Source organism: Nocardia sp. CA-107356, assembly GCF_050946365.1.
In the GTDB taxonomy this organism is placed as follows: domain Bacteria; phylum Actinomycetota; class Actinomycetes; order Mycobacteriales; family Mycobacteriaceae; genus Nocardia.
In genome coordinates this window covers 1,256,225-1,312,149 of record NZ_CP191992.1, presented here as the reverse complement: position 1 = coordinate 1,312,149, position 55,925 = coordinate 1,256,225, and the positions used below count along the sequence as shown (strand labels likewise).

Here is a 55,925-nt window from a genome sequence, read left to right as displayed (position 1 = left end):
GGGAAATCCCTTTCAGCTCGTCGGGGTGCCGTGCATAAAGGAATAACGGCGAGACCGGTTGCACCGCGAGACCGAGCCGTTGCGCCTCGATCCAGACCCGCTGCACCGCCGCGCCGCCGCCCGCGTAGTCGGCGAGTGAGACCGATGTGGACCCGGATCGACGCGGGAACGTTACCGCCAGCAACGCCGAACTCGACAGCACACGGTCGCGGGTGTACTCGCCGAGCGCGGCCCCAGCAGACCATTCGCGCAGCCGATCCATGACATCCGAGCGCACCCCGATCCGGAGTTTGGCCTGCTCGTCGGCGGCCAGTTCCATACTGCGGATATCGATCCCGGTGCGCGGATCCTCGCCGGGCCAGCGCAGCTCGCCGAACAGCTCCTGGTGCAGCCGCGGGGTCAGATAGCGGATGCGATCGGATTCGGACAGTAGCGCGGACGCGATCGCGAGTTGGTCGGGTTCGGTGACCGCACGAACCATCGCATCGGCGGCGGCCACCTGCAATGCGGGCAGGACGTGGTCGGCCAGCGGTGCGCCCGTGCCGAGGCGGCGGTTCGTCTCGCGGATCAGCGCGTCCGAATAGTCCCGGGCCAGCACCGGATCGGTACGGTTGCCCAGGCGCAGCACCGCAGTCAGTGCGGTCGCATCGTCCTCGATGAACTCATGGTTGCCGAGTATGCCGTGCGCGGCTGCCGCGGCACGGGCGTTGTGCAGTGCCGCACCGATCGATACAGCGCTACCGCGATAGCCGATATCCAGTGCCGACGAGCGCGTTCGGGCGAGGCCGATCCGCAGGTCATCGCCCTCGATCCGTAGTGACCACGGTTGGGTATTGCCCCCCGACGGCGCACGCTGCGCGCACTCCAGCACCTTTTCGACAGCGGTTCCGTTCGATTCCGGCGCAACACCTTCCGACGCCGGATATTCGTCGGCCACCTTCTCGCATCCGGGTTCCGGTTCGGCCAGCTCGTCGAGCCCGCGCTCCAGATCGAATCGGGTCCGGCCCGAGGACAGCTTCTGTCCGAGCCCGATCCGGCGCACCGCCGCCGCTACAATCGCCGCACCCAATTGCACATCGCCGCCGAGCTGCGGCCAGGTCGTCACGGTTTCGTCGATCTCGACCAGACTCGCCGCCATCCGGGCCGAGAGCTCCTTCGGATCCAGGATCCGCATGACGTGCGGCGCTTTGTCCTTGGTGGACAGCCCGCGCAGATCGGCACCGACGGTCGCGCCGAGCAGACCGTGGAACGGCGGACGCGTCGGTTCGAGGTCATAGCGCTCGACATCGAGCAGGCCGCGATCGCTGGTATCCATCAACAGCGGAATGCCGTGGCGCCGTGCGCCTTCCCGGACCGCGAACTTGATATCGAGCGAATCGCATTCCTCGACGACGATCGACAACCCTTGCATGAACTCGTCGACGGTGTCCTCGTCCACGCCCGCGGTATGGACTTCGACCGGCAGATAGGGATCGAGTTCGGCGATCCGGCGGGCGGTCACGATCGACTTGTTCACCCCGATATCGAAGATCCCGCCGGGCACCCGATTCAGATTCGACAGTTCGATATCGTCGAAGTCGGCCAGGCGCAGGAGACCGCAGGTGCCCTCGAGGGCCAGCGCGTACGCGACCGCATGGCCGACGCTCTGCCCGACCACACCGATCGCGAGACCGGCGCAGCGTTGCTGTTCGACGCGGGTGAGCTTGTTCTGATTGCGGTCCAATCGAATTGCCCGGTACGTCTTTTCGCCGGGCAACCCGACAAGTGTGCGTCGCCACGGATAGTAAACCCACCGGTCGGTTTCCGGGCCGCCGAGATCCGCCGGAGGCATGCGCACTTTGACGAGTTCGGCGCGCAGCACATCACGGAGGTCGAGAATGCGAACCTGCGGCGATTTCCGCAATTGCACGAGGAGTTGCGCGTCGTCTACGGCCATCTCGTCGAGAATCAGCGGGCGGTGGTCCGTGATGAGGTCACCGTTCATGCCTGCGCCAGTCCTCCGATCACTGGTCCACCCGAGGGAGCGCGACCATGCGGCGTCAGCCAAGCATCGAGCGCGGCATGCTCCAGCGCGATCAACGAACTCTGCAATTTGTTGGCTAATGACCGATATGTCCGGGTATCCCACCACATCGGGATGGTCCGATAGCGGTCATCAGGATAGGGCACCGACGGTATCCGATCGGCGACATATCCACCACTCGTGCGATACAAACCGATATTGCGCGTGGCAGTGGTGACGAAACCGAACCGGGCATCGAGCAGCCGCGCGGCGTGAACGACACATCGCGACATCGCGGCGGCGAGCGCGGCGCGCTGCTCGGTCGCCCGCGCGACCCAGACCGCTTTCACCTCGACAACCCCCTCCGGTATCCGATCAGCAACCATCGTGCGCAATTCGGCGGCACCGGGTCGACCGGCCCAGGCGCCGAGTGCATGCACCTCGTCGGCAACGCGGTAGGGACCCTGCGCCCGCAATCCCGCGACGACCGCGCCGGACGAGTCGACGGCGGCGAAGAACAACGATGTCGAACGGCCGTCGACAACCCTGTCATATTCCAAAGCGTGATCTACGCCGTAGTGCCGGTAAACCTGGAGCGCACCGCGCAGATAACGGCGCCACAGATCAGGATGAGCCTGCGGAGTAGCGACATGAAAGACATAACCGGAATGCATGTCGCGAAACCGCAACACCTCGGCATCGCGTGTGCCCCCGGGGCCGACTGCGATTGTTTCGACAGTCATGTGTTCCTACTCCGTTTGCCACCGCACATCCGCGCGGTCATCGAGCCGGTCTGGCGAACTCACCAAACGACTCGCCGATCGGGTGAGTTTGCCTAGGGCAGTATCCGTCATCCGACATGAATTGACCAGCCGTCTGGTTAATCTTCCGAAAACTAATTGGTCGACCCGAAATCACCGCAGGTCAGAAGGCTCGAACAAGCCGTCGAACAGAAGAGGGAGACCAGTCGGTACTGACGTAGCTAACGTTCAGCAACGCTAGACGAGGATGGAGATGAACAGTTCGACCGACTCCGGCCCGCGCCAGATCTCGATCTCCTCCCGGTAGGCCCGGGTGATCTCGGCGGAGGCCGTAGCATCGTCGACCTGGGCCCAGACATCCTCGACCGGATCGTGATAATCCCCGTTCGGCTCGAACCGAGCGTAGACACCCTTGGGCACCTTGACCAGTACATCGCCGACCGGAACCGCACTCGGATCCGCGTACTCGAAACAGACAACGGCGTTGTAATTCCCTGCCGGATCCGGCGCATACACCGTGTACATCGGCTGGTCGGCACCCGCGCGGTCGCGCAGCCGATCTTTGAGGAATTCGATCAGGTCGCTATTGCTGACCTTGAAGCTCGGGCGTACCCGCGGCACCACCAAGCCGCCGTAGATGGCCTCACGGCGCACCACGATCACATAGGTCATGACCGCGCCTCGCTGCCGCTGCGGCCTGAGATGCCCTGCGACATGGTTCGTTCGCTGCGCTCACTCACCGCGCATCGACCGCCAGGTAGAGATCGATCTTGTACGCATGCGGATAACACTCGAAATCGCCGGTGTAGGTGCGTTTGATCTGGTTGTGCTCCTCGGCATAGGCGATCTGCGTCCACAGGTCGGTCATCACCTGCGGGAAGTTACCGACCGAGGAGAAGCGGGCATAGGTGCCACGCGGCAGCCGCGCCACCAAGTGACCGCGGGTGACATCGCCGAAGGCCGCGCACTCATAGCCGACGATCTGGGTGTTGTAGGTGCCGAGTTCACCGCTGTAGTCGGTATAGGCGCTGGCCAGCGGGCCGCCGAGTTCCTGATGCAGTACCGCCGCCCACGCGGCCTCCAGATCGTGATCACGCAGTTCCCCGAGCGCACGTTTTGGGCTGCGCACCGGCAACCCGGCAACCCACGTCTCGTCTCGCTCGACGATTTCAAACTGCATGGAAGGACTCTTTCGAGGTGAACCCGGGGGCGTTGCCCGCATCCGGTCGGCCAGAAAGGCCATGCTATCAACTCGTCCCCGGTGGCCAGACTCACATGTCCGGGTCGTTACCCACCGCTCACCGGCCGGCGGAACTGGTCGTGCGACCTGTACGCAAATGGGTGGCTATCGATGCATCCTGGACATGATGCTTCGTCTGCTGCCGATCGTCCGACATCCCTGTGATCGAATAGCCATCGTGTGCGAGAACATCGCCGAACTCGACGCCGCGGTCGCGGATTGCTTCGCCTGCCCGCGACTGGTCGCCTGGCGGGAGCGGGCGGCCAGGGAGAAGCGCGCCGCCTACCGCGACGAGACCTACTGGGGCAGAGCGGTTCCCGGCTACGGTCCGGATGACGCTCGGCTACTCGTCGTCGGCCTCGCTCCGGCCGCGCACGGCGGCAACCGGACCGGCCGAATGTTCACCGGCGATCGCAGTGGCGATTTCCTCTATGCGGCCATGTACAACGTCGGGCTGACCAATCAACCCACGGCGGTGCACCGCGATGACGGGCTGCGGCTCATCGGCGCGCGCGTCACCGCGCCGGTGCATTGCGCACCGCCGGACAATAAGCCGACCCCCGACGAGCGGGACCGCTGCAGGCACTGGCTGGAAACCGAATTGGGTCTGCTCACACCGACATTGCGGGCGGTGGTGGTACTCGGTGCGTTCGGCTGGCAGGCGCTGCTTCCCGCGCTCGCTTCGTCGGGCTGGATCGTGCCACGCCCGCGTCCCAAATTCGGGCACGGCGCCCATATCGTCTGTGCGCCGACCGCCGACGACCGCGCGCCACTGCACCTGTTCGGCTGCTACCACGTCAGCCAGCAGAACACCTTCACCGGCCGACTCACCCCCGAGATGTTGGAAACGGTGCTGGCCGACGCCGCGACCGCCGCTGGCCTGCCTGCCGGACGACGCTGAACTTCGCAGAGAACCAGCTCGGCCGTTCGGCGATTCGCCACCGTCGATCAGGACGGCGGCGTGATCTTGGTGATGACGGTAATGCCGTCGCGGGGTGCGACACTCACGAACTGCCGGTAGGTGCGCACCGTCGAGTCGGGGCGGATCTCGGTGATCACGACATCGAAGCGACCATCGAGCATCGGCGTGATCAGCACGCAGTGCTGGGTGCCGAGCGGAACGGATTTGATCCCGGCATCGATCAACTGGATCGCGGACACCCCCGCGTCCGAGGTGGTCAGCGACCGGGCGTCCGAGCCGGACCTGGTGACGTAGTAGGCGTATTGGAAAGCGAGGATCACATCCGGACCCGACCTGGTCGAACCGGTGCCGTTGCCGCGCACCAGTTGTTCGGTGCGGGTCGGTTCGCAGTTGGGGCCGCCGCCGAGCACCGGATCGGTGATCGTCGCCGTCGACTGACGGGTATTGCTCGCCTCGGCCGTGTACACCAACACCAGCGCCACCGCGGCCAGCGTCCCGAAGAATGCCGCGCTGCCGACCAGCCAGGGCCGACGCGGCGGGCGTCTCTTCCGGCGGGCCGGGCGCGGCCCGGGTAGTACGCGTGGTGACTGTCCGGGCGAGATCATGCCCGGCCACAGCGGAGCAGCCGAACGGTTCCGGCTTCGGCGCATGCCGGTGCGAAGCGCGCCGGTATTGCCGCCGGACTCAGCTGCGTTCGACGACACCATGATCTCGCCACACCCCTTTGCCGGTGCCGCTCGGGCGACCTACCAAAACTCGCCGGGCCAGCAGCCCTTTCAATGCGGTTGTGCAATAACAAGATTGCACATCGGCACGAGTATTGGCGACCGAATCGGCCAGGGAGAACCGGTCAGCGGACCAGCAGACTACGCGCGATCCCGCCGCGGATGCGCGCGGTTCCTGCAACTTTGGAGGTTTCCCACAAGAGCCGGCCCGAAGGTTCGTAACGACGGGCATACCGTGATCATGCGGCGCCGGTAAGCTCGTCCGGAAACGATGTCCGGCGAAAATGCCTGCTCAGCACTGCGTTTCGACACATTGCCCAGTATCGGAAAATCGCCGGCGGCGATGCGGCTCGACAACGATGTCGGGCCGCCGCAGCCCGTCGTACGCCTGTGCGCTTCGCATAAGGCACTCGTCAGGACACCGAAACCCGAGTTACCGGAAGAGAAAACCAGGAGTGACACTCGTGCGCAACCTCTTTGCCGCCGATGGGCGATTCCCGAACATTGTCGTGACGAGCCTCGCGGCGACCACCTCGATCGCTGGTGATATCGATGCCACGTGGAAGGGACTCCTCAATGGCGAGAGCGGAATCGAGGTGCTGGAGGATCCGTTCGTCGAGGAGTACGACCTGCCGGTGCGCATCGGCGGTCACCTGAAGGTTCGGCCGGACACCCTGCTGACCCGGGTCGAGCAGCGCCGGATGGCTTATGTCGAGCAGCTCGCGACCGTCCTCGGTCGCGAGGTGTGGCGCAATGCGGGCAGTCCGGAGGTGGATCCCGAGCGTCTGGGTGTGGCGATCGGCACCGGACTCGGTGGTGCGGATGCGATCACCGACGCGAACCACAAGTTGAAGAATGGCGGCTACCGCAAGATTTCGCCGCTGGCCGTGCAGATGATCATGCCCAATGGCCCGTCGGCCGTCGTCGGCCTCGAACTGAAGGCCCGGGCAGGAGTGGTCACTCCGGTCTCGGCATGCTCGTCCGGTTCCGAGGCGATTGTCAACGCGTGGCGCATGATTGCGATGGGCGATGCCGATATGGTCGTCACCGGTGGTGTGGAGGGTTTCATCGACGTCCTGCCGATCGCGGCGTTCACCATGATGCGCGCGATGAGCACCCGCAACGATGACCCGAAGGGCGCCTCGCGTCCGTTCGACAAGGATCGCGACGGCTTCGTCTTCGGTGAGGCCGGTGCGCTGATGGTCCTCGAATCCGAGGAACATGCGAAGGCGCGCGGTGCGACGATCCACGCGCGGCTGCTGGGCGCCGGTATCACCTCCGACGGTTACCATCTGGTCGCACCCGACCCCACGGGCGATGGTGCCGCACGGGCGATGACCAGGGCGATGCAGACCGCCGGTCTGACGCCGAAGGACATCACCCACATCAATGCCCACGCGACCGCGACTCCGGTCGGCGATACCGCCGAGGCGAACGCGATCAACAAGGCCGTCGGCAACCACGCCTCGGTCTACGCGCCGAAATCCGCACTGGGACATTCGATCGGCGCCGTCGGCGCACTCGAATCGATCCTGACCGTGCTCAGCATCCGCGACGGCATCGTCCCGCCGACCCTGAACCTCGAAAACCTCGATCCCGAAATCGATCTCGATGTGGTGCACGGCGAGGCGCGCTCGCAGGAGATCGAGTACGCGATCAATAACTCGTTCGGTTTCGGTGGGCACAATGTCGCGCTCGCCTTCGGCCGGTACTAGCGAACCAGGATGGCGCGCGGATAGAGCAGCTGGAAGCCCAGCTTCTGGACATTCTGCTGTGACTTCGAACCGGGCAGCGTGGTCACCACCGCGAGATCACAGCCTGCGGCCGCGGCGGCGGCGAGGCGCATCGACAGCAGCGAGCCCTGCACACCGCGTCGGCGGAATTCGGGCAGGGTTGCCGCACCGCATAGTTGGGCAACGCCGTCACTGAGGCGCAGGCTCGCGCCACCGGCAGGTACGCCGTCGATCCACGCCAGCGAACCGACGAAGCCGGTTGTCGCGGTGAGATCCCGTTCGGCGCGCTCGATCGCCTCGCGCGGGAACTCCTCGTGCGAGGCGACGCCCTGGGTGTCCGGCGTGGCGAAGCCGTCGACGACGACGTTCACCCAGGTATCGAATTCCTCGTGCCCGACATCGCGGATCTGCACGCCGTCGGCTACCTGTGCCTGCCGGTCCGGGTCGAGTCGCAAGCCGAGGACGTTCTCGAAGCCGAACAGCACATAGCCGCGGCGGGTCAGACATTCGACGACGGCGGGATCGGCGAGGGTCGAGACCTCGAACTGGACCGGTGCGCCGCGCTCGGCAAAGGCTTGTTCGACGGCATCGAGCTCGGCGTCGTCGAACGCACCGCCCATACCGACACCGACGACCTTGTCGAGCGGCGACCCAGCGCCCGCCCACACCGCGACGCCGCTGCCGATGGGGTGCAGCAGCACTTGCTCCCGTGGTAGCCGGTGCGCGGCCGCGCGTGCACCTTCCTCGATCAGGGTCCGTTCAGCGTGCTCGACGCGCGCCGCGAGGTCCTGTCCTGCGAACAAACCCGGGGCGAATTCAGACGGCATGAGCCATTCCTACCGTGCGGGTAGTGCTCGATTCACCTCGTTTTCAGCGCCGCCGAGTTGGTTCGGCGTGTCGTGTTCCGATCATGGGTCATGCAGGTCCGCGGCGGTCAGAGAATTGCGACCGGTGCGACGGGCGTTCCGGTGGCACCGACGAATGGTTCGGGCATTGCGCTGAGCAGGAATTCGTAGCGCCCCTGCTCGGCGCAGATTCGCGACAACTCCTCGAGATTCCAGTTCTGCCCCTGCAGCATGCCCATCTCGACCAGATGCAGCGCGTGCACCGCCAGCCACCCGTGCTCGATCTCCGGCGGGAAGATCTCGAATGTCAGGGTGTCGTTCGCGACGGCCGCGACATCACGGGCGTGGAACCACTCGGGACAGCGGACCGAAAGACCAGGTGCGGGTAGGGCATACCCCTGTTTGTCGCCCGCCAGATACAGCTGCATCTGCCCGGTCCGCACCAGCACCACATCCCCACCACGAACCTGCGTATGTGCCAACTCCTCGGCGGCTTGCAGATCCTCGGGCGTGACGGCATGGTCACCGGGCAGGCGATCGACTCCGCGGGCGGATGCCACATCGAGTAGCACACCGCGCGAGACAATATGCCGGGCCTTATCTATTCCGCTGAAGGCGGCCCCGCCGTGCACGGTGATCGTGTCGGCCGCACGCCCGTTGTAGATCCGGCCGGAGTGCGAGATGTGCGTCAGCGCATCCCAGTGGGTGGCGGCCTGCAATCCCATGGTCACCACGTCGTCACTGGTTGCGACCAACCCCGGCCCGAACATCTCCCAGTTCAGCGCGATCATCGAATGTAACGGGTTCACCCGGCCCGGTATCAGCCCGGTCTGTATCCCGTTCTGCCACAACGGGACCGCGAGCGGAACGCGCCGTCCGGTGCGCACGGTCGCGGCAGCGTTCCGGACGACCTCGTCGGTGATGAGATTGAGCGTGCCGATCTCGTCATCGTCACCCCAACGGCCCCAGTTGTTGACTCGCTCGGCGATATCGAGCAATTCCGGGGGCAGTGCCATACCGGAAATGTACCGTTCGCGGCGGATTTCCGATGCCGCTCATCGCGCAACGGCTCGACGAGACGTAGTTCACCAACTGTTGGCTTGCCTCTGATATCGATAGTCATCAATATCGATGGGTGTCTAAACAGAAGTTGCCGATCACCGACGTGTCGATCCCGTTGTGCGCGGTCACACCGTTGGTCGGGGAACCACTGGACGCCCGGGCGGCGGCGGAATTGGCGGCGGTATTCAAGGCCATATCCGATCCGGTGCGGCTGCGGTTGTTCAGCGTTGTCGCGAGCCATAGCGGCGGGGAAGCCTGCGTCTGCGATATCTCCGCTGGATTCGACGTCAGCCAGCCCACCATCTCCCACCACCTGAAGGTGCTGCGCGAGGCCGGACTGCTGTCCAGCGAACGCCGCGGCTCATGGGTGTACTACCGAGTCGAACCGGCCATCCTCGATCGGCTTTCGCACCTGCTCGGCGGCGTTCGCGAAGCCGCATCGGCGGACCGATGAGCGCCACCTACCCGCGACGGTTGGCTGCCGAGTTCGTGGGCAGCCTGCTGCTGGTGTGCGTTGTCGTCGGCTCCGGGATCGCCGCCCAGCAACTCTCGCCGGGCAACATCGGACTACAGCTCTTGGAGAATTCCACCGCGACCGTCCTCGGGCTCGGGGTGTTGATCCTGGTTTTCGGTCCGGTATCCGGCGCGCATCTCAATCCGGTTGTCTCGGTGACCGATTGGTTGCTCGGCCGCCGTCGCGGCACCGGACTCCCGGGCGGCGAACTCTGTGGATACATCCCCGCCCAAATAGTCGGTGCAATACTCGGTTCGGTACTGGCGAATGTCATGTTCGACCTCGATGCCGTACAGGTGTCCACGCACGACCGCAGCACCACCGGTCATCTGGTCGGCGAAATCGTCGCCACCGCCGGGTTGATCGCGGTCATCCTCGCCCTCGCGCGTACCGGCCGCGCAGCCCTATCCGCGGCAGCGGTCGCTGCATACATCGGAGCGGCGTACTGGTTCACCAGTTCCACCTCCTTCGCCAACCCGGCCGTCACCATCGGCCGCACCTTCTCCGACACCTTCGCAGGAATTTCCCCCGGCTCCGCGCCCGGCTACATTGCCGCCCAAATCGTCGGCGCCGCATGTGGACTCGCCCTCATCACCTGGCTGTACCCGGATATCCCCGCTACCACAGACGACGTCGTCACCCACGATGGCGCCCCGCTCGCGCACCGGAGCTCATCATGACCTGCCCCACCCATATCGACGTACCTGATGAGCCCGTTCGAAAGGCCAACCAGCCCATAGCAACCAAGCCGAGCGTCTTATTCGTCTGCGTGCACAATGCGGGCCGCTCGCAGATGGCAGCGGGCTTCCTCGATCACTTGGCCGGTGACCTCATCGAGGTCCGCTCCGCGGGTAGCGCACCGGCCGATTCGATCAATCCGGCCGCGGTCGAGGCCATGGCCGAGTTGGGCATCGACATCGCCAACCGGTCCCCGAAGATCCTCACCGCCGATGTCGTCGAGGCATCCGACGTCGTTATCACCATGGGCTGCGGCGACGCCTGCCCGTTCTTCCCCGGTGTGCGCTATAGAGATTGGGTACTCGACGATCCCGCAGGTCAGGGCATCGCGGCCGTTCGCCCGATCCGCAACGAAATCCGCAGGCGGGTAGCGGAACTCATCGCTGAACTTGTCCCTGCGAGCACCACGTGATCAGTTCGTGGCAAGCCCGATTCACTTCCGTGCGTGCCCGTCCTGGGCGATGAGGACCGAGCAGTCGGCGTGGCGGGCGGCCTTCTCGGCGATCGCACCGATGAAGCGGCCCCAGATCGCGGAATGGCCACTGCGGCCGAGGATCAGCAGATCCGCCTCATGGTCTGTGGCGGCGACGGCGAGTTCATGTGCGGGGTGCCCGGCGCGGATTTCGGCATGGATGGCGATGCCACGCTCGGCGGCCGCTGTGGCGGCCGCTTCGAGCCAGCGGTGGCTGGCCTCCTCCTCGACCGAGCGCTCCTCCTCGATCTCGCCGATCACCGGCCGGTAGAGCGGCCGATGCTCCTCCACGGCGACGATGGTGAGCGCGGACTTGTGCGCGGCGGCCAACTCGAGCGCTATCCGAAGAGCCGCGCGGGCGCCGGGCGAGTCGTCGTATCCCACCACGATCCGCTGGAACACACCTCCAGTGTGACCCGCCGGTTGATCGTGGTCCAGAGTTCGCCATCCGCCCACAGAAGGTCGTACGGATCCACCCACGGAAGGTGGTTCGGCAGACGCCGCGCGAACTATCGTGACAATATGCCTGTCACCGACGGTACCGCTGTCTCCGAACCGCCAGTCATCCCCGGTGTGCGCCGGTCGTTCATGACCGCCCGCGATGTCCGATTCCACGTCACCGAGGCCGGACCGGTCGACGGTCGGCCGGTCGTGCTGTTGCACGGCTGGCCGCAGCACCATTACGCCTACCGGGAGCTGCTCGCCGACCCGCCCGATGGACTCCGGATCATCGCGCCCGACCTGCCGGGCTACGGCTGGTCGGGCCCCGCGCCGCATCGGTGGGCGAAGGAGGATGTCGCCTCCGATGTGCTCGCGCTCCTCGATGTGCTCGGCCTGGACCGCGTGCTACTGGTCGGACACGACTGGGGCGGCTACGTCGGATATCGCATGGTGCTGCGCGAACCCGAGCGCTTCGACGGCTACCTCGTACTGAATATGGCACATCCCTGGGTTCCGGTATCGACGGTGTTGCGACACCTCTGGCGCTTCCTCGCCTATCAACCATTGGTCGCCACCGCGGGTGTGCCGCTGCAACAGCGCACCAAATTCCTCGAATGGATCATCGGCGGCGCGATCACCGACCACGGCGCTTTCGGCCCCGAGGCGGTACGAATCTTCGCCGACCGCTTCCGCGATCCGGTCTGTGCCCGCGCTGCCACCGACACCTACCGAACGTTCTGGCTGCGCGAAATCCCCCATGCCGCACGCAATCCGGAACGCCGCCGCCTGACGATTCCGATCCGCGCGGTCTTCGGCGTCGACGACGTCGCAGTCCACCATTCCCTCGCCTCCCCCGACACCGCCCGCGCCGACGACTACACCTTCGAACCCGTCACCGGCTGTGGACATTTCGTTGCCGACGAACGCCCCGACATCGTCCGCGCCCGTCTGATCGAACTTGCGGCGGCCACGAAATAGCCCTCCTCACTGCGGCCTTCGCGCCCACGTCTGGATCATGCGCGGAGCGCCGAGCATCGACGGCGGCGCGAAGCTCGCAGAGCAGCATCCGCAGTTCGGCGGCGGTGGCCGGCCCGGCCTGCTGATTCACCGTCCCAAACTGCGGCTGCGCGTCGGCTGAAACCGGATGAAACCGCGACGGAACCGCGGTGAAGGCGGGGGCGCGCACTCTTTCCTCAACGACGACCGCAGGGTCGCGGAAACGAGGAGGAACAGATGACGGCGAACAGGCGCCCACCGGCGATCACAGTGCAGGGGTTGCGCAAATCCTACGGAGATCACCAGGTACTCGGCGGGATCGACCTACAGGTCGAGGCCGGGACGATCTTCGCGCTGCTGGGCCCGAATGGCGCGGGGAAGACGACCACCGTGCAGATCCTGTCCACCATGATCGGCGCGGACGGCGGCGACCTGCGGGTCGCGGGCCACGACGTCGTCGACGATCCGGATGCCGTCCGCGCCGCCATCGGTGTCACCGGCCAGTTCGCGGCCGTGGACAATCTGCTCACCGGCGCCGAAAACCTGGCCATGATGGCCACCCTGCACCACCTCCGGCGGTCCGAGCGCAAACAGCGCACTACCCGGTTGCTCGAACAGTTCGATCTGGTCGATGCCGCGAATAAGCCCGCATCCACCTACTCCGGCGGTATGCGCCGCCGACTGGATATCGCCATGGGCCTGGTCGGCGATCCGCAGGTGCTGTTCCTGGACGAGCCGACCACCGGACTCGATCCACGCAGCCGCCGCGCGGTATGGCGCCTGGTGCGCGAACTGGTCGCCGGCGGGACCACCGTCTTCCTCACCACGCAGTACCTGGAGGAAGCCGATCAACTCGCCGACCGGATCGCGCTGATCGATGGCGGCAGGGTAGTCGCCGATGGCACCCCGGAAGAGCTCAAGCGACTGGTCCCCGGCGGCCACGTCAGCCTGCGGTTCACCGAGCCGCGCGCACTGGCCGCGGCCGAGAAGCTGCTCGGCGCGGGTACCTGCGACGAGGACGAACTGACGCTGCAGATCCCCAGCGACGGCGGTGTCGACTCGCTGCACACCCTGCTCGACCGGTTGTCCGCCGCGTCCATCCAGGCGGCTGAACTCTCCATCCACACACCCGATCTCGACGATGTTTTCCTCGCCCTCACCGGCCAGCCGAAGGAGTCCGTGCGATGAGCACCACCACCGTGAAATACGCCATGACCGATTCGCTGATGATGGTGCGCCGCAGCCTCATGCACATCGTCCGGTACCCGTCGATGACCGTGCCGCTGGTCATCGGACCGATCGTGTTCCTGCTGCTGTTCGTCTACGTCTTCGGTGGCACGCTCGGTGCCGGGCTCGGAAGTTCCGGCGGGCGTGCCGATTACGTGAATTATGTGACTCCCGGCATCTTGCTGCTGGCGGTGGCGGGTGCGGCGACGGCAACCGCAGTATCGGTCTGCACCGATATGACCCAGGGGCTCGTGGCCCGACTGCGCACCATGTCCATCTTCCGGCCGTCCCTGCTCACCGGGCACGTCGTCGGCAGTATGGTGCAGACCTTCCTCAGCATCGCGGCGGTAATCGGCGTTGCCGTGATCGTCGGCTTCCGGCCGAGCGCGGGTCCGCTCGAATGGCTGGGCGCCGCAGGCATTTTGGCCCTGCTGACCATGGCGATCACTTGGATCGCGGTGCTCATGGGCCTGGTCAGCGACAGCGTCGAGACTGCATCGAATCTGCCCATGCTGCTGATGATCCTGCCGTTCTTCGGCAGCGGTTTCGTCCCCACCGATTCCATGCCCGCTTGGCTGGGCTGGATCGCCGAGCACCAGCCCTTCACCCCGGTGATGGAGACACTGCGCGGTCTGATGCTCGGCACCGAGATCGGCAATCAGGGCTGGATCGCCATCGCCTGGTGTGTCGGCATTACCGCCGCCGCCTTCTTCGGCGCGAGCAAGCTACTGAACCGCGAGCCCGGTCGTTAACCGATCCCGCAGCGCCTGCAGCGCCGCGGACCGCAGATCGGGAACATCCAGGGTGGCGTATGTCGAGCGAGCCTCGACATACGCCACCCCATCGGCGTTTTCGGCGTCCTCGCGCGATCGCTGGCCGGACATGGTCGGATGGATCTGATGCGGCGGATCGAACCGTTGCGCCAGCGCGACAAGTCGGGCACCAGCGGTGGTGCGGCCGCGGCGCAGGTCCACGATCGCCAAGGCCAGCAGCCCGGCTCCACAGGCGGTCAACTCGGCGAGGTATCCGGCCGGTTGCGCCGCGGGCTGCTCCAACAGCGAATTCACCTGTTCCGCGAGGTCTTCGACGAGATCGGCGACCAGCTCCACTCGGTCGTGCCCGGCGTGCGCGAGCACCGCCGCCGCATGCGCCTCCATCGCCCACACCTGCACGTTGCGCGGATCGGGTCGATAGAACGGATTCTCGGTGCTCGACAGCAGTGTGGCGATCTCCCGCCACCGCCACAGTCCGCCCTCGACTTCACCACGGGCAAGCCGGATTTCGGCGTGGGCCACCAGTGCGTACGGGTGCGCGAACGGATCGGCGCGGTCCGGCACCTGGGCCAGCCACTGCTGGGCCGCATCGACATCCCCGAGCTGTAGTGCGGCCATGGCCGATCCGACCAGGAAGTCGGCGCGATCGGGGCGTGGACCCGCATGCTCGATCAGGGCCAGCGCTCGCTCGAATTCACGTTGCGCCTGCTCGGATCGTTCGGACAGCAAGGCCAGCCGGGCGATTCGGCAGTGCGCCTGGTATCGCAGCCAGTCACCGGGCGCGTGCCGGACGGCGGCGAGCATCCGTTCGGTGGCCGTGAGCGCGGTATCGCGGTCGCCGAGTTGTTCGGCGCGCACGCTGGTCAGCAGGTGTGCGATCCCGGCGAGCAACGGTTTTTCGCTGGCGCACAGGCGATCCAAGGCGGCGGAGCCCTGGCCGAGCAGTTCGGGCGCGGCCAGGAACATCGCGGCCATCGCGCGCACCGGGGTATCCGGCTCGGCCGCCGGTAGTCTCCGCAAGACCAGCACCGACCGCCGTTCGAATCCGCCCTGGGTGACACCGCTCAGCGCGATCACGGTTGCCGCGGTTCGGGTCACCTCCACCAGCGCCGGTTCCGGCCGGAAATGCGAAAGCACGTGGGCACATTCGCGGGCCGACTCGGTAATCCGCGCGTAGTGAGCTCCCACGAACCACCAGGAACCCAGTGCGGCCCAGGTGGCGGCGACGGTCGGGCCGTCCGCCCGGTCCAGTCCACAGCGCAAGGCGTATACGAGATTGTCCTGCTCGGCGCGCACAATGCCCGCCGTGGCGATATCGGTGAAGGCGTGCCGATTCTGTGCCACCGCGAAATCGCATGCCCACGAGAGGAATTCGTCCAGCGAGCGCTCGTCCTCGCCGGCCTCGCGCCGCTCGACTGCCGCGAAATCCCGGACGGTTTCCAGCATCCGGAATCGCATCCCGGAATCGGTCTCGATGCTCTGCAGCAGCGATTGATCGACCAGATACGTGAGTGAGTCCAGCGTGTCGTCGACATCGGCTCCCAGCACCCGGCTTCCCGCCTCGGCGGTGCAGCCGCCCGGAAATACCGACAGCATTCGCATGGTCGCGCGCCCGGCCTCGTCGAGCAGATTCCAGCTCCACTCGACCACCGCACGCAGCGTCCGGTGTCGCTGTGGCGCGTCCCGGGATCCGCTGCGCAGCAAAGCGAATCGGTCCCCCAGCCGCTGTGACATCTCGGCGACGGACATGACCCGCACTCGGGCCGCGGCAAGTTCCACCGCCAGCGGCAACCCGTCGAGTTCGGCGCACAGCGCCGCCACGTCCACGGCCGGTAATTCGACATCCGCCCGCACCGCCCTGGCACGCTGGGTGAACAGCTCCACCGTGGTCTCGGTCGGCAAGGCGGGCAGCCAATGCACCGCTTCGGAGCTCACACCCAGCGGCGCACGACTGGTCACCAGCACCCGCAGCTCGCCGGTCAACGACACCAGCGCACTGACCAATTCGGCTGCGCCCGCGAGCACCTGCTCACAATTGTCGAGAATCAGCAGGGCGGGACCGGCGCCCAGCTTTCGCGCGATACCGGCGACCAATCCAGTTGCAGCCGTGTGTGTTCCAGCCGGATTCAGGTCACCGGCCCCGAGCGCGCCCGCCACCTCGGCGGCTACCGCGCCCGGATCGAGGACACCGGCCAGCTCGATCAGGTGCACCGACCGCTGCTCGGCCGCCAACCCCACCGCATGCGCCAGCCGAGTCTTCCCGAGCCCGCCCGGCCCGACGATCGAGACCACCCGCGAAGTCCGCAGCAGCGCGCTGACGGTCGCGATATCCTCCGCTCGTCCGAGCAGCGGATTCGGATCGTGCCGAATCCCGTGCCGCACAACGGGTTCATTCGCGCGCAACAGCTGCCGGTGCACCGCCTTCAGCGCGTCTCCCGGATCCGCACCGAGCTCGTCGCGCAACATCCGGCGATACGCGTCATAGCGCACGAGCGCCGCGGCCGGACCCACGGTATCCGCTTCTGCCCGTATCAGTTCCGCCAGCACCTCCTCATCGCGCGGCGCCTCCCCAGCGACTTCGGCCAGCGGTCCAACCGCCTCGCTGTACCGCCCCAGCCGAGCCAACGTCGTCGCCCGCACCCGAACCAATGTGCGATATGCGGGCAATCGCGCGAATCGCAACACGGATAGGGGGTCTCCTTCATCCGCGAGCTCGTCGACCTGCCCGTCCCACAGCGCGAGTCCGGCCTCGGCCTGATCCAGCGCTGCGCGATGATCTGCCGCCCGCGCATGCCGCTCGGCCGCCGCCGCCCGCATTTCCAGCGCCGCCGCATCCACCTGCTCCGCACTCAATGCCAGCCGGTACCCGTTCGACGTACTCGCGATCACATCACTGCCGACCTGCGACCGCGCCCGAGACACCACCACCTGCAAAGCTTTCCCCGGATTCTCCGGCAGCGCCTCGCCCCACACCCCGTCCACCAACCTGGCCACTCCGACTCCACCCCGCAGGTCCATCGCCAGCAACGCCAGCAACGCCCGCACCCGCGGCCCCGCAACCTGCTGCCCACGCCACACGACATCCGCCAGAAGGCTCAACTCGATACCCACCGCCCCACCGTAAACGGCCAGCCCGGCGCTCAGAGGTGAGGAGCCAGAACCGTCGCGATCCGATGCGGATCGCCGAGCCCGCGATAGTCGCCCGCCGTTCGCACCAGCCCGCGCCGCATGGTTGCCACCAGGTCGGCGGCCCGATGCAGCGAGCATTCGGCGCGCCTGAGCAGCCTGCGGACCAACACCACCTGTCGAGGGTCGACCAGCCGGATTCGGCGACCCGTTCGGCTACCGCGGGCAGACCCCCCGAGGCCAGCGCCGCGCGGAGCTCGGACAACTCCAAGAACGACGGTTCCCCGATCCGCCACAGCTCGAGGCGCACCACGAAATCCAGATCGCCCGGCTCCCGCGCCCATGCGCCGAACCAGGCTCGCATCAGCAGACTTCCGCGCAACACCAGCCGCGACGACCGGGCCGAGGCCGCGATGGCCGCGAGCACGTGATCGATCGCCTCGCGACGCGCGGCGAACCAGCAGGCCGATGTGACAAAGCACCACAACTGTCACTGACGTTGCTGCGGTGCTGGTAGTTTTCGGTAGGCGAGGCAGCATTTCTGTCATTGGATCGGCAGGCTAGTTGTCACCGATCTCCACGCTCAGCGAGCGGTCCGGGGGATGTGCTCGGATGTCCGGCTGGTACTGGGTCTCGACTCTGTGGTCGCATGTCTACCAGTGGACCGAGTTCGCTGTTCCGGCACAGGTTCCGACGATGCGCGGTGGCGTTGCGGGCGGATTCTCGGTGGTCGGCGTCGTGCCGGGCGGTCGGCGAACGCCGCGCCGGTGCGCGTGGTGTCAGTCGGCGGTGAAGCGTGCGGCATTGTCGGCGGCCCACCGAGCGAAGGTCATCGCGGGTCGGCCGGTGATGTCCTGGACACTGGTGATGGGCAGGGCCTCGGTCGGCACGTCGAAACTGGTGAGAACGTTGTCGACGTACCAGGTCGCGGTGTCGCCCATGGTGGGGGTCAGGGCGGTGATGGTGTCCTCGCGCGAGGACCGGTGGAAGGCGATGTCGCGGTCGAGTGCATCGGCGAGGTGCCGGACGAGGTCGGTGCGGGTGAGGATCTCCGGCCCCGCCAGCGGGTAGGCGCGGCCGAGATGAGTGTCGGCCAGCAGGGTGGTGGCGGCGACGGCGGCGATGTCGTCCATGGCGATGGGCGCGCTGGCTGCGTCGGGCCGCGGTTCCCGGACAGCGCCGGTTTCGTGTATCTGCTGCGACCAGATCAGGGAGTTCTCCATGAAATCACCGGGCCACAGGTGGGTCCACGCCAAGCCGCTGTCCTCGACAGCCGTGCAGACCGTGCCCCACCAGCTCTCCGGTTCACCGGACAGGTCGACGACATGCCGCACACCGGCCGCGCGGGCCAGTGCGAGCACCTCGGTCACACTGTCCGCTGTGGGCGCCAGGTACATCCGCTCCACCCCCGCGAACGCTGCGGGCAGGGTGTCCGGTCGCCGCAGGTAGCCCTCGGCCACCTGCACCGCGGCGGGCAGCGAGGCCTTGCGCGGGTTGTTGGTGAGCGCGCGAATATCGGTGGCGCCCAAGGCGAGCAGGTGGTCGACAACCTTGCGGCCGATGTTTGCGGTGGCCCCGGTTACCAGGATGGTCATCTGTGCCCTCTCCGGTGCGGATCGCTGAACACCAATCTTGCCAAAGGGAATTCGATCAACGCCCACCCAGCCACCGACCGGACGACGACCACGGCCGGCGACAAAAATCCTGCCGAAGTGACAGATATAGCGCCTCGCCACAGCCGACTCCTCGGCGTCGGTGAGGTGCGACCGATTTACAGTACGAAAACCGCACCCCACCGTCGATAACGGCAGATTGCGCAGAGTGTGCTGAAGGCCGACGCGCTATTGCCATAGCGACCGCGGCGGAGCAGTGTGAACGTACCGGTGGCGCCACCGGGGCGCTGCCCTGAACACCCCGAGAGGGGGTGGACCGTGTACGCACGTTCTACCACTATTCAGGCGCAACCCTCCGCGATAGATGCCGGGATCGCGCACGTTCGCGACCAGTTGATGCCCGCGATGGAAGACATACCCGGTTGTATCGGACTTTCGTTGCTGACCGATCGCCGGTCCGGCCGGTGCATCGCGACATCGGCATGGGAATCCGAGGCCGCGATGCGCGATAGCGCAGACCGAGTTCGCTCGATTCGAGATCGTGCCGCCGAGGCGTTCGGCGGCGGCGCACAGGTCGAGCAATGGGAGATCGCCGTCCTGCACCGTGACCACCGCTCACAGGAAGGCGCTTGTGCCCGCGTGGCCTGGACCAAGATGGACCCGGCTCGAGTCGACTCGGCGATCGAGACCTACAAGTCTCAAGCCCTGGCCGGAATGGAACGCCTCGAGGGGTTCTGCAGCGCGAGTCTGTTGATCGACCGGGCATCCGGGCGGGGCGTTTCGTCTGTCACCTTCGACACCGCCGATGCGATGGAACGCAACCGCGACCAGGCGACCGCCATGCGGGACCGAATCGCCGGGCAAGCCGGTATGGAAGTGACCGATGTCGGCGAGTTCGAATTGCCGTTCGCTCACCTGCGCGTACCCGAATTGGTGTAACTCGTGATGCTCGCTCGGGCCCGGCCGAAGCCGAGCCCGAGCTGGGTAACCTCCTCGGGTCGGCCCGCGGCGTCGAGCAGCTCGCCGAACTCGATCCGATACTCCGCCAGCGGTGCACGGGTGGTCAGTGTCGCGTACTGCGCGATCGATACCGCGGCGATTACGGCACCGACCCGCAAACCCAACCGATGCACATCGCCGCCGAAACAGGTATCCGACCGACCGACGCACTCGGCGACCGGACCGAATGGGCGCAGACCCACCGACCGAGAAATCCTGATGCGATTGCGGCGACCGGCCCGCGTCAGCGCGCGTGGCGATCGCCCGAGTCGCGGGCGGCCCGGCTGGATGCTCGCAGACTGACCGACGCGTCCGCGGTCCGCGCACTGGCGGACGGCGCTGGCTTCGTCGACCAATGCGGACGGCTCTCGACCGAGTCGGAACCGATTGTGCCGATATCGAATTCCCGGCGGGCCGCATCGTCCACCTCGGCCAAGCCGACCACGACGATCAGTGTGATGGTGACCAGGGTGACGACCGTGATCAATGGCGTGATCAACTGCGCGGGTTCCACACCGCCGGAGACCTTTTCGTGGCCGACGTCATGGCCGCGCATGGATGCCATTCCGGTGTAGTGCATTCCGCACACTGCCAGGCCCATGATGAGGGCCGCACCTGCGGTGGCGCCGAAACCGTTGAGGTGCCGCATGAACCAGAACGCCACCGTCGCGGCGATCACCGCGATCACGATCGACGCCGCCACCAGTTCGGGTTCGTATTCGATATGCGCCGCGGTCTTCATGGCCGACATACCGATGTAATGCATTGCGGCGACACCTAATCCGGTCACTGCGCCACCGAGCGGCAATGCCAGGAGTTCGCTGCGCATCCGCACCGCGATCCACAGCCCGAGCCACACCACAACGATCGCAATGGCCGCACTGAGCAGTGTTCGCGATACGTCGTAGCGAATGGTCATCCCCTCGATGGCGAACCCGAGCATGCCGGTGAAATGCATAACCCAGATGCCGCAGCCGCCGACCGCGACCGCCGCGGCCAATAGCCAGCCGCCTGGCCAGCGGGAATACCGAGAATGGACCGCGCAGCGCAGCCCGAGAAGCGATCCGACGACAGACATGACATAAGCCAGAACAGGGGTAATCCATCCATGACTGAAGTGATCCAGGACCAGCACGCACGAGCTCCAATGACGACAGCGTTATCAATCTGTTACCAGAGGACCGTACCTCGAGCCGATTGCCAATGGTTGGCCAGATGTGGTGTCGGCCACGCTGCCCCATCCCAGCGCATGTCGCCGGGGGACATACGACATCTCCGTATCGAGGGTCAATCCCGAGTGCCGCCGTGTATTTCGCCCGGCGCGGACATGCCGACGGTGAACGAGGCGCTGCGCCCGCGTGCGTCCAGCCGACCGTCCCCCCAGCTCGCACTGCCATAAGCGTCGACCTCTATGGCGCACGCGCCGTCGGCGAGCGACTCGGGCAACCGCACCACCGTCGAGGGCCATCGGTCCACAATGGCCAGGTACACCCGCCGCGGTTCGGTTCCCAGCACCACCAGGAATATCCGCGCGTACTCGAGCTTCTTGTGCGCGCCCGCTGCGGCGGGTGACCAGCTGATGCCGAGCGACCGACACCCGGCATCGGTGAACTCGATGCCGACTCGCAGCGTCATCTCCCCCTCGAGCCCGGCCCGATACCTCACGGCGCCCTCCTCGGATGCCAGACCCACCGCACGGACGACGAACCAGCGAATCTGCCCTGTGAACCAGGCTGGCACGGACGCCCCGGCAAGGCAATGCGAATCAGTCTGTTCAGTGCGCGAATCCACTTCGCGTACCAGGCAAATCAGCCAGCGGCAGTCGCGTCCCCACGACCGGTCATGTATGTGTCGTCGGCCCACCTTCGACCAATGGGTCTCGAACCTGTCGAAGCCGGACCCGGAACAGTCGCCGCTTGGACTCGGGCTTCCTGTTGACCAGCGTTATGTCGCCGCCGTAGTGGTCCAGCACCCGATGATCCATGACCGCGCGCCACAACGGGGGAACGGCGGCCAGCAGGACCATACTGGCGTACCCGGCCGGCAGCTGCGCCGCCTGCTGGCAGCTGCGCAGGGTCTGGTAGCGACGCCCCGGATTCGCGTGGTGGTCGCTGTGGCGTTGGAGGTGGAACAGGAAGAGGTTCGTGACCAGGTGGTCGCTGTTCCAGCTATCGCGTGGTGAGCACCGCACGTATTGGCCGTTGGCGCGGCGCGGACGCAGCAACCCGTAGTGCTCGACGTAGTTCACTGTCTCCAGCAACCCGGCGCCGATCACCGCCTGCAGCACCAGATACGGGATCACGGCCGGCCCGAAGACCAGGATTATCGTGCCGAACAACGCGACGCTCATCGACCAGGCTTGCAGGAGATTGTTATCCAGGCTGAACCAGCGTTTTCCTTTACGGGACAACCGTTCCCGTTCCAAGGCGAGCGCCGAGCGGAAGCCGCCGTACATGGTGCGCGGCAGGAACGCCCACAGCGACTCACCGAATCGACCGCTGGCCGGATCCTCGGGCGTGGCGACCCGAACATGATGGCCGCGGTTGTGTTCGACGAAGAAATGTCCGTATCCGGATTGTGCCAGAGCGATTTTCGCCAGCCAGCGTTCGAGGTGCTCGACCCGGTGACCGAGTTCGTGCGCGGCGTTGATACCGATTCCGGAAACTACGCCCATCGTCACAGCCAATCCCAGTTTATCGACAAGGCTCAGTGGCGGCCTCGCCCACAGGTATGCCGCGATCAGCAGGCCGATGAACTGCATTGGCAGGAAAAGATAAGTGCACCAACGATAATAACGATCGTTGGACAATATCTCGTAGTCTTCATCGCGCGGATTGCTCCCGTCATCACCCACCGCCCAGTCCAGCAGTGGGATGACCACGAACACGATGATCGGACCGATCCACCAAAACAGTTCCAGCCCAGTACGGGCCACCAGTTGTGACGGTAGTAGCGCGCAACCCGGAGCGATTAAACCCAGAACCCACAGGTAGCGCTTAGGGTCGCGAGCTTCCGCATTCTCGAAGATTGGCATAGTCGTCCCGCTGATCCAACACACCCCTGTCGAGAGTGTGGCCGACGAAGACTGATCCGTTAAAATCTTGTCGACTCAGAATAGACGTTTCGTCGCTGCAATCCAGAGATCCGTCGAAAATAGCCGTCTGACCGGTCAATTGCGATCTGGAAGTGCCGCGAGAATCACGCGTTCCGAGCCCGGCGCGTAGTGGGAACATACTCATGCATAACTACGCCGCAGCTCCGCGAGGTCGGCTGGCGTCGGGTCGATCCATTGACAACCCGTCGTGTAGCGCGCACAGAAAGCACGCATCGTTGAATTGCGACCAGCCGACATCGCGCGAGCCAGGTATGGCACGATCTCGTAGTTCCGACGGCAGCTCCCAACACGGAGTTGCCGTTCGGAACTACGGCAGGGCACCGCAGTTGCTCGGTGCGGGGATACCTGCGAGCCGATCGGTCAACCACTGCTGCGAGATCGACAATGCGGGGAAGAACGCCAGCACATGGGTGCCAACGACTCCCGACACCGGCGGAATCTCCGCGTTCGAGTCCAACTGAACCGGCACCCCGCGACCGCACCAACTGGCGGCCGTGTCACGGATGGGTATGTACGGCGCTCCCTCGTCATTCCTGGCCGAGGAGATGAACACCGGCATCGCCGGGGTGAGTCCGCCGATACGCTGCTCGTCGAATGCCCTTCTCAACACCGGGGACTGATCGATCACCGCGGTCAGCGGTTGTCCACTGGTGGTCCACTGCGACGTCTGCTGGTATTGCTGGGCCAGCCCGCCGGGGACGGCGCATTTGTCCAGGGAGTCGCCCAGGATGGCCTTGCCGGTGTCGTTGAGTTCGGCGTCGAGTGCCTGGCGGACATCGGGATAGTCGGCGGCCATGCCGTTGAGAATCCAGGCGTAGGTCGGGGCCATCGCGGCTCGGCCGTCGTTGTATCCGATGAAGTACTCGTCATCTACGACCGGCCCACCGATGTAGGCACCGCGGACGTTCAGATCCGGCGCGTAACTCGATTGGAGTTCGGCCGCCCCCGCGGAAGCCATTCCGCCCTGGGAGTACCCGTACAAAACGACCGGAGAATTCGGGTTCAGGTCGGTGCCCGGCAAACGCAACGCTGCACGCGCGGCGTCCAATACCGCGTGCGCCTGCGCCTTACGGTTGAGGTAATCGTGGATGTCGGGTGTACCCAGACCGTGGTAGTCGGTCACCACTACAGCCATGCCACGTAACAACAGAGATTGCAGCGCCACCAGGTCGTATTCGAAGATTACGTCGAGTGGCGGCCGGAATTGAACCACCTGCGACATCAACTGCGACGGCGCACACTGATCGCCCTGCCCTTTCGTGCCGCCCCCGAACGCGATCAGCGGGCGCTCGCCCGGGCCGTTCCACGGCACGGCAGGCTCCAAATATGTGCCGACCACCGCGGTCGGTGCGTCTTGCGCATCGCTACTCGCATACATCATGCGTGTAGCCATCGCGGGGATAACTCCGGGCTGCCCGGGGGCCGATAACGCTACCGGCGCCGGTTCGGCGCGGAGGATGGCACCAGGGTCTCCCGGCAGCGGCGCAGGCGGTATGTAGAAACCGGCGTCCACCGCCGGATCCGTCAATGCCTGTGGTGCGGTAACCGCCCCGCCTCCGATAACGACGAGGGATCCCGCCAAAACTGCGGTCAAATTGAGTAGTCGACTCCTCACGTTACGATCCCTTCTTTTTGAACGGGAAAGCCATGGCATAGAGAATCGAATAATGACAGTAGCGGCACACGAGCCCACGAGCAGCCATAATGCGCGTTATACCGCGCCGTCATGACTGTCGCGGGACCTGACGCCCCGCCGCGCTCAGGGCGTGCGGCTCAGCGTCAGGCCGAGCCCGTCGATCCGGAACTCTCCGGCGGTGACGTCGACGCCGGTATCGGTGAAGCGCCGCCCACCCAGCGCCGTCTGGAGGAGGGCGCGGATCGGGGCAGGCTGCGCGGCAAGGGAATTCAGCGCCTCCGCGGGAATCTCGATGGTGCCGTCGAAGTGTCGCGGCTGTCCGGTCAGGCCCGCCTGCTGCGGCATCTGACGCAGCGCGTCCACCGTGTGCAGAATGAGGTCGAGGCGTTGGCCATCGCCGAAATCCAGGCGTAGCGGCGTGGGGGTGACCGCCACATCGAAAGATTGCACAGCGGCGGACCAGCCGACCGCTGATCGGCCGACATAGCTGTTCGGTGCGGCCGGAACCGACGGGTCCACGCTGCGCTCATCGGCGCTGTTCGCCAGCCGCTGCCCACTCAGCGGTTGATCGGTGGGAACGAAGGTCCAGTGGTCGTCGGTCAGTTGCTTGACCCAGTAGCCGGTTCGGCCGTCGCTGACGCCTTCGACACGGAGTTCGCGGGCATCCGAGCCGATGCCGGTCTTGTGGATGGAGATCCGGTCGGTGATCTCGCCCGGCACCTTCGGCTGCCGCACCCAATCGGGAGCGGGCAGCTGGATGGCGGCATAGCCGGGATCGACGCGCTCGCTCAGCATGTCCGGGGCTTGCGGCAGGCCCCGCTGGTTCTCGTAGGAGTAGCGGAAGAAGACCTTGTCCGCGCCGGAGATGTCGAAATCGTAGAGCCGGGTATAGAGGTCGCCGTTGCGGTCGACGACGAGCGAGGTGGATCCACTGGTGGACAGCGCCACCGCGCGGAAGCGCCCGCCCGCGGGTGTGGCGAGCTCATAGCTGTGATCGACCGGCAGCCACGGGTCGATATAGCGGATGCGGGTGCCGCCGTCGGTCAGCGCGAACACATGCGAGACCTTCGCACCGCCGACGGAATGGTCATTGCCCGCGGCGTCGCGCCAGACGTGGTCCTCGTTCGGCGACAGCACCGACCAGGTCCAGTCGAGAGTGCCTGGGGGAAGGGAGTTTCCGGGTCCGGTCCACAGCGGGGTGCCGTACCTGCTGCTCCAGTTCCAATCCCTGGGTGCGCTCAGCGCGTGGTCCATGGTGAAGAAGCGGCCGTCCCGGTCCACCGCCAGCACTTCGTCGTCGTCGGCCGACACTGCGGCTATCTCGCCCGCGAGGCAGCCGGGGAGCGGAACGGCGCGCCAACCACCCTGGGCCGCAGCCTCTTTCACGAACAGTCCACCGGCGCGGGCGGCGAAGGACCAGCACCGGTTGAATGTCTCGGTCGAGGTGCGAAAGTAGATGCGTTCCGGCAGGGCGATTTCGGCGGCGGGGAAATTCTCCAGCCCGGCGGCGCTCTGATCGACCGTGATTTCAGGCGTACCGACCGTGCCGAGGAGCACGCAGTTGCCCGAATCGGCCAGGGCCACGGGATGCGCTGTGAGAGTGGCGAATACGAGTCCGGTGACGGCGGCCAGCGCGCCGCGCTTCACCTGGTGCGCCGCGCTCACAGCCACCCCGCAGCGCCGAACGCGATGACAGCGATGGCATCGACTCCGAGGATTGCGCCGACAGCGGTCACCTTGCCGCGCACCGAGGGCATATCGTGCACCCAGAAGCAGGCCGTGAAGAACGGAACGTACCCGATGAGCCAGATCAGGAACGGGAAGCCGGGCTGCCACCAGGACCAGTCCCAGGTCAGCACACCCGCCTTGTTCAGCAGTATCTCGACGCCCACGGCGGCGGCCGAGTTCAGCGCGATCAGGACCGGGCGGTTGGGCAGGCCCAGAATCCGGGTTCCCTTCGGCGGCAACATCTTCGCCGCCGCCACGCCCATGATGGCGAACATGAAGCAGATCTCGATATTGAGGCCGATGAGCAGCTGATACGCCGTCGGCCCGGTAGCTCCCCACACCGGCGCGCGCCCGGTTGCGTGAAAGACCAACGAGTTCCAGATCTCGTTGAACACGTCCATGCCCCACAGTGCGAGCCCCGCGAAGAACACATTCCAGTTCCGGCGCTCGACCTCCGTCGCATACACATAGACGACCACCAGCAGCAACGGGATCGCATACCACTTGAATTGACTACTGTCGCGCAGCAGTTCGAGCGCCACCCGGGCATGCTCGGTCATCGGCCGACCTCTCTCCTCATGACCGCAAAGTCGGGTAAGCATGTTACAAATCGACGTTGATTGTCAATGTGTAATCCAAGGGTTGAAGGTCACATATGGCAGCCCGAAACGGCCGCACCCGTTGCGATATGGACGCGCATCCCTTCGCTGCTCTTCGCTAGCCGACGCAGGAGACGAGGATCAGCACCGCGGCCAAGGCCATGTGCTCGAATGCAACTTTCGTTCCGCCCTCCGCTGGTACCTACCGGCTGTCCCGGACGGAGGCGGTGCACAGGTTGACGATGACGACTTGCCGCACCTCGGCTTCGACTTCGATCGCCACCAACGATGAACAGGTCGTACATCTGCCGGAAACAGACAACCACCGAACGCAACCACGAACATGGGTGTCCGGGGCGAAGCCCGCCGGGCGGGGCGTGGGGGTTGCGCCCCCGCAAACACGACGAAACGAGAATGGCTCATGCTCTCCATGAGCATGAGCCGCCTACAAGTGAAGTGGAGCTAAGGGGAATCGAACCCCTGACCTTCTCGATGCGAACGAGACGCGCTACCAACTGCGCTATAGCCCCGTGCGGCTCCGGGGAACCGCGCTGTGACACTGTATCAGGCGGGGTGGGCAGACTCCGAATCGCATGGTTGAGCTGGGCGGATGCGGGAGTGGGCATACTCGACTGGCTGCGGTGTCGGTATCGGCCCGACAGCAGATCAGGCGCCTGCGGCTCGACGCATATCGCCGCCGTGGCCGCGGCGCAGGGCGCGGGCGGTGGCCGCGTCGAAGGTTTCCAGATGTTCGAACATAGGGTCTTCGTCGTCGGCCTCGATGAGGGCGGAGCGGCGGCGTAGTGCGCGGGCGGTATCGCGGTCCATGACGCGCTGTTGGGCGCGTTGCTCGGCTTCGCGTTCCTCCTCGATGTGCTCGCCGCGGCTGCGGGCCAGGCGGGCGAGGCGACGTCGGCGGATCTCCTCCTCCATGCGTACCTGCTTGCGTAGGTATGCCAGGTAGGTCACCAGGACGAGGGCGGAGCCGCCGCAACCCCACCAGAACAGTGGGTTGAGCGCCACCGAGAGTCCGCCGAAGGCGAGGGCGGCCAGGATGAGGCCGAGTACCGCGCGCTGACGGAAGGTGTAGCGTGTCGCGCGCGCGATGGCGTCGGCCTCCGGATCGAAGCCGCCACGACCGCGCCGGGTAGGGACGAAATCCGAATCGTCGGAGTCGGATTCGGATTCGTCGAGACGAGCGGGTGGCGCCGTCCGGGCCGAGGGGATCCTGGCACCGGACGTTTCGGTGTGCTCTGCCGCCACCAGGTCATCATCGGCCGTCGTACGTCGCTTCGCAGCCGTTCGGGCCGTTGCGATCTCGGCATCGTCGGAATCGATGTGGTCGAGTTCGTCGGCGCCGTCGTCGAATTCAGCATCCGCATCGTCGAATTCGTCATCGTCGCGATCGAACTCGTCGACTTCGCCTTCCCTGTCGTCGATTTCGGAATCGGATACCGCCGACCTGATTTCGGGCGGGTTGTCCGCGGGATTGTCGTCCTCGGTGACCTGCTCGTCGGCCGGTGTGGTCATCCGGTCCTCCGCATCATCGCTGTGGGAAAGCTTTCTCTGCACTCGGGTCGGCCGGTAATCCGGATCACTGTCGTGCCCGGCGGCCGGTCCACTCTTCGTGCGCCGCTTGGAACCTCCGCGGTGCAATACGCGGGTCGCCAGCGCCGCGTCGGTTGTCTGCCTGATCCTGGGGTGCCGGTCGGCGAGGATCGGGAACAGCACGAAGACCCAGAGCACGACCAGGCCAATCCATAGGATCGAATTCGGCATCTCGCCTCAGCACCTCCGTCCCCGCCGCATCGTCCCTTCGACCGGGTCGCACCGCGCCCCGTCGCGCTGCGTTCGCTCGCCGCAAAACGCCTCGGACGGCCGGACGTCCGGTCGCCGCGAGGCGTATTCGGCACTGGCCACCGAGCGCCTCACAGCTGATCCTTTCGAGCGACCTGCAAGCAATCGCTACGGTCACCGCCGGTGGCGCAGGACGCACCTCCGACGTCCGTAGGTTAATTCCGTGTCGCACCAAGTTCGGTCAGGCGCGCCGTGCACATACGCCACACCTGTCACAGTTCCACCATTCTCGCCGCGCGTCGAAGCAGCCGGGCGCGTCGGAAACAGTACGGACGTACAGCTATCTGGAATTCAGGGCAGTGTGGCCCGACCGTCGCGCACCAGCCGGTCGACGACGGTCCCCGCCACCTCCTCGACGGTGATGCCGACCAACAGATGGTCGCGCCAGGCGCCGTCCACATCGAGGTACCGCTTGAGCAGCCCCTCCTCGCGAAAACCGACATTGCGCAGAACCGCTTGGCTGGCCAGGTTTTCCGGCCGCACCGTCGCCTCGACCCGATGCAATCCGGCGGGCCCGAAGCAGTGGTCGAGTCCGAGCGCCAGCGCGGCCGTCGCCACCCCCTGACCGCCCAAATCCTTGGCCACCCAATAGCCGATCCATGCCGAACGCAGTGCACCGCGCACGATATTGCCGATGGTCAACTGTCCGCTGAAGACGCCGTCGACCTCGATCACGAGCGGAATCATCGCGCCGCGCCTGGCCTCGGCCTTCAGACTCGACCACAGCGACGGCCAGTTCGACGCATGGTTGCGCGCCTCCCAGGCACCGCGCCCGGTCGGCTCCCACGGCTCCAGATGTGCCCTGTCGCGCAACCGGATCCGGCTCCACGCCGCCGCGTCGCGCAATCGCACCGGACGCAAGGTCACCTGTCCCGCCGCAACGCGCAGCGGCCCCAGATGCGCGGGCCATCCGGGATGCTGCGTGACCCGGAACACGTTCATCGTCTCCACGCCTCAGCCGCGCTGTGCGAGAAATGCGACCCGGACCTCGTCACCGGTCCTGATCTCGGTGTCGTCCGGGTCGATCACGATCAGACTGTTCGCCTCGGCCAGCGTGGCGAGCAGATGCGACGAACCGCCGGCGCCGCCGCCGAGCGGCTGCACGAGATAGTCGCCGGTGGCCTCATCGCGCATGAGTTGCGCCCGCAGGTAACCCTTGCGCCCGGCTATCGAGGTGATCGGTGTGATCGTCCTGGCGCGAATGATCCGGCGCATCGGATGTCTGCGCCCCAAGGCAATTCGAATCAACGGTCGCACCATTACCTCGAAAACCACCAGTGCGCCAACGGGATTCGACGGTAGTAGGAACGTCGGTACCTCGTCGCGCCCGAGCCGCCCGAAACCCTGCACCGAGCCGGGATGCATTGCCACCCGTGCGATTTCGAGATCGCCGAGCCCCTCCAGCGCTTCGCGTACTTGTTCCGAGGCCCACCCGCCGATGGCGCCGGCGATCACCACGACCTCGGAGCGCACCAACTGCCCCTCCACCACATCGCGTAGCCGCCGCGCATCCGAGCTGACGATGCCGACGCGGTTCACATCCGCGCCGGCGTCGCGTGCCGCGGCGGCCAGCGCATAGGAGTTCACGTCGTAGACCTGTCCGGGTCCCGGCGTGCGATCGATATCGATCAACTCACCGCCCACCGAGATCACCGACAACCGCGGCCGCGGATGCACCAGCACCTTGTCCTGACCTACCGCGGCGAGCAGACCCACCTGCGGCGCACCGATGATGGTGCCCGCGCGCACCGCGATATCGCCCGGCTGCACATCGTCGCCGATACGCCGGACATAGTCACCGGACCGCACCGGCTCGTACACCTTGATCCTGGCCCGGCCGCCATCGGTGAAATCCAAGGGCAGCACGGCATCCGCCAGCGTCGGCAGCGGCGCACCGGTGTCGACCCGCACGGTCTGGCGCGGCTGCAATCGGATCGGCTGTTTGGAACCGGCGACCACCTCGCCGACCACCGGCAGCGTGAGATCGACCAATTCGCCGTCCTCGTTGCGGATATCGGTACCGGCGGCGGCGACATCGACGCTGCGTACCGCGTAGCCGTCGATGGCGGCCTGATCGAATCCGGGCAGCGGCCGCTCGGTGACGACATCCTCGGCGCACAGCAGGCCCTGGGCCTCGGAGATCGCGACCCGGACCGGCCGGGGCGCGACCGCCGCAGCTGTCACCTTGATCTGCTGATCCTCAACCGAGCGCATCCAGCCCTTCCTGATCTCTCCGCACCGACCCGATTCCGCAACCCGCGCAACCATGTTCCGTGCGCGCGAGGTGAACCATCATTCGTACCCGACGGTCCACTATCGGCGAAACCCGACGCCCGCCCCTATCAGTCGTAGGTCGTCAGCTGTGGGTCCCAGTCCGAACTGAGCCGATGCTGCAGCCACTCCCGCAGAGCGGGGCCGTATTCCTCTCGTTCCAACGCGAAATCGACCGCAGCACGAAGATAGCCGCCCGGGTTGCCCAAATCGTGGCGCGACCCACGGTGGACCACCACATGGACCGGATGCCCCTCCTCGATGAGCAGTGCGATCGCATCGGTGAGCTGTAGCTCGCCGCCCGCGCCCGGTTCGATCCGGCGCAGCGCGTCGAAGATGGCGCGGTCCAACAGGTATCGGCCCGCGGCCGCATAGGTCGACGGCGCGTCCGCCAGTGCCGGCTTCTCCACCATTCCGTTGACCCGCAGCACATTCGGGTTCACCGCATCGGGCACCGGCGCGACATCGAAGACACCGTAGGCGCTGACCTCGTCCTTGGGAACGTCGATGGCGCACAACACCGTTCCGCCACGCTTGCGCCGCACCCGGCTCATCACATCGAGCACCCCGGACGGCAGCACCAGATCGTCGGGCAGCAGCACCGCGATGGCGTCCTCGTCGTCATCGAGGACGCTCTCGGCCTGTGCGACGGCGTGTCCGAGGCCGAGCGGCTCCTCCTGGACCACCGAGGTGACATCCAGCAGTGCGGGCGCCTTGCGCACCTTCTCCAGCAGATGGAATTTGCCGCGCTCGGCGAGTGTGCTCTCCAGCACCAGATCCTCGACGAAGTGCGCGACCACACCGTCCTTGCCCGGCGAGGTCACGATGACCAGCCGCTCAGCGCCGGAATCGGCGGCCTCTGTCGCGACCAGCTCGATGCCGGGGGTGTCCACCACCGGCAGCAGCTCCTTGGGCACGGTCTTGGTCGCGGGCAGGAACCGCGTCCCGAGTCCGGCCGCAGGCACGACGGCCGTGCGGAAACACGACACGACCGCGCCATTCGCGGGTTTTCCTGCCTTTGCTGTCATACGCCTACCCTATCCATCCATCATTGGCCCGAGCCGGCCATCACGCCGACTCGGGTCCCGGTGAGCTTAAGGTGATCACTGTGGAGATGCCCGGCGAGCGTGACAAACATGCCTGGCGGATGGAAATCAACGCGCGTCGGGCCGCGATGACCACCGCCGAGCACGCAGCCGAGGCGCGTGAGCTGGCCCACAGCGCCGCCGCACTCGACGTCCCCGAATGGGTATGCGCGTATGTGCCGGTGCGTGGGGAACCCGGGTCGACGGCGCTGCTGACAGCACTGTGCGCGGCGGGCGCCCGGGTGCTGCTGCCGGTCACCGGACCGCCGGGACCGCTGCAATGGGCCGAGTTCACCGGTCCGGATCATTTGCGGCGCGCCAGGTTCGGATTGTTGGAGCCCGCGGGCGAGGTGCGCACCGACGCGATCACCCTGGCGGAGCTGATCCTGGTCCCCGCGCTGGCGGTGGACCGCCGCGGCGTCCGGCTCGGCCGGGGCGCCGGATATTACGACCGGACGTTGTCCGCGGCCCGGCCCACGGCGCGGTTGATCGCGGTGGTCCGCGACGACGAACTACTCGATCGGCTGCCCGAGGAACCGCACGATCTGCGCATGGGCTGGGCCCTCACACCGCATGGCGGACTGCATCGATTGGGCGGCGATAGGGATGCGGAATGAAATGCCGATTGGCGGTGTTGGCACTGTCGGCTGTAGAGTGCCAGTTTGACGAACCCTGCGGAGGATCCAGTGCCAACTTATTCATATGCGTGCACCCAGTGTGACAACCGCTTCGACATCGTTCAGTCCTTTACCGATGAGGCGCTGAGCGTCTGCGCGGAGTGCTCCGGGAAGCTGCGCAAGCTGTTCAACTCGGTGGGAATCGTGTTCAAGGGCAGCGGTTTCTACCGCACCGACAGCCGCGGCGGCGCGACGACCGCGAGCGAGCCCGCGAAGTCGGACAGCGGCTCGAGCAGCTCCGCGTCGAGTTCGGATTCCGGTTCGTCCAGCAGCCCCAGTACCGCGAGCACGGCCATAGCCAGCTGAGTTTCACCTGATAGAAGCAGCCCTGCGGGAGTCATCCCTAGGGCTGTTGTTATCCACAGGCACTGCCGTTTCCCGGGCGAGTCGCTGTGATTGTGGCCATAGGCTCCGGACATGGCTCCCCTGGGCATCATCCCGCCGGGCAAAACCCGATCCGTCGCCGAACTCGGCCGTGGCAACTCCCTGCGCTTCGCGCTCGGGAACCGACCGCGGTGGGCGGACGGTCTGCTCGCCCGACGCCTACTCGCGACGGCACTCATCGCACTCGCGGTCATCCTCTTCCTGCGCGGCGATCCCGGCAGCGAACGTACCGACGTCGTGGTCGCCGGGCGCGATCTGCCGCCGGGGCACCTGTTGGAGGCGGCCGATCTGCGCTCGACACCCCACGAATCCGGCACGCTGCCCGCGGGCGCGGTCGACAATATCGCCACCCTGGTCGGCGCGACGCTGACCGGCGCCATGCGCACCGGCGAGGTATTCACCGATCTGCGCATCGTCGGGCCCCGCCTGGCGGCGGGCGTCACCGGCGCCGGTGACGCCCGCATCGTGCCCATTCGACTGGCCGATACCGCCGTCGCGGAGATCCTGCGGGCGGGCGACCGAGTGGACGTCGTCGCCGCGGAGGAACAGAATGCGCAGAGCATGCGACCCGCGCGGCTGCTGGCGCTCGATGCCGCGGTCGTCCTGGTATCCGGCCCGGGTGATCGGCGCGGCACGCCCGAGCGAATCGTCCTGGTCGCGATGGACGCCGAACACGCCACCGCGGTGGCCGCGGCCTCGCTGCGCACCGCCCTTACCGTCGTTTTGCATTGAGAATCGTTCGCTGAACATTTGCCATCAAGGTCAACTAGCTTTCCATCAAGGTCAACTAGCATCGGGCGATACGGCAGCCCGGACCGCCGAGCACAGCTAGTCAACTCCCACCCGAAGAGGAGATATCGGCAATGCTCAAGGGTTTCAAGGATTTCCTACTCCGCGGAAACGTCGTCGACCTGGCGGTAGCCGTGGTGATCGGTACCGCATTTGTGGCGATCGTCACCGCGTTCTCCAATGGCATCATCAACCCGCTGCTCGCCGTCTTCGGCGACAACAATGACATCGGCCTCGGTTTCCGATTGGTTGCCGATAGACCGGCGACCTTCGTACAGGTCGGCCCGATCATCACCGCGGGCATCAACTTCCTGATCATCGCCACGGTGCTGTATTTCGTTCTGGTACTGCCCGCGATGCACGCGAAGAAGCGGTTCGGCACCCAGGACAGCAGCGTCACCGATTCCGAGGTGCTGGTCCAGATCCGCGATCTCCTCGCCGACAGCCAGCAGAGCGCGGGCGGACGACACGAGTTCTGACCCGAATTTTCCTGCACTGCAGCGCAAACCAAATCCCATGAGGTCACAGGCGCAATTCGCTGGTGCCACAAGGTGAACGGGCCCGTCGCACCTGCGACGGGCCCGTTCACATTTTCGAGAAGACTGCTCAGCCGAGGCTGAACGGCTGGCCCCACAATGTCGTCCAGGTGATGACATTGTCGGTTTCCACCTCGACGCTGATGAAGGCACGCGCCTGCGCATAGCCACCGCAGCCGGTCAGGCCGATGGTCTCATCGGACCAGGTGACCGAGCCGCTGCCGTTCTTGAACTTATTGCGCTTCTTGTGCGCCTCATTGCCGAAGTCGTCGGCCTGCTCGAGATCGAGCACGTAGAACGACTGCGCCTGACCGGGCCCGAGACTGAGGTTGGCACCGCTGGTGGCGCCAACCTTCGGCTTGACGTTCTGGCCGTCACTCCAGTCGAGACCGCCGGTAACGCCGCCTTCCGCGCCGCCGCCGTCGATATTCACCTGGCAGGCAACGACATAACCCGGGAAGATCGCACCGTTCCAGCCATCGGTGACATCGACCTGCGCGGAACCGGACACCCATGCGTTGCGGTGCACCGGCGTGGATCCCATGGACGGGTTGATATTGGCCGATTCACCGACCAGTCGGATCGTGAGAACGGTGCCGTCCGACAGCGTCTTGACGATTTCCCCGCCCGGCAGCGGGATGAAGGTGTCGGCGTTGGCCGCACCGGTGGACAACAGGCCTAATGCCAACGCGGCCGCGCCGCAGAGCCCGGCCGCGCGCACCGCAAACTTGCGATCGATCATGATTGTTACTACCCCTAGCGGATTGAGTTCGATGAGTTCGATTCGGCGAGTGGAGATCTGAGAGATCCCACCGTTCAGCCGATGCTGAACGGTGCTCCATAGAGAGTGACCTTGGAGTAGTCGTTGCCGATGATCTCGACGACGGTGTAGGAACGCGCCTGGGCATAGCCCGCGCAGCCCTGGATCTGGATCTCCGCATCCTGGTACTCGACCGAGTAATGGCCGGGCTTCAGGATGTCCTTGTAATCGATCTGAACGAACTTGACCTCGCCGGGGCCGAGATTGAGGCCGATCGAACCACCGAGCGAACCGCCCGAGAGGTTGATGCTGCCGGAAACACCGGCCGAGATCGCGTTATCGGCGATGCTGACCTGGCAACCGACGATATAGCCGGTGCTCAGCTGCGAAGCGCCGTGCGTCGAGGAGTTATTGGTACCCGGCGCCCCGGAGGCGCCATTGTTCGGGCCGATCGTGCCCTCGGGGGTGACGGACACATCGGCAATGGCGTTACCCGAGACCCAAACGACGCGGCCCGCGCCATTCGCGGCCAAGGATGGCGAAATCAAGGCGTGCTCACCATTACGGCTGACGGTCACGCCCGGACCCGACTTCTGGCCGTCCGGCAACGGCACGAAGACATCGGCGTTGGCAGCGCCGGTCGAAAGCAGGCCCATTCCCACAGCGGCGACGACACCAGCACCCGCAATGCGGACACCTCGACGCAGACCGCTGAAGCGGTTCTTGCTCATACTTCCCCTCATCAGGTTCTAGCGGTCGACCTCGGGGTACCGAGGCCGAAGACCCCTTTCATGCCGACGCCGCTCGATGGAAATATCTTGGCCATCAACCGGATTGCCGACAATCTCGTCGGTGGACGATCTTGGGTGCGCCCAATGTTAGTGGTTTCCATGAGTTTCCTGTGAGATTTTGCACATGTTACCGGCCGATCCGCTACCCTCGGCGAATTGTGTTGAGAGTTGGGGGGTTTCACGACGAAACGGGCCCGCCGCGAATGCGACGAGCCCGTTTACGTTTTCAGGGTGCGATGCCCCTGCCGATCAGCCGAGGCTGAACGGCTGGCCCCACAGGGTGGTCCAGGTGATGACGTTATCGGTCTCCACCTCGACGCTGATGAAGGCACGCGCCTGGGCGTAACCGGCGCAGCCGGTCAGGCCGATGGTCTCATCGGCCCAGGTGACCGAGCCGCTGCCGTTCTTGAACTTATTGCGCTTCTTGTGCGCCTCATTGCCGAAGTCGTCGGCCTGCTCCAGGTCGAGCACGTAGAACGACTGCGACTGGCCGGGGCCGAGCGTCAGGTTGCCACCGCTGGTGGCACCGACACCACCGGTAACGGTGTCGCCACTCCAGTCCGCGGTGCCTTCGACGCCACCGGTGGCGCCACCACCGGCGATGTTGACCTGGCAGCCGACGGTGTAGCCCGGGAAGATCGCGCCGCCGCCGTCACCGGAGACCGAGACCTGAGCGCTACCCGACACCCACGCGTTGCGGTGCAGCGGGGTGGAGCCCATGGACGGGTTGATGTTGGCGGATTCGCCGGTCAGGCTGATGGTGACAACGGTGCCGTCGGACAGCGTCTTGGTAATCGAGCCACCCGGCAGCGGAACGAAGGTATCGGCGTTTGCGGCGCCGGTGGAGAACAGGCCAAGGGCGACAGTGGCAGCGGCGCCGACACCGGCCACCCGTGCCACGTTCTTACGGTTGATCATGCTATGTCCCTCGAGGGTTGATTCGCTTGAGCGAGAAGAATGTTCGTTGGATTCGACCGACATCAGCCGATGCTGAACGGCTGCCCGTAGAGGGTGGTCTTCGAGTAGTGGTCACCGATGATCTCGACGACGGAGTAGGAACGCGCCTGGGCATAGCCCGCGCAGCCCTGGATCTCGATCTCGGCATCCTGGTACTCGACCGAGTAGACACCGGGCTTGGTGATGTCCTTGTAGTCGATCTGAACGAACTTGACCTCGCCGGGGCCGAGGTTGAGGCCGATCGAACCACCGAGCGAACCGCCCGAGAGGTTGATACCACCGGAGATACCGGCCGAGATGGCGTCGCTGGCGATGCTGACCTGGCAGCCGACGATGTAGCCGGTGCTCAGCTGCGAAGCGCCGTGCGTCGAGGAGTTGTTGGTACCCGGGGCACCGGAGGCGCCATTGTTCGGGCCGATCGTGCCTTCCGGCGTAACGGCCACATCGGCGATCGCGTTACCCGAAACCCAGACCACGCGACCGGCGCCATTGGCAGCCAGCGACGGGGAGATCAGGGCGTGTTCACCATTGCGGGTGAGGGTCACGTCGGGTCCAGCCTTCTGGCCGTCCGGCAACGGCACGAAGGTATCGGCATTGGCAGCACCGGTCGAAAGCAGGCCCATGGCCACGGCCGCGGCAGCGCCGACGCCCGCAATCCGGGCACCGCGGCGCAGGGTGCGGTTCTCGCTCATACTTCCCCTCATCAGGTTCTAACTAGTCAACCTCGACCATCGAGGCTGGACGGTGGTCCTCTCAGGCCCAGCTCAGTTTGTGCCCCGTTTGTTGCCGGTGTGTAACCGGTTGTTATTTCGGCGCAACGGTCAGTGCTGGCAACGGAACCGAGCCAGGTTCCGCCGAGTCGGCAAACGTACGTGCCGTACCCGGGCCTGTGAAGTCCAGCGGCGTGGGTGGCTCGTGGCGAGATTAAACCGACCAGTAACGGTCTGGCAACGTAAGTTTCCGTTAAGATCAATGTGATCTAGATCACACCATCTCACATGTTCATATTGCTTGACGTGCATAAACAGGAAGTGAGCACCAGCCGAAAGGAACCAAAAGGTAATACCGGTCACATCAATGCCGATGGCAACTACGGGACAACTTCGTACTTAAAGCCGAAGTAAATTTCAAAGTGAGGAATTCACAGTGGATGAAGCCGCAGCACCGAACCGAGATACGTGGCTGGACCGTAGATGAGTCATCAGCCGTGATGGGGTGGCACCTGCGAGCGGAGCCAGTCGTCAGATAACGTTTCGGTATCGGAGCCGTTACCACGCTCGTCACCGGTCGTCTCCGGGAGAACGTCACCGAAGATTCGTGCCAGACGCGCGGCATCCCTCGCCCGGCGCGCCGCCGAGCGAGGGTCGTCAGAGGAGTTCGTGTCGGTAATTATTCGGCCAATCCGGACAATTCGCCGATCACTCGGCTGGCGAGCGGACCCAGGGTTGCCATACCGTCGCGGACCGCGGCCCGGCTGCCCGGCAGGTTCACCACCAACGTGCTGCCGGAGACGCCGGCCAGTCCGCGCGAGAGACCGGCATCGAGCGAACCAGCGACCCGCCCCGAAGAGCGCAGCGCCTCACTGATCCCGGGCAGTTCCCGATCCAGCACCTGCGAGGTGGCCTCCGGCGTGACATCGCGCGGGGACATACCGGTGCCGCCGACCGAGATGACCAGGTCGACGCCGCCGATCACCGCGGTGTTCAGCGCATTGCGGATCTCCACCTCATCGGCCTGTACGGACACCGAAGCGTCCACCAGGAAACCCGCCTCGGTGAGCAGCTCGGTGACCAGCGGCCCGAGCGAGTCCACACCTCCATGCGCCGTTCGATCGTCGACGACCACCACCAGTGCACGCCCCGCCACAGGAGCATCGATTTCCATGGTGGTAACCGTAGCGTCCAGGCCGACGAGGTGGGCGTCGGCTCCCGGTCGCGCCGTCAATCCGCCCGGCAGCACCCGCATCATCGGCCACCGTCCGCCGGTGCACCGGAGAGGGTTACCTCGACGGTCTTGGGGTTATTGCCTTGTTCATCGGTATAGGTGATCTTCACCTTGTCTCCTGGCTGATGCGAGCGGACCGCGGCGATGAGCGCGTCGCCGGAGTCGATGGTCCGGCTGTCCACCTTGGTAATGATGGCCCCGGCCGGGATACCCGCCTTGGCCGCGGGGCCGTCGGGGGTAGCCTCGAGCACCCGGGCGACGGTGTCCTGCGGGCGCAGTTTGATGCCGATCTGGGCGTAGGTGGCGTGACCGGTCTTGATCAGCTCGTCGGCGACCCGGCGGGCCTGGTCGACCGGGATGGCGAAGCCGAGGCCGATCGAACCACTCTGCTGACCGGTCGCCTCGCTGCCGCCGAGGCTGGCGATGGCGGTATTGATGCCGATGAGCTTGCCGTTGGCGTCGACCAGCGCACCACCGGAGTTGCCCGGGTTGATCGCGGCGTCGGTCTGGATCGCGTCGATGACCGGCTGTATCTGACTCGGCGTGCCCTCACCGTTGGTGGAGACCGGGCGATTGAGTGCGGAGACGATGCCCGTTGTCACCGTGCCCGCCAAACCGAGCGGCGATCCGATCGCGATAACCGACTCGCCGACCGCGAGGTTCGACGAGGTGCCCAGTTCGATCGGGGTCAACCCGTCCTTGCCCTGGACCTTGATGACGGCCAGATCGGAGACCGGGTCGGCGCCGACCAAGGTGGCTGGCGCGGTAGTGCCGTCGGAGAAGGCGACCTCCATCTTGGCGTTGGCGCCACCGCCGGAGGCGACATGGTTATTGGTGAGGATCAGACCGTCCGAGGACAGCACCACACCGGAACCCTCGCCCTGGGCGCGATTACTGGCAACCTTGATCATCACCACGCTCGGCAATACCTTTTGCGCCACAGCCTGGGTGGAACCGGCTGGCGCGTTGGTGACATTGCTGACATTGGGTTTGGGGGCGTCCAAAGCATTGGTCACCGCGGCGCGGCCGTTATCGGAACGGGTGACCAGCGAGCCGACCGCGCCGCCGACCCCACCACTGACGAGTGCCAGCGCTACCGCGCCGACGACGAGGCCGGTGCGGATCGGGCGGCGCGCGGGTTCCGGCCTCGGTTGTGCGCCGAACGCGGCACCGGGATACGGCCCACCGGGTGGGATGGGCGGGGTGTAGGACGGCTGGGCGTATTCCTGGCCCGCTTCCGGACCGGGCAACGGCTGGGTCGGGTTGTGCGACATCCGTTGCTGCCAAATCGACGGACGCTGTGGCGGCTGCTGGGGCACATATCCGGAGTGCGGGTACGTCTGATCCGGCTGGCCCGGTTGCACGGCCGGGATCCCCTGGGTCGGATGCGGGCCGGGCGCAGCATTGCGGTTATCCGGCTGCGGCGTCGAGCCTTCCTTCGAATCCTCGGTCATGTTTCTCATATCTCCTTACGTCTTCGACCAGCTTGGCGTCGACGACTGAGAGCGGACTGAGACCGCGCTTTCAGTTTTCCGAGATATCGGTGGGCGCACCCGGCACGGGCCCGCCATCACCTTCACCCGGCAATACGATACGGATCAACGCGCCGCCGCGCGGCGAGGTATCGATGGTGATAGTGCCGCCGTGTTTGGTCACCACCTGTTTGACGATGGCGAGCCCGAGTCCGGAACCGGGCATGGACCGCGAGGCCGTCGTCCGATAGAACCGCTCGAAGACCAGCTCGCGCTCATTGGACGGAATGCCGGGACCGGCATCGTCGACGGCCAGTTCGAGCAGCCCACGCCCGGTTTCACGCATGGTCACCTTCACCTGTGCTCCGCCCGGACTCCACTTGGCAGCGTTGTCCAGGACATTGAGGATCGCACGCTCCAGGCCCGCCTCATGTCCGTAGACGAACCACGCGCGCAGCTCCGCGACGAATTCGATCGAGCCGCGGCGGCGCCGGGCCCGCTCCAGTGCGCGCTCGGCCACCTCGCCCAGATCGACTCGTTCGTAGACGGTTTCGGGCGCATCCTCGCGGGCCAGATCGACCAGGTCGCCGACCAAGGTGGACAGCTCTTCGATCTGGGCCATGACATCCGAGCGCAGTTCGGCCATATCCTGTTCCGGAATCTGCGGCGCGCCAGGGCGACTGGAGGCGATCAGCAATTCCATATTGGTGCGCAACGACGTCAGCGGCGTTCGCAATTCATGCCCCGCATCCGCGACCAATCTGCGTTGGCGATCGCGCGATTCGGCGAGTGCGCGCAGCATTGTGTTGAAACTCTCGGTAAGCCTCGCGAGTTCATCGTCGCCGGTAACCGGAATCGGCGTCAGGTCGTCCGTGCGGGCAACCCGCTCTGTCGCGGCCGTCAGCCGCCCGATCGGGCGCAGCCCGGTGCGGCCGACCGCGGTTCCGGCCCCCGCTGCCAGCACGACACCGCAACCGCCGACGACGAACAGCAACCATGCCAGCCGGTCCAACACCTCGCGGGTCGGTTCCAACCGCTGCGAAACGATCAGCGTCGCACCGGAATGTGTCCGCGCGGCGAGCACACGCTGGTTACTCACGGTGCGCAGGGACGACTCCAACTCACCGTCCGCGACCGCGAGCTCTTGGGTGCCCACCGGCGGAATCGTCTGCTGCGGCGGCATATACGCCTTGTGATTGGCGTATATCAGTGCGACGCCGACATCATTGGAGTACAAGCCAGCGATCACGATCGACTGGAACCCCAGACTGTCGAAGTTGTTGTTGATCATCGTGGCCGCGCGGGCCTTCAACTGCGAGTCGACATCGTCGTACAAGGAGCGCGCCACCATCGCATACGCCGCGATGGAAGTCACCGCGACGGCGACGGCCACTACCGACGCGGCGAGTAGCGTCACCCGCCAGCGCAGTGAGACCGACCTGGTCAGGGGCATGGGCGGGCGCATCTCCGCCGAATCCGGCGGGCGTTGCCCCAGCGTGGCGACCAGTTGTCGCTTCGGGATCGAGCGTGCCATGACCGCCTACGGAGGTGTCTCGCGCAGTACGTAGCCGACGCCGCGCACGGTGTGAATGAGCCGGGCCTCGCCTTCGGCTTCGGTCTTGCGGCGCAGGTAGCCGATGTAGACCTCGAGTGCATTGCCGGAGGTCGGGAAGTCGTATCCCCACACTTCCTCGAGGATGCGGCTGCGGGTCAGCACTCGGCGCGGATTGGCCATCAGCATTTCCAGCAGTGAGAACTCGGTGCGGGTCAGGCTGATCGAACGGTCGCCTCGGGTCACCTCGCGGGTTACCGGGTCCAGCGACAGATCGGCGAACGTCATGGTCTCGGAAACTTCGCCTGGATCGGCGGCCCTGCGGCGCAGTAACGCACGCAATCGCGCCAGCAATTCCTCCAGCGCGAATGGTTTCGGCAAATAGTCATCGGCACCGGCATCGAGCCCGGCTACCCGTTCCGATACCGAATCTCGGGCCGTCAAAACCAGAATCGGCAGATCGTCTCCGGTACTACGCAACCGTCGGCAAACTTCGAGCCCATCCATCCGCGGCATCATCACATCGAGGACGAGGGCATCCGGTCGCTGCGCGGTTGCCTTCTCCAGCGCGTCAACGCCGTCGACCGCGAGATCGACGGAGTAGCCGTTGAAGGTCAGTGACCGGCGCAGCGATTCCCGGACGGCACGATCGTCGTCGACTACCAGAATGCGCATGCCACCAGTTTGACCGCATCGACTGAGAGTCGACTGACAGGGAGACGCCCGACACGCCGACATCTCTTGCGGCTGCTCGCAGGTCGCTCGAACGGTTCAGCTTGTGACTGCTCACAGATCGCTCGAAAGGATCAGCCCCTGCTAGGGGCTGGTCGAGTGACCAGCAGGTTTGTGATCACGTACAGATCTCGATGCAAAACGCAACCTTTTTGGACGCCGAAACCCGTTCTGAGTAGCCATATTCGAGTGAATTACAGAAGGAGTGCCCCAGATTGCCGTTGGTCACTCTGCGCGGTATGTTCCCTGCGGTAAAAAGAAGACCTCTAGTTGGTTCTCAGCGGGTTGAATCAAAACCGAACAGCCACGCGCCATCCGGGGGCACTCGTGCAAGCTCGTGAAGCGGAGGCAACGGAAGCGGATGGAAGCTGCACCGCGGTCCTGGCAATTCAGTCTGTCCAACTGGTCGGTCACTCGCAAGGTTGGCATCGTGCTGGTGCTGCCCGTGCTGCTGGCCACCGTGTTCGCCGTACTCCGCATCAACAACGAACTGCGCACCATGTCGCAGTTGGACGCGGCGACCGAACAAGTCATCATCATTCGCCCGATCGTCAAGTTCGGTACGGCCACCGAACAACTCGCGGTCGCGGCGACCTCCTCCTGGGGTAACACCGCGGACCCGGCCACCGACGCGGCGTTGACGAAATTCGATCAGGCACTGGCCGATCTCGAGGCCGGAATGCACACCACCAAGGTGAGCACCCGGGTCACCTCGGAATTGGCCTCGGCCATCGCCACCGGAACCACCATGCGCAATAGCCTGCGCAACGGATCACCGATGCTGGTCGGTGAACAGGCCGATGAGATCGCGGTCCGCATCGGCAACGCGTTCGCGCTCTCGCCCTCGGTCGAGGACCTCGTCATCCAGCGGTACTTCCTACAGATCGGCGCGATCCAGAACGCGCGGCGGGTATTGACCCAGCAGCGTATGTTGATCGCCTCCCCCGAGGCGGGGCACAATCCGAGCGTGCGCCCGAAGGTGCTCATCTCCGCGGGCGCCGAGATGACCATGGTCAATACCTACGGAATCATCCTCCCGGACAACGCGACCAATATGCGTCCGCTGCTGGACGCCGTCGGCATCCGCCTCGGCGCGTTCAGCCAGACCGCGGGTGACCCGACATCCAATCCGGCCGTGCTGGATTCGCTGCAAGTGAGCGCGGACACCTTCGAGAAGACCACCAACTCCCTCGCCGGCACCATCGATAAGGCGCTCGCGAATCGGACCACCGAGGCGCAGACCGGTGCGCTGCGCGAAACCACGATCGTCATCGGCATGCTGCTCGCCGGTCTTGCCCTTGCCCTGGCCGTCGCGCGCACCCTGGTCGTCCCGGTGCGCAGGCTGCGGCGGGACGCGCTCGAGGTCGCGCACGTGAAGCTGCCCGACGAACTCGCCATCGTGCGCAGCGGTGGCGCCACCCCGGAGATCACCCCGGTCGGCGTGCACACCACCGACGAGGTCGGCCAGTTGGCCCGTGCCGTCGACGAAATCCACGAACAGGCGCTGAATCTCGCCGCCGACCAGGCCCGACTGCGACTGCAGATCGGGAACATGTTCGAAACCCTCTCCCGTCGTAGCCAATCCCTCGTCGAACAGCAGCTGTCGCTGATCGAGGATCTGGAGCACGACGAGGACAACGCCGAGCGGCTGCAGAGCCTGTTCCGTCTGGACCACCTCGCCACCCGCATGCGCCGCAACGGCGACAACCTGCTGGTGCTCGCCGGTACCGCCCTGCGCCGCGGCCAACTGCATCCGGTGCCGCTGTCGGACATGCTCTGGAGTGCGGTCTCCCAGGTGGAGGACTACCAGCGCGTCGAGATCGGCGCGGTGCCCGACGGCATCGTCGCCGGTGAACCCGCGGTCGATATCGAACATCTGCTCGCCGAACTCATCGATAACGCGCTGCGCTACTCCCCGCCGACCACACCGGTCGCGGTCATGGTGGCGCGCGCGGTCGATGGCGGCTACCTGATCGAGATCACCGACCGCGGCCTGGGCATGTCACTCGAGGATCTGCAGCTCACCAATGACCGGCTCGCCTCCGGTGGTGAGGTGACCGTCGAAACCGCACGCCGCATGGGCCTTTTCGTCGTCGGCCGACTCGCCAAGCGGCACACCATCACGGTGAGCCTGCGCCGCACCTCGACCATGGCACAGCAGCCCGGCATCACCGCCAGCGTGCACCTGCCCGGCGCACTGGTCGCCCCGCCGCTCGATGCCACCGATCCGAACCAGCGGGCCCTCGCCCTCGAGGCACCGGTCATGGCCGCACTGCCCGCACCGCCGCCGCGCACGCTGGTGCCGGTGCCGAGCCTGCCGCAGCGCGAGCCGTCGCGGTTCGCGGTCACCAGTTCCGGTCTTCCGCAACGTCGTCCGGCCATGCGCGTCGCGGACGCACCCGACATATCGGTACCCGGGGACGATCACACCGAAACCTCGGTCGACGTATTCGCACAGCGGCCGACCAACGGCAGGGGCGATGCCGAGCGGCCACGCCTCGCTCCGTTCGGCCCACCGACCTCGACGAATGAGCCCCCCACCGGGCCGAATTCGGTGATCGATGTGGAACCGCAGGTGCCACTCGGCGCAGTCACCGATCTATGGGCCGAACAGCACGACGACCCAGCGACGACCGGGCCGACGCCAACCGTCTCCCGCGAGCCCGCCGGGCCGCATCTCACCGGTCCACAGCCCATCACGCCGCAGGCCATCCGGCCGTCGCTGCCGACCCGAAGGCCGGCCGCCGCAGTGGAACCCGCGTCGACGACCTCGACTCGACTACAGCCGGTACAGGCCGACAGCACGACCACCTCGACCCGACTACAGCCGGTCCAGGGCGAATCGCCCACCCCGATCTACCAGCGGATGGTCTCGGAGTGGCTGGTCGAGCCCGCGACGGCGACACCATCGCCGTCCGCATGGAGTTCGCCCGCCGATGAGGGCTGGACGGCCGCCGAACAGGCCAGTCATCCGACCGCCGAAGCCCGCACCGTCGGCGGATTGCCTATCCGCCGACCGGGAGCGCAGCTGGTGCCCGGTGGCCTCGCCCCGGTGGAAGAACCCGGCGTACGCGATCCGGAGGAGATCCGGAACAACCTGACCAGGCATCTCAGTGGGGTCCGCAGCGGGCGGGCCGAAGCGCAGTACAACGACGGAGGGCTTGTATGACCAACCCCAACAGCACCACGGACGAGAACCTGAACTGGCTGGTTGCCCGCTTCACCAAGGATGTGCCCGGTGTATCGCATGCGGTGCTGGTGACGGCGGACGGCCTGCTGCAGGCGACCAGCCCGAACCTACCCGCCGACCGGGCCGAACAGCTTTCGGCGGTCACCGCCGGTCTGGCGAGCCTGGCCACCGGGGCGGCTGGGCTCTTCGACGGCGGCAAGGTGATGCAGTCGATCGTGGAGATGCAGCGCGGCTACCTGCTGGTGATGAGCGTCGGCAATGGATCGCATCTGGCCGTGCTCGCCAACAAGTCGCACGACATCGGGCGGATCGGCTACGAAATGGCCCTGCTCGTCGATCGTGTGGGCGCGGTGGTCACGGCCACCGCCCGGACAGCAGTCTGATCCAACGATGTCGAGTCCACTCGGCCAAGGGCCCAACCGGCCGACAACCCGTGTCAGACCTTATGCCCTGACCTCCGGGCGCACCGAACCCGCGGTCGACCTACCGCTCGAAGCTGTTATCGAAACCCTGTCGTACACTGCGCATCTCGATTGGCCAGCGGGTGACCTGCGCACCGAGATCCTGCGGTTGGGCACGCACCGGCTCTCGGTCGCCGAGATCGCCGCCCACATGGATCGGCCGCTGGGCATGGTCCGGGTCATGGTCGGCGACCTTGTCGTCGACGGCGCCCTGCGCGTGCATTCGACCTTGACCGACGAGGCGAGCTTCGACGAGCGTCGTTCCCTGATGGAGAGGACTTTGCGTGGACTCCGTGCCCTATAAGACTGCCGGAACCGCCGGGAATTACGGGCACACCGGACAGCCCGGCAACCCAGCCCAAGGTGAGGCCGACACCCGCGTCGCCTCGACCAAAATCGTTGTCGCCGGTGGCTTCGGCGCGGGCAAGACGACCTTCGTCGGCGCGGTGTCGGAGATCGTCCCGCTGCGCACCGAGGCGATGGTGACCCGCTTTTCCGACGGTATCGACGATCTCGCCGATACCCCGGATAAGGAAACCACCACGGTCGCCATGGATTTCGGCCGCATCATCCTGCCGGGCAACCTGGTGCTCTACCTGTTCGGCACGCCGGGCCAGCGCCGGTTCTGGTTCATGTGGGACGACCTGATCCGCGGCGCCATCGGCGCGGTCGTGCTGATCGACACCAGGCGACTCGAGGACAGCTTCGCCGCGGTCGACTTCTTCGAGGCGCGCAAGCTGCCGTTCCTGATCGCGGTCAACCGCTTCCCCGACGCACCGCGCTTCCCGATCGCCGAACTGCGCGAAGCGCTTTCGGTGCGCGAAGGGGTGCCCATCGTGGATATCGACGCGCGCAATGCCATGGAGGTCCGCCAGGCGCTGGCGGCCGTCACCGAATATGCGATCGCCCAACTGAAGGCGCTCGAATTGGAAGGAACCGCACGACATGCATGACGTCCGGTTGTTCGCTGCGGCGAACAGCGGCGCTGCGGTGGACCAGTTCTCCATGGGGTACTGGATCACCGCACTCTCCTTCGGTGTTTCGGTACTCGGCGCCGTGGTCGGAATTGCCTGTGTCCTACACGGTGCGCGCTCGTCCGGTTTTCGTTTGGTGTGGGTGACCTCGGCCGCGGTCTCGCTCGGCGGTGTCGGGGTCTGGCTGGCCACCTCGGTGGCGCTGCTCGGCGTGGACATACCGGGCACCGCGATGCGCTTCGACGGCGGCAAGATGATCGCCGCCATGGCTACGGCGTTCGTCGCGGTATTCGTCGCGCTGATCGTCATCGGCCGCCGCCTGGTACTGGCCCGGCTGATCCCGGGCGGACTGGTGATGGGCATCGGCTTCGGTTCGACGCTCTACCTCGGGCTCGGGTCCATCCGCATTCAGGGATCGGTCGAGATCTCCCCGTGGCTTTCGGCCGCCGCGCTCGCCATCGCGCTGGTGACCGGGGTGGGGACGCTGTGGTCGTTCCAGGCCCTGCGCTCCCCACTGGCGCGCGCAGCCACGGTGCTGTTGTTCGCTGTCGGTGTGGCGGGCATGTACTACGCGGGCATCGCGGCCATCGATCCGACCATTGATTCGGTCGCGAAAGCGCCGGACGGGCTCACGCTGTTCGAATTCGTCTTTCCGATGTTCGTGATCGGGTCGCTGGCGCTGACGGTGCCGATCACCGCGGTGCTCATCGCGCCCGACCGGCGCGAGACCGCCGCGGCCATCGCGGCCGTGCGCCGGTCCGAGCTCGAGTCGGTGCACTGAGCCGACTCCAGCCCTTTCGTCAGGAGCTTGTGTCAAAGGGCCCTTGCCATCAGGCTTTGGGCGCTGGCATCTCACCGACGGCCTTGCACTGACTGGGCACCGCCATGGCCCGAGTCAACCACCCGCCGACGACAGTTCGGGCGGGTTCGGCAATGCCGCCGATTTCGGCCGACGCCCCACCTACAGTGGGAGTATGCGTTTCGGTCTGGACTACGCTGCGGGACGTCCCGGCGGCGCGGCCATCCAAGCGGCCGGATACGACTTCGTGGTGCGCTACCTCTCCGACGGTGGTCCCACACTGCCCGGCAAGCAGTTGACTCCCGCCGAGGCCGATGATCTGCGAGCGCACGACATCTCCATCGTGTCGAACTGGGAAACCACCGCGGCCAGGATGCTGGACGGCTATGACGCCGGAATCGTCGATGCCCGTGCGGGTTTGGCGCAGGTGCTGCGCTGTGGCGGTCGGTCGGATCGGCCGATCTACTTCTCCGCGGATTTCGACTCGACGCCGCAGGATCAGCTCGCGATCAATGCCTATCTCCAGGGAGCGGCCGCCGTGCTCGGCGCCGCGAATGTCGGTATCTACGGCGGGTTCTGGTCGATCAGCCGGGCATTGGACGCGGGTGTCGCCGCGTGGTCGTGGCAGACCGCTGCCTGGTCCGGGACCAATGTCGAGGCCCGACGCAATATCTATCAGACATCACAGCAGGTGATCGTCGGCGGCGTGCGCTGCGATGTGAACGAAGCCGGGACAATGGATTTCGGCCAATGGGACTTTGTACAGGAGGAACCGGACGTGACGCCGGAACAGGACGCGGTACTGCGCGATATCCAGATCCAACTGCGCGGTCCCGGCCTGTCCGGCTGGCCGCAGCTGGGCACCGATGCGGAGGGCCGCAACCGCACCCTGGTGGATGGGGTGGCCGCGGCACTACAGCGGATCCAGGAGTTGGAGCAGGAATCGGCCGATCTGCGCACGCAAATCGGCGAATTACGTACCGAGGTCAGCGAACTCGAAGCCACGACGGCGGATCTGGTCGAGGAGGTCAAGCGGTTGGACGGACCGCACTGGCCGTGGCCGCTCTCGCTGATCGAGGGTCCAGCCGACTTCGTAGGTGAGCAACTGGCCCGGCTGGAATCCCTGTTGCCGGAGTTGCCGGGTTTGCCCGGAAGCCGTGAGGCGGAGAAATCGGCCGAGGGGCCAGAAGTTTGGCGATGAGCGGGTTCTCGGAAATCCGGCGAACCGGGATTCCAAGAACCCGCCCTCTCGGATGAGGGTACCGGCGCGAGAGCACGAAATCATCACTGCGCCGAGACTTTTACGGATACGAAAAACCAACTCTCAGTACGTAATTGACCTGCGAGCTACCGGGACGCAATCGGAACACTGGAAAATTGCCATGTGGCGCGGGTCACTTCGTTAGCTATCAGATTGCCATCAGCGTGAGCGGTTCCGATCCGGAACCGAAGCGAAGTTCTCATCCAGCGGATCCGGTCGATCAACCACCGGCCTGGCGCGTTCACGTCCCACGACAGCAGCGCGCGAGCTATCGTCGGCTTGGCACCTACCGGTTCGTTCGAAGGAGTTCGCATGGCCGTCAACGTGGTGCTCGACAAAGTTCTCGACAAGGAATACGGGAACAAGTCGCTCGAGGAAATCCTCTCCGCCCCGCCGTCGGCGCTGGCCGGCCTCACCGAAGCGCACGATAAGCAGCTTCTGGAGGCCCTGAAGATCAAGACGATCGCCGACCTCGGTAACAACAAGTTCTTCCAGCTCGCCGCCACCTTGGTACAGCTCGGCTGAGACATTGGCAGCGCCTTCGGCGCTGAGTGTTGGCGGCTCTGTTTTTGGCCGCGCGGGCGCGGCGGGTTCGCGGCCCCCTTGGTCTCGCGTCCGAGCCGTCGAGACTCGCTCCGTCGGGGCGCCGATGTGTGGATCGTTCGGCGTTGGACGTATACCGGCACAGTGGTCGAAACTTGTGCCTGCCCGATGCGCATCGCTTCGACGACTCGGACGCGAGACGGTCAGTGCGTCAAAGTTGCACTGGGTCAATCAGTCCCCGCTCAACCGCCCGCACCACACGGCGCGGCACCTTGTGCACGACCCCACCGGCGCTGACCGGCACCAGGTCGGGTGGGTTCGCCTGCCACTGTGAGCGGCGGCTGCGGGTGTTCGACCGCGACATCCTGCGCTTGGGCACCGCCATATCAGCCCGCCCCTCGTCCGGGCTGGGACGTCGCCCGCGTCCGTTTGCCGAATTTGCGTTCGAACTTCTCCACCCGGCCCTGGGTGTCCAGCACGCGGTGCGCGCCGGTCCAGAACGGGTGCGAATCGGAGGTTACGTCCACGACCAGCAGCGGGTAGGTATTGCCGTCCACCCACTCGACGGTGCGGGTGCTGGTGGCGGTGGATCTGGTCAGGAAGCGCTTTCCGGTGCTCGAGTCCTCGAATACCACGGGGTGATAGTCCGGATGCATCCCTGTCTTCACTTCGCCTCTCCTCTTGGGCTTTTCGCCTGTCCGTCGAACGGCAGGCCGGTGGGTTCGCTGGTCTCACAGGGATCGGCATGCCAATCGCCGAACGGGTCCTCCCACTGCGCGACTCGCTCGGGCGCGCCTTCCACCAGGCGCAGTTCGTCGTCCTCGACCAGCGCCCAGTGCAGGGCCTGGCGAATTTCGGCCGGGTCCGCGTCGTGGACCAGGATCACCAGCGAAATATCCCGGTCGCCGAACTGGTCGTCCCAGCGCAGCGCGGCCATCGCCCTGCGCATGGGATCGGCTTGTGCCAACTCGCTCGGGCTCATGGCGGCCAGCCACGGTCCGGCACCGCCGACCTGTAATCCGCCGCCCGCGGACTCCAGCCATACGACCTCGTTCGGCTGGGTCGCCAGCCAGATCCGCCCACGCGCGGTCACTACGCCGTCGAAGAGCACATCGAGGGCTTCGTGCAGGCGGGCCGGATGGAACGGGCGACTCGCGGCGAATTCGACCAGGGCCACACCGTATTCGGTGCCCAGCGGCGGTTGGCCGCGCAGCAGGGGCGCGTGTGCGTCGAAGATGCGACCGCGCCGAGCGTGGGCCGGAATGCGTGCGAGCAGTGCTTCGACCTCGGCCGCGCGGAGCAGATCGATATCGTCCACCCAGGCCACCGGCGCGTCTGGTACGAGTCGGGACAACACCGCGGCGAGCCGCGCCTGATCGATGGTGTCGCCGGTATTGCCCAGCGCCACAACGGCATCCGCGACGTCGACCTGACCGACCGTTACTCGGGCCACGGTCCGGTCGTCGTCCGCGGTCACCGATCCGCGCTCGACGAGTGTGTCCTCGCCGGTGGCATCGGCCAACCAGGTCCGCGCGTCCAGACAGGTGAGCACGGCCTCGACTCGCACCTCACGCGCGGCCGGACCGTCGATGCGGCCGACCACACCGGTGACGGCGATATTCTCGATCGCCTGGCATACCGCCTCCGCGTCGAAGGCCGGATCGAGTTCCAGCACAATACGATTCACCGAATCGCGGGCGGCGAGCACGCACAGCAGCGGCAGCAGATCAATGCGCAGGGTGCAGGACACGCAGCCGTGTGCGAGCTCGAGTACGGTCGAGGTCTCCTGCTCGCCGATGCGGACGGTGCGGTGCACGATGCCCTCGCCGAGCCCGCTCAGGTCGTGGCGAATGGTGACGGTGCCCGGCGTTTCGCGCAACGCCGCGGCCAGTCGGGCTGCACCCGCCGCGGCCGGTCCGGTGAATCCGGCGACCACCACGACGGGCGTTCTCCGGTCGGACTGCCGCCCGGATGGGAGTAGGGCGGGATCCACCACAGCACTCCTTTCGATAATGATTTTCATTTCCTGTCGAGCAACGGTACATTGTCGAACAGCCGTTGTCGAAAATGATTGTCAACTACTGGAAGGGAGCCCCTATGTCGGCCCACTGCCAGGTCACCGGGCGCAAGCCGGGATTCGGCAAGTCCGTATCGCACTCGCATAAGCGGACGAGCCGGCGCTGGAACCCCAATATCCAGCGCAAGACCTACTACCTGCCCAGCGAGGACCGGCGCATCACGCTGACGGTCTCCGCCAAAGGCATCAAGACCATCGACCGGGACGGGATCGAGGCGGTCGTCGCCCGGATCCGGCGGAGCGAGGCGAAGCGGCCCAATAGACAGAGCCGAGCCCGCGGCGACAAGATCTGAAGGAGCTTTCATGGCCTCGAAATCGACCGATATCCGGCCGATCGTCAAACTGAAATCCACTGCGGGAACGGGATATACCTACGTCACCCGGAAGAACCGACGCAATGATCCGGACCGGATGGTGCTGCGCAAATACGATCCGGTGGTGCGCAGGCACGTCGACTTCCGCGAGGAGCGCTGATGGCCAAGAAGTCGAAGGTCGTCCGCAATGAGCAGCGCAAGCAGATCGTCGCCCGCTATGCGATGCGCCGCGCCGAACTCACTGAACTCATCCGCAAGCCGACCACTTCCGAGGAAGACCGCGCGGCGGCACAGTCCGCGCTACAGCGGCTGCCCCGCGATGCCAGTCCGGTACGATTGCGCAATCGGGACGCCGCGGACGGACGACCGCGCGGACATCTCCGGAAGTTCGGACTCTCCCGCGTACGTGTGCGCGAGATGGCCCATCGGGGTGAACTCCCCGGTGTGCACAAATCGAGCTGGTAGACAACCACTGATCTCGAGAAGGAAACCCGTCACATGGCAGTCAAGCGAGCACCCTCGAAGAAGGTTCGCGCCGAGCAAGCCCGTCGCCCGAAGAAGAACCCGCTGATCGCGGCGGGCGTCGAGACGGTCGACTACAAGGACGTCAACCTGCTGCGCACCTTCATCTCCGACCGCGGCAAGATCCGCAGCCGCCGGGTCACCGGGCTCACCCCGCAGCAGCAGCGCCAAGTCGCCGTCGCGGTGAAGAACGCCCGCGAAATGGCGCTGTTGCCCTTCACCAGCCGGTAAGCACCGACCGATGAACAGGGCCCCGAGGCATTGCTTCGGGGCCCTTGATGTTTGCTGCGTCGAAAGATGACTGCCTACCCAGCCACAACGGAGCGAGTCCTACGAGCGACGTTCGCGGACCGTCTCACGTCCGAGCCGTCGAAGCGCATGCGCATCGGGCAGCCACAAGTTTCGACCACTGTGCCGGTATACGTCCAACGCCGAACGATCCGCACATCGGCGCCCCCGACGGAGCGAGTCTTACGAGCGACGTTCGCGGACCGTCTCACGTCCGAGCCGTCGAAGCGATGCGCCGAAGGCACGAGTCTCGACCACTGTGCCGGTATACGTCCAACGCCGAACGATCCGCACATCGGTACCCCCGACGGAGCGAGTCTTACGAGCGACCCGTTCGCGGCCCGTCTCGCGTCCGAGTCGTCGAAGCGATGCGCCGAAGGCGCGAGTCTCGACGGCTCGGACGCGAGACCAAGGGGGCCGCGAACACGCCGCGCCCGCGCGGCCAAAAACAGAGCCAATGTTACGGAATGGTCAGCACCTGGCCGGGGTTGATCGCATCCGGGTTATCGATGCCGCTGGCATTCGCGATCTCCTGGTAGCGGTTGCCGTCGCCATAGAAGCGCTCGGCGATGGCCCACAGGGTGTCGCCCGGCTCGACCGTGTAGGTCTGCGCCGCGGGCGGCGGGGGCGGAACTTCTTCGGCGGGTGCGGCGACCTGCTCGGCAACCGGCTCGGCAACCGGCTCCGGGGCGGGCAGCGGGTTGTCGGTCTGAGTGTCCGACGCCCACAGCGCGCTGCCGTCCTTGCCGTACAGCACGACATTGCGGTCGGCCTGCACAGTCAGCCGGTCGGCATCGCGGCCGTTGGTCTCGGTGGACCACGCGGCGCCCTCACCCTTGTAGAGCACGAAGTTGCCATCCTCCTGCAGGACGGCCCGCTCGACCCCCTGATCGTGAGTCAGGGTGGACCACACGACATTTCCGTCCGGTTCCGACAGCACCAGGTTGCCATCGGGCTGCAGGGTCAGGGTGTACGCACCGCCGACCAAAGCCTGGCCGAGCCCGAGTTCTTCACCTACGCGCAGCGTGTCGCCCACGTTCTTCCTTTCGAAGGTTTACCTTGCAAAGCATCCGACTCGATACGCGCCACGAACCCCGATCGGTGCGTATCGGCCCCGAATCTACTGTGCGGGCGAGCGGCGCGGAGGTATTACGCGCAGGCTTAGCCGAAAGTTCACTGTGTTGGCTTCATCGCTCTATCATCTTGTCGCACAATCCGACGCGGTGGTTCTCATGGTTTGCTGGGTGCGCTTCGTCCCGGCACATCGGCGGGTCGATTAGGGTTGTCGGTATGTATCGGATGTCGGGGGTTTGGCCCGCCGCAGTCGCCGTCGCAGTGTTCGTCGGCCTTGCCGTCACCGGATGCGGTGGCTCCGATAATGATGGCGCGCAAGTGAAGACGACGACCAGTGCGGCGAAGACCATGCCGACCGAAGGCAAACCCGCCGACGCGGGCCGGATGTTCGTCGCTGATCCGACCATTGTCGGCGCGCATCCGATTCCGTTCACCTCGTGGTCACGGGTGGCCGACGATCGGATCGCCGTCAATTTCGAGACCGGAACTCCCGAGTGCTACGGGGTGGATGCGAGCGTCACCGAAACGGATTCGACGGTCACCGTCGAGTTGCGCTCCGGGACGCGCGCCGATGCGGTCGGGCGGATGTGCACGATGATCGCGGTCTTCGGCACACTCGAAGTACCACTGAAGGCCCCACTGGGAAGTCGACAAGTCCTCAGCGCGGGCTAGACGCACTCCCCCGAAGCTGCCGCACATCCAGTGGTTATGGCGCATACAGCCACCTTTTGACTACCGTCGGTGGGTGCTTTGCCGTGTGAAGCGGGCGGGAGCCGGGTGGCGCCCGCCCGCTGTGGGGTCAGTGGGCGAAGTGGCGGGAGCCCGTGAGGTACAGGGTTACGCCGGCTTCCCTGGCCAGGTCGATGGTGTCCTGGTCGCGGACCGAGCCGCCGGGCTGCACGATGGCCCGGATTCCGGCCTGGATGAGCTGCTGCGGACCATCGGAGAACGGGAAGAACGCGTCCGAGGCGGCGACCGAACCCTTGGCGCGGTCGCCGGCGCGCTGCACCGCGAGGCCGACCGCGTCGACCCGGTTGACCTGGCCCATACCGACGCCGACCGAGGCGCCGTCGTGGGCGAGCAGGATCGCGTTGGACTTCACGGCACGGCAGGCGCGCCAAGCGAATTCGAGGTCGGCGAGGGTTTCCGCGTCGGCCGCTTCGCCCGCGACCAGGGTCCAGTTCTCCGGGTCGTCGCCAGGGGCGTCGAGGATGTCGCGCACCTGCAGCAGCACGCCGCCGCTGATCGGGCGCAGTTCGGCGCCACCGCGCCGTGGCGGCTCGGCGACCAGGATGCGCACGTTCTTCTTGCGCTGCAGCACCTCGACGGCGCCGTCGGCGTAGGACGG

Annotated in this window: 61 protein-coding genes and 1 tRNA gene (2 of these 62 running past the window's edge); 26 read left to right on the top strand and 36 right to left on the bottom strand. The window is 65.9% G+C overall.

The window, feature by feature from the left end; genetic code table 11:
• The 4 genes from ACQP1G_RS05960 to ACQP1G_RS05945 all read right to left on the bottom strand — a co-directional run.
• Positions 1-1,984, bottom strand: partial view of an Rv1355c family protein gene (locus tag ACQP1G_RS05960; protein WP_433199141.1) — the 5' portion only. The gene continues 164 nt to the left of window position 1, outside the view; 1,984 of the gene's 2,148 nt are visible here — the first part of the coding sequence; it begins with the start codon at positions 1,982-1,984; its stop codon lies beyond the left edge, outside the window.
• Complete coding sequence (locus ACQP1G_RS05955; RefSeq protein ID WP_433199139.1) at positions 1,981-2,745, bottom strand: hypothetical protein; 765 nt, start codon at positions 2,743-2,745, stop codon at positions 1,981-1,983. The genes ACQP1G_RS05960 and ACQP1G_RS05955 overlap by 4 nt, the downstream gene beginning before the upstream one ends.
• Before the next feature lie 255 nt (positions 2,746-3,000).
• Positions 3,001-3,435, bottom strand: coding sequence for an effector binding domain-containing protein (locus ACQP1G_RS05950; protein ID WP_433199137.1), 435 nt, complete (start codon positions 3,433-3,435; stop codon positions 3,001-3,003).
• A gap of 64 nt (positions 3,436-3,499) precedes the next feature.
• Entirely contained in the window at positions 3,500-3,943 is a 444-nt protein-coding gene (locus tag ACQP1G_RS05945; protein ID WP_433199135.1) for a GyrI-like domain-containing protein, read from the bottom strand.
• 187 nt (positions 3,944-4,130) lie between these two features.
• Between ACQP1G_RS05945 and ACQP1G_RS05940 the strand changes: the two genes are divergently transcribed.
• A complete protein-coding gene (locus ACQP1G_RS05940; RefSeq protein ID WP_433208198.1) occupies positions 4,131-4,904 on the top strand; it encodes a uracil-DNA glycosylase in 774 nt (257 codons plus the stop codon).
• Between the two features lie 47 nt (positions 4,905-4,951).
• Here ACQP1G_RS05940 and ACQP1G_RS05935 read toward each other — a convergent pair whose 3' ends face one another.
• Complete coding sequence (locus tag ACQP1G_RS05935) at positions 4,952-5,632, bottom strand: hypothetical protein (RefSeq protein ID WP_433199133.1); 681 nt, start codon at positions 5,630-5,632, stop codon at positions 4,952-4,954.
• Between the two features lie 482 nt (positions 5,633-6,114).
• Between ACQP1G_RS05935 and ACQP1G_RS05930 the strand changes: the two genes are divergently transcribed.
• Positions 6,115-7,365, top strand: a complete 1,251-nt coding sequence (locus ACQP1G_RS05930; protein WP_433199132.1) for a KasA/KasB family beta-ketoacyl-ACP synthase — start codon at positions 6,115-6,117, stop codon at positions 7,363-7,365.
• Here the strand turns inward: ACQP1G_RS05930 and ACQP1G_RS05925 are convergent.
• Positions 7,362-8,210 carry a GNAT family N-acetyltransferase gene (locus ACQP1G_RS05925; protein ID WP_433199130.1) on the bottom strand — a complete coding sequence of 283 codons (849 nt, stop codon included), beginning with the start codon at positions 8,208-8,210 and terminating at the stop codon, positions 7,362-7,364. The genes ACQP1G_RS05930 and ACQP1G_RS05925 overlap by 4 nt on opposite strands.
• Before the next feature lie 107 nt (positions 8,211-8,317).
• Positions 8,318-9,244: a cyclase family protein gene (locus ACQP1G_RS05920; RefSeq protein ID WP_433199128.1), complete on the bottom strand. Its 927-nt coding sequence runs from the start codon at positions 9,242-9,244 to the stop codon at positions 8,318-8,320.
• A gap of 119 nt (positions 9,245-9,363) precedes the next feature.
• Between ACQP1G_RS05920 and ACQP1G_RS05915 the strand changes: the two genes are divergently transcribed.
• From ACQP1G_RS05915 to ACQP1G_RS05905, 3 genes are read left to right on the top strand one after another with little or no spacing between them, the layout of a single operon-like run.
• Positions 9,364-9,744, top strand: coding sequence for an ArsR/SmtB family transcription factor (locus ACQP1G_RS05915; protein ID WP_433199126.1), 381 nt, complete (start codon positions 9,364-9,366; stop codon positions 9,742-9,744).
• Positions 9,741-10,484, top strand: a complete 744-nt coding sequence (locus tag ACQP1G_RS05910; protein WP_433199124.1) for an aquaporin — start codon at positions 9,741-9,743, stop codon at positions 10,482-10,484. Before ACQP1G_RS05915 ends, ACQP1G_RS05910 begins: the two co-directional genes overlap by 4 nt.
• 56 nt (positions 10,485-10,540) lie before the next feature.
• Positions 10,541-10,954, top strand: a complete 414-nt coding sequence (locus ACQP1G_RS05905; RefSeq protein ID WP_433208195.1) for an arsenate reductase ArsC — start codon at positions 10,541-10,543, stop codon at positions 10,952-10,954.
• 21 nt (positions 10,955-10,975) lie between these two features.
• On the opposite strand, the gene ACQP1G_RS05900 is transcribed toward ACQP1G_RS05905, so the two are convergent.
• Positions 10,976-11,416 carry a universal stress protein gene (locus ACQP1G_RS05900; protein WP_433199122.1) on the bottom strand — a complete coding sequence of 147 codons (441 nt, stop codon included), beginning with the start codon at positions 11,414-11,416 and terminating at the stop codon, positions 10,976-10,978.
• A gap of 120 nt (positions 11,417-11,536) precedes the next feature.
• Between ACQP1G_RS05900 and ACQP1G_RS05895 the strand changes: the two genes are divergently transcribed.
• The 4 genes from ACQP1G_RS05895 to ACQP1G_RS05880 all read left to right on the top strand — a co-directional run bounded on the left by ACQP1G_RS05895 (position 11,537) and on the right by ACQP1G_RS05880 (position 14,430).
• Positions 11,537-12,433: an alpha/beta fold hydrolase gene (locus tag ACQP1G_RS05895; protein ID WP_433199120.1), complete on the top strand. Its 897-nt coding sequence runs from the start codon at positions 11,537-11,539 to the stop codon at positions 12,431-12,433.
• A gap of 37 nt (positions 12,434-12,470) precedes the next feature.
• Positions 12,471-12,593 carry a hypothetical protein gene (locus ACQP1G_RS05890; RefSeq protein WP_433199118.1) on the top strand — a complete coding sequence of 41 codons (123 nt, stop codon included), beginning with the start codon at positions 12,471-12,473 and terminating at the stop codon, positions 12,591-12,593.
• A gap of 95 nt (positions 12,594-12,688) precedes the next feature.
• Positions 12,689-13,639 carry an ATP-binding cassette domain-containing protein gene (locus ACQP1G_RS05885; RefSeq protein ID WP_433199116.1) on the top strand — a complete coding sequence of 317 codons (951 nt, stop codon included), beginning with the start codon at positions 12,689-12,691 and terminating at the stop codon, positions 13,637-13,639.
• Positions 13,636-14,430, top strand: a complete 795-nt coding sequence (locus ACQP1G_RS05880; RefSeq protein ID WP_433199114.1) for an ABC transporter permease — start codon at positions 13,636-13,638, stop codon at positions 14,428-14,430. Before ACQP1G_RS05885 ends, ACQP1G_RS05880 begins: the two co-directional genes overlap by 4 nt.
• Here the strand turns inward: ACQP1G_RS05880 and ACQP1G_RS05875 are convergent.
• The 3 genes from ACQP1G_RS05875 to ACQP1G_RS05865 all read right to left on the bottom strand — a co-directional run bounded on the left by ACQP1G_RS05875 (position 14,404) and on the right by ACQP1G_RS05865 (position 19,172).
• Positions 14,404-17,562, bottom strand: a complete 3,159-nt coding sequence (locus ACQP1G_RS05875; protein ID WP_433199112.1) for an ATP-binding protein — start codon at positions 17,560-17,562, stop codon at positions 14,404-14,406. The two genes, ACQP1G_RS05880 and ACQP1G_RS05875, sit on opposite strands and share 27 nt — an antisense overlap.
• A gap of 29 nt (positions 17,563-17,591) precedes the next feature.
• On the bottom strand, positions 17,592-17,753 hold the full coding sequence (locus ACQP1G_RS05870; protein WP_433199110.1) for a hypothetical protein: 162 nt from the start codon (positions 17,751-17,753) through the stop codon (positions 17,592-17,594).
• A gap of 603 nt (positions 17,754-18,356) precedes the next feature.
• Complete coding sequence (locus ACQP1G_RS05865) at positions 18,357-19,172, bottom strand: SDR family oxidoreductase (protein WP_433199108.1); 816 nt, start codon at positions 19,170-19,172, stop codon at positions 18,357-18,359.
• 336 nt (positions 19,173-19,508) lie between these two features.
• Here ACQP1G_RS05865 and ACQP1G_RS05860 point away from each other — a divergent pair, with 336 nt between their 5' ends.
• Positions 19,509-20,129, top strand: coding sequence for an antibiotic biosynthesis monooxygenase (locus tag ACQP1G_RS05860; RefSeq protein WP_433199106.1), 621 nt, complete (start codon positions 19,509-19,511; stop codon positions 20,127-20,129).
• On the opposite strand, the gene ACQP1G_RS05855 is transcribed toward ACQP1G_RS05860, so the two are convergent.
• From ACQP1G_RS05855 to ACQP1G_RS05800, 12 genes are all read right to left on the bottom strand, one after another.
• Positions 20,102-20,392, bottom strand: a complete 291-nt coding sequence (locus tag ACQP1G_RS05855) for a hypothetical protein (protein WP_433199104.1) — start codon at positions 20,390-20,392, stop codon at positions 20,102-20,104. The two genes, ACQP1G_RS05860 and ACQP1G_RS05855, sit on opposite strands and share 28 nt — an antisense overlap.
• Positions 20,393-20,433: 41 nt before the next feature.
• Complete coding sequence (locus ACQP1G_RS05850; protein WP_433199102.1) at positions 20,434-21,267, bottom strand: MHYT domain-containing protein; 834 nt, start codon at positions 21,265-21,267, stop codon at positions 20,434-20,436.
• Between the two features lie 209 nt (positions 21,268-21,476).
• Positions 21,477-21,854, bottom strand: a complete 378-nt coding sequence (locus ACQP1G_RS05845) for a hypothetical protein (RefSeq protein ID WP_433199100.1) — start codon at positions 21,852-21,854, stop codon at positions 21,477-21,479.
• Between the two features lie 175 nt (positions 21,855-22,029).
• Complete coding sequence (locus ACQP1G_RS05840) at positions 22,030-23,223, bottom strand: alkane 1-monooxygenase (RefSeq protein ID WP_433199098.1); 1,194 nt, start codon at positions 23,221-23,223, stop codon at positions 22,030-22,032.
• A 388-nt stretch (positions 23,224-23,611) separates the two neighbouring features.
• A complete protein-coding gene (locus tag ACQP1G_RS05835) occupies positions 23,612-24,898 on the bottom strand; it encodes a lipase family protein (RefSeq protein WP_433199096.1) in 1,287 nt (428 codons plus the stop codon).
• Between the two features lie 165 nt (positions 24,899-25,063).
• Complete coding sequence (locus tag ACQP1G_RS05830; RefSeq protein WP_433199094.1) at positions 25,064-26,605, bottom strand: hypothetical protein; 1,542 nt, start codon at positions 26,603-26,605, stop codon at positions 25,064-25,066.
• On the bottom strand, positions 26,602-27,228 hold the full coding sequence (locus ACQP1G_RS05825; RefSeq protein ID WP_433199092.1) for a hypothetical protein: 627 nt from the start codon (positions 27,226-27,228) through the stop codon (positions 26,602-26,604). Before ACQP1G_RS05825 ends, ACQP1G_RS05830 begins: the two co-directional genes overlap by 4 nt.
• Before the next feature lie 496 nt (positions 27,229-27,724).
• Positions 27,725-27,797: transfer RNA gene (locus tag ACQP1G_RS05820), tRNA-Ala, on the bottom strand.
• Positions 27,798-27,933: 136 nt separating this feature from the next.
• Complete coding sequence (sepX, locus tag ACQP1G_RS05815; protein WP_433199090.1) at positions 27,934-29,046, bottom strand: divisome protein SepX/GlpR; 1,113 nt, start codon at positions 29,044-29,046, stop codon at positions 27,934-27,936.
• A gap of 369 nt (positions 29,047-29,415) precedes the next feature.
• Positions 29,416-30,066: a GNAT family N-acetyltransferase gene (locus tag ACQP1G_RS05810; protein ID WP_433199088.1), complete on the bottom strand. Its 651-nt coding sequence runs from the start codon at positions 30,064-30,066 to the stop codon at positions 29,416-29,418.
• Positions 30,067-30,078: 12 nt separating this feature from the next.
• A complete protein-coding gene (gene glp / locus ACQP1G_RS05805; protein ID WP_433199086.1) occupies positions 30,079-31,338 on the bottom strand; it encodes a molybdotransferase-like divisome protein Glp in 1,260 nt (419 codons plus the stop codon).
• Positions 31,339-31,466: 128 nt separating this feature from the next.
• The gene (locus ACQP1G_RS05800; RefSeq protein ID WP_433199085.1) at positions 31,467-32,423 is read right to left on the bottom strand and encodes a UTP--glucose-1-phosphate uridylyltransferase; all 957 of its coding nucleotides are present in this window, start codon (positions 32,421-32,423) and stop codon (positions 31,467-31,469) included.
• Between the two features lie 86 nt (positions 32,424-32,509).
• Between ACQP1G_RS05800 and ACQP1G_RS05795 the strand changes: the two genes are divergently transcribed.
• The 4 genes from ACQP1G_RS05795 to mscL all read left to right on the top strand — a co-directional run bounded on the left by ACQP1G_RS05795 (position 32,510) and on the right by mscL (position 34,809).
• Positions 32,510-33,097, top strand: a complete 588-nt coding sequence (locus ACQP1G_RS05795) for a 5-formyltetrahydrofolate cyclo-ligase (RefSeq protein ID WP_433208192.1) — start codon at positions 32,510-32,512, stop codon at positions 33,095-33,097.
• A gap of 69 nt (positions 33,098-33,166) precedes the next feature.
• On the top strand, positions 33,167-33,463 hold the full coding sequence (locus ACQP1G_RS05790; RefSeq protein ID WP_433199083.1) for an FmdB family zinc ribbon protein: 297 nt from the start codon (positions 33,167-33,169) through the stop codon (positions 33,461-33,463).
• 111 nt (positions 33,464-33,574) lie between these two features.
• Positions 33,575-34,273 (top strand): SAF domain-containing protein, encoded by a 699-nt coding sequence (locus tag ACQP1G_RS05785; protein WP_433199081.1) that lies wholly within the window; start codon positions 33,575-33,577, stop codon positions 34,271-34,273.
• A gap of 131 nt (positions 34,274-34,404) precedes the next feature.
• The gene (gene mscL / locus ACQP1G_RS05780) at positions 34,405-34,809 is read left to right on the top strand and encodes a large conductance mechanosensitive channel protein MscL (RefSeq protein WP_433199079.1); all 405 of its coding nucleotides are present in this window, start codon (positions 34,405-34,407) and stop codon (positions 34,807-34,809) included.
• Between the two features lie 127 nt (positions 34,810-34,936).
• Here mscL and ACQP1G_RS05775 read toward each other — a convergent pair whose 3' ends face one another.
• The 8 genes from ACQP1G_RS05775 to ACQP1G_RS05740 form a co-directional block, all read right to left on the bottom strand.
• Positions 34,937-35,608 carry an MspA family porin gene (locus ACQP1G_RS05775; protein ID WP_433199077.1) on the bottom strand — a complete coding sequence of 224 codons (672 nt, stop codon included), beginning with the start codon at positions 35,606-35,608 and terminating at the stop codon, positions 34,937-34,939.
• Positions 35,609-35,682: 74 nt separating this feature from the next.
• Positions 35,683-36,357, bottom strand: coding sequence for an MspA family porin (locus tag ACQP1G_RS05770; RefSeq protein WP_433199075.1), 675 nt, complete (start codon positions 36,355-36,357; stop codon positions 35,683-35,685).
• Between the two features lie 309 nt (positions 36,358-36,666).
• Positions 36,667-37,335, bottom strand: coding sequence for an MspA family porin (locus ACQP1G_RS05765; RefSeq protein WP_433199073.1), 669 nt, complete (start codon positions 37,333-37,335; stop codon positions 36,667-36,669).
• Positions 37,336-37,397: 62 nt separating this feature from the next.
• Positions 37,398-38,066: an MspA family porin gene (locus tag ACQP1G_RS05760; RefSeq protein ID WP_433199071.1), complete on the bottom strand. Its 669-nt coding sequence runs from the start codon at positions 38,064-38,066 to the stop codon at positions 37,398-37,400.
• Between the two features lie 697 nt (positions 38,067-38,763).
• A complete protein-coding gene (locus ACQP1G_RS05755) occupies positions 38,764-39,258 on the bottom strand; it encodes a MogA/MoaB family molybdenum cofactor biosynthesis protein (RefSeq protein ID WP_364392993.1) in 495 nt (164 codons plus the stop codon).
• Between the two features lie 80 nt (positions 39,259-39,338).
• Positions 39,339-40,772 (bottom strand): S1C family serine protease, encoded by a 1,434-nt coding sequence (locus tag ACQP1G_RS05750; RefSeq protein WP_433199069.1) that lies wholly within the window; start codon positions 40,770-40,772, stop codon positions 39,339-39,341.
• A gap of 70 nt (positions 40,773-40,842) precedes the next feature.
• On the bottom strand, positions 40,843-42,324 hold the full coding sequence (locus ACQP1G_RS05745; protein WP_433199067.1) for an ATP-binding protein: 1,482 nt from the start codon (positions 42,322-42,324) through the stop codon (positions 40,843-40,845).
• Positions 42,325-42,330: 6 nt separating this feature from the next.
• Entirely contained in the window at positions 42,331-43,017 is a 687-nt protein-coding gene (locus ACQP1G_RS05740; protein ID WP_433199065.1) for a response regulator transcription factor, read from the bottom strand.
• 418 nt (positions 43,018-43,435) lie between these two features.
• On the opposite strand from ACQP1G_RS05740, the gene ACQP1G_RS05735 reads away from it, so the two are divergent.
• From ACQP1G_RS05735 to ACQP1G_RS05705, 7 genes are all read left to right on the top strand, one after another.
• Positions 43,436-46,243: an ATP-binding protein gene (locus tag ACQP1G_RS05735; protein WP_433199063.1), complete on the top strand. Its 2,808-nt coding sequence runs from the start codon at positions 43,436-43,438 to the stop codon at positions 46,241-46,243.
• Positions 46,240-46,647 (top strand): roadblock/LC7 domain-containing protein, encoded by a 408-nt coding sequence (locus ACQP1G_RS05730; protein WP_433199061.1) that lies wholly within the window; start codon positions 46,240-46,242, stop codon positions 46,645-46,647. Before ACQP1G_RS05735 ends, ACQP1G_RS05730 begins: the two co-directional genes overlap by 4 nt.
• Before the next feature lie 7 nt (positions 46,648-46,654).
• Complete coding sequence (locus ACQP1G_RS05725) at positions 46,655-47,029, top strand: DUF742 domain-containing protein (protein ID WP_433199059.1); 375 nt, start codon at positions 46,655-46,657, stop codon at positions 47,027-47,029.
• A 91-nt stretch (positions 47,030-47,120) separates the two neighbouring features.
• Positions 47,121-47,678, top strand: coding sequence for a GTP-binding protein (locus ACQP1G_RS05720; RefSeq protein WP_040695543.1), 558 nt, complete (start codon positions 47,121-47,123; stop codon positions 47,676-47,678).
• Complete coding sequence (locus ACQP1G_RS05715) at positions 47,671-48,480, top strand: MHYT domain-containing protein (protein WP_433199057.1); 810 nt, start codon at positions 47,671-47,673, stop codon at positions 48,478-48,480. The genes ACQP1G_RS05720 and ACQP1G_RS05715 overlap by 8 nt, the downstream gene beginning before the upstream one ends.
• Before the next feature lie 193 nt (positions 48,481-48,673).
• Positions 48,674-49,699, top strand: coding sequence for a glycoside hydrolase domain-containing protein (locus ACQP1G_RS05710; protein WP_433199055.1), 1,026 nt, complete (start codon positions 48,674-48,676; stop codon positions 49,697-49,699).
• Positions 49,700-50,071: 372 nt separating this feature from the next.
• A complete protein-coding gene (locus tag ACQP1G_RS05705; RefSeq protein ID WP_433199053.1) occupies positions 50,072-50,284 on the top strand; it encodes a hypothetical protein in 213 nt (70 codons plus the stop codon).
• A 229-nt stretch (positions 50,285-50,513) separates the two neighbouring features.
• Here ACQP1G_RS05705 and rpmF read toward each other — a convergent pair whose 3' ends face one another.
• The 3 genes from rpmF to mrf are packed head-to-tail and all read right to left on the bottom strand — an operon-like array spanning position 50,514 to position 52,295.
• Positions 50,514-50,687, bottom strand: coding sequence for a 50S ribosomal protein L32 (gene rpmF, locus ACQP1G_RS05700; protein ID WP_433199051.1), 174 nt, complete (start codon positions 50,685-50,687; stop codon positions 50,514-50,516).
• A 1-nt stretch (position 50,688) separates the two neighbouring features.
• A complete protein-coding gene (locus ACQP1G_RS05695) occupies positions 50,689-50,970 on the bottom strand; it encodes a type B 50S ribosomal protein L31 (RefSeq protein WP_433199049.1) in 282 nt (93 codons plus the stop codon).
• Positions 50,967-52,295 (bottom strand): ribosome hibernation factor-recruiting GTPase MRF, encoded by a 1,329-nt coding sequence (mrf, locus tag ACQP1G_RS05690; RefSeq protein WP_433199047.1) that lies wholly within the window; start codon positions 52,293-52,295, stop codon positions 50,967-50,969. The genes ACQP1G_RS05695 and mrf overlap by 4 nt, the downstream gene beginning before the upstream one ends.
• 104 nt (positions 52,296-52,399) lie before the next feature.
• Between mrf and rpmB the strand changes: the two genes are divergently transcribed.
• From rpmB to rpsR, 4 genes are read left to right on the top strand one after another with little or no spacing between them, the layout of a single operon-like run.
• Positions 52,400-52,672: a 50S ribosomal protein L28 gene (gene rpmB / locus ACQP1G_RS05685; RefSeq protein WP_433199045.1), complete on the top strand. Its 273-nt coding sequence runs from the start codon at positions 52,400-52,402 to the stop codon at positions 52,670-52,672.
• 10 nt (positions 52,673-52,682) lie between these two features.
• Complete coding sequence (gene rpmG, locus ACQP1G_RS05680; RefSeq protein ID WP_433199043.1) at positions 52,683-52,853, top strand: 50S ribosomal protein L33; 171 nt, start codon at positions 52,683-52,685, stop codon at positions 52,851-52,853.
• The gene (rpsN, locus tag ACQP1G_RS05675; RefSeq protein ID WP_433199041.1) at positions 52,853-53,158 is read left to right on the top strand and encodes a 30S ribosomal protein S14; all 306 of its coding nucleotides are present in this window, start codon (positions 52,853-52,855) and stop codon (positions 53,156-53,158) included. Before rpmG ends, rpsN begins: the two co-directional genes overlap by 1 nt.
• Before the next feature lie 33 nt (positions 53,159-53,191).
• Positions 53,192-53,446 (top strand): 30S ribosomal protein S18, encoded by a 255-nt coding sequence (gene rpsR, locus ACQP1G_RS05670; RefSeq protein WP_040695439.1) that lies wholly within the window; start codon positions 53,192-53,194, stop codon positions 53,444-53,446.
• Between the two features lie 517 nt (positions 53,447-53,963).
• Here the strand turns inward: rpsR and ACQP1G_RS05665 are convergent.
• Positions 53,964-54,539 (bottom strand): LysM peptidoglycan-binding domain-containing protein, encoded by a 576-nt coding sequence (locus tag ACQP1G_RS05665; protein WP_433199039.1) that lies wholly within the window; start codon positions 54,537-54,539, stop codon positions 53,964-53,966.
• Between the two features lie 263 nt (positions 54,540-54,802).
• Here ACQP1G_RS05665 and ACQP1G_RS05660 point away from each other — a divergent pair, with 263 nt between their 5' ends.
• Positions 54,803-55,249 (top strand): hypothetical protein, encoded by a 447-nt coding sequence (locus ACQP1G_RS05660; RefSeq protein WP_433208189.1) that lies wholly within the window; start codon positions 54,803-54,805, stop codon positions 55,247-55,249.
• Positions 55,250-55,376: 127 nt separating this feature from the next.
• On the opposite strand, the gene purH is transcribed toward ACQP1G_RS05660, so the two are convergent.
• Positions 55,377-55,925: the 3' end of a bifunctional phosphoribosylaminoimidazolecarboxamide formyltransferase/IMP cyclohydrolase gene (purH, locus tag ACQP1G_RS05655; protein WP_433199037.1), read on the bottom strand. 1,056 nt of this gene lie beyond the right edge of the window; only the last 549 of its 1,605 coding nucleotides appear in the window; its start codon lies off the right edge, out of view — the gene reads right to left on this strand; the stop codon is at positions 55,377-55,379.

Coding starts and splice junctions, on each gene's coding strand:
- ACQP1G_RS05955 (WP_433199139.1), bottom strand. CDS start 2,745: ATGACTGTCGAAACAATCGCAGTCGGCCCCGGGGGCACACGCGATGCC.
- ACQP1G_RS05950 (WP_433199137.1), bottom strand. CDS start 3,435: ATGACCTATGTGATCGTGGTGCGCCGTGAGGCCATCTACGGCGGCTTG.
- ACQP1G_RS05945 (WP_433199135.1), bottom strand. CDS start 3,943: ATGCAGTTTGAAATCGTCGAGCGAGACGAGACGTGGGTTGCCGGGTTG.
- ACQP1G_RS05940 (WP_433208198.1), top strand. CDS start 4,131: ATGCTTCGTCTGCTGCCGATCGTCCGACATCCCTGTGATCGAATAGCC.
- ACQP1G_RS05935 (WP_433199133.1), bottom strand. CDS start 5,632: ATGGTGTCGTCGAACGCAGCTGAGTCCGGCGGCAATACCGGCGCGCTT.
- ACQP1G_RS05925 (WP_433199130.1), bottom strand. CDS start 8,210: ATGCCGTCTGAATTCGCCCCGGGTTTGTTCGCAGGACAGGACCTCGCG.
- ACQP1G_RS05920 (WP_433199128.1), bottom strand. CDS start 9,244: ATGGCACTGCCCCCGGAATTGCTCGATATCGCCGAGCGAGTCAACAAC.
- ACQP1G_RS05910 (WP_433199124.1), top strand. CDS start 9,741: ATGAGCGCCACCTACCCGCGACGGTTGGCTGCCGAGTTCGTGGGCAGC.
- ACQP1G_RS05895 (WP_433199120.1), top strand. CDS start 11,537: ATGCCTGTCACCGACGGTACCGCTGTCTCCGAACCGCCAGTCATCCCC.
- ACQP1G_RS05890 (WP_433199118.1), top strand. CDS start 12,471: ATGCGCGGAGCGCCGAGCATCGACGGCGGCGCGAAGCTCGCAGAGCAG.
- ACQP1G_RS05885 (WP_433199116.1), top strand. CDS start 12,689: ATGACGGCGAACAGGCGCCCACCGGCGATCACAGTGCAGGGGTTGCGC.
- ACQP1G_RS05880 (WP_433199114.1), top strand. CDS start 13,636: ATGAGCACCACCACCGTGAAATACGCCATGACCGATTCGCTGATGATG.
- ACQP1G_RS05865 (WP_433199108.1), bottom strand. CDS start 19,172: ATGACCATCCTGGTAACCGGGGCCACCGCAAACATCGGCCGCAAGGTT.
- ACQP1G_RS05850 (WP_433199102.1), bottom strand. CDS start 21,267: ATGTCTGTCGTCGGATCGCTTCTCGGGCTGCGCTGCGCGGTCCATTCT.
- ACQP1G_RS05840 (WP_433199098.1), bottom strand. CDS start 23,223: ATGCCAATCTTCGAGAATGCGGAAGCTCGCGACCCTAAGCGCTACCTG.
- ACQP1G_RS05825 (WP_433199092.1), bottom strand. CDS start 27,228: ATGACCGAGCATGCCCGGGTGGCGCTCGAACTGCTGCGCGACAGTAGT.
- sepX (WP_433199090.1), bottom strand. CDS start 29,046: ATGCCGAATTCGATCCTATGGATTGGCCTGGTCGTGCTCTGGGTCTTC.
- ACQP1G_RS05810 (WP_433199088.1), bottom strand. CDS start 30,066: ATGAACGTGTTCCGGGTCACGCAGCATCCCGGATGGCCCGCGCATCTG.
- glp (WP_433199086.1), bottom strand. CDS start 31,338: ATGCGCTCGGTTGAGGATCAGCAGATCAAGGTGACAGCTGCGGCGGTC.
- ACQP1G_RS05800 (WP_433199085.1), bottom strand. CDS start 32,423: ATGACAGCAAAGGCAGGAAAACCCGCGAATGGCGCGGTCGTGTCGTGT.
- ACQP1G_RS05795 (WP_433208192.1), top strand. CDS start 32,510: ATGCCCGGCGAGCGTGACAAACATGCCTGGCGGATGGAAATCAACGCG.
- ACQP1G_RS05785 (WP_433199081.1), top strand. CDS start 33,575: ATGGCTCCCCTGGGCATCATCCCGCCGGGCAAAACCCGATCCGTCGCC.
- mscL (WP_433199079.1), top strand. CDS start 34,405: ATGCTCAAGGGTTTCAAGGATTTCCTACTCCGCGGAAACGTCGTCGAC.
- ACQP1G_RS05775 (WP_433199077.1), bottom strand. CDS start 35,608: ATGATCGATCGCAAGTTTGCGGTGCGCGCGGCCGGGCTCTGCGGCGCG.
- ACQP1G_RS05770 (WP_433199075.1), bottom strand. CDS start 36,357: ATGAGCAAGAACCGCTTCAGCGGTCTGCGTCGAGGTGTCCGCATTGCG.
- ACQP1G_RS05765 (WP_433199073.1), bottom strand. CDS start 37,335: ATGATCAACCGTAAGAACGTGGCACGGGTGGCCGGTGTCGGCGCCGCT.
- ACQP1G_RS05760 (WP_433199071.1), bottom strand. CDS start 38,066: ATGAGCGAGAACCGCACCCTGCGCCGCGGTGCCCGGATTGCGGGCGTC.
- ACQP1G_RS05755 (WP_364392993.1), bottom strand. CDS start 39,258: ATGGAAATCGATGCTCCTGTGGCGGGGCGTGCACTGGTGGTGGTCGTC.
- ACQP1G_RS05750 (WP_433199069.1), bottom strand. CDS start 40,772: ATGACCGAGGATTCGAAGGAAGGCTCGACGCCGCAGCCGGATAACCGC.
- ACQP1G_RS05745 (WP_433199067.1), bottom strand. CDS start 42,324: ATGGCACGCTCGATCCCGAAGCGACAACTGGTCGCCACGCTGGGGCAA.
- ACQP1G_RS05740 (WP_433199065.1), bottom strand. CDS start 43,017: ATGCGCATTCTGGTAGTCGACGACGATCGTGCCGTCCGGGAATCGCTG.
- ACQP1G_RS05735 (WP_433199063.1), top strand. CDS start 43,436: ATGGAAGCTGCACCGCGGTCCTGGCAATTCAGTCTGTCCAACTGGTCG.
- ACQP1G_RS05730 (WP_433199061.1), top strand. CDS start 46,240: ATGACCAACCCCAACAGCACCACGGACGAGAACCTGAACTGGCTGGTT.
- ACQP1G_RS05725 (WP_433199059.1), top strand. CDS start 46,655: ATGTCGAGTCCACTCGGCCAAGGGCCCAACCGGCCGACAACCCGTGTC.
- ACQP1G_RS05715 (WP_433199057.1), top strand. CDS start 47,671: ATGCATGACGTCCGGTTGTTCGCTGCGGCGAACAGCGGCGCTGCGGTG.
- ACQP1G_RS05710 (WP_433199055.1), top strand. CDS start 48,674: ATGCGTTTCGGTCTGGACTACGCTGCGGGACGTCCCGGCGGCGCGGCC.
- ACQP1G_RS05705 (WP_433199053.1), top strand. CDS start 50,072: ATGGCCGTCAACGTGGTGCTCGACAAAGTTCTCGACAAGGAATACGGG.
- rpmF (WP_433199051.1), bottom strand. CDS start 50,687: ATGGCGGTGCCCAAGCGCAGGATGTCGCGGTCGAACACCCGCAGCCGC.
- rpmB (WP_433199045.1), top strand. CDS start 52,400: ATGTCGGCCCACTGCCAGGTCACCGGGCGCAAGCCGGGATTCGGCAAG.
- rpmG (WP_433199043.1), top strand. CDS start 52,683: ATGGCCTCGAAATCGACCGATATCCGGCCGATCGTCAAACTGAAATCC.
- rpsN (WP_433199041.1), top strand. CDS start 52,853: ATGGCCAAGAAGTCGAAGGTCGTCCGCAATGAGCAGCGCAAGCAGATC.
- rpsR (WP_040695439.1), top strand. CDS start 53,192: ATGGCAGTCAAGCGAGCACCCTCGAAGAAGGTTCGCGCCGAGCAAGCC.
- ACQP1G_RS05660 (WP_433208189.1), top strand. CDS start 54,803: ATGTCGGGGGTTTGGCCCGCCGCAGTCGCCGTCGCAGTGTTCGTCGGC.